General features: G+C 68.6%; 54 protein-coding genes, 1 tRNA gene and 1 riboswitch (1 of these 56 cut by a window edge). Of the genes, 30 read left to right on the forward strand and 25 right to left on the reverse strand.

Going from position 1 to position 55,579, the window contains the following annotated elements; genetic code table 11:
* Positions 1-106: 106 nt before the first annotated feature.
* The 5 genes from pstA to FL625_RS12945 all read right to left on the reverse strand — a co-directional run bounded on the left by pstA (position 107) and on the right by FL625_RS12945 (position 6,133).
* Positions 107-1,405: a phosphate ABC transporter permease PstA gene (gene pstA / locus FL625_RS12925; protein ID WP_149589099.1), complete on the reverse strand. Its 1,299-nt coding sequence runs from the start codon at positions 1,403-1,405 to the stop codon at positions 107-109.
* Between the two features lie 9 nt (positions 1,406-1,414).
* Positions 1,415-2,791 (reverse strand): phosphate ABC transporter permease subunit PstC, encoded by a 1,377-nt coding sequence (gene pstC / locus FL625_RS12930; protein WP_149589100.1) that lies wholly within the window; start codon positions 2,789-2,791, stop codon positions 1,415-1,417.
* Between the two features lie 66 nt (positions 2,792-2,857).
* Positions 2,858-3,910, reverse strand: a complete 1,053-nt coding sequence (locus FL625_RS12935) for a substrate-binding domain-containing protein (protein ID WP_149589101.1) — start codon at positions 3,908-3,910, stop codon at positions 2,858-2,860.
* A gap of 103 nt (positions 3,911-4,013) precedes the next feature.
* Positions 4,014-5,609, reverse strand: coding sequence for a GMC family oxidoreductase (locus FL625_RS12940; protein ID WP_149589189.1), 1,596 nt, complete (start codon positions 5,607-5,609; stop codon positions 4,014-4,016).
* 104 nt (positions 5,610-5,713) lie between these two features.
* Positions 5,714-6,133, reverse strand: a complete 420-nt coding sequence (locus FL625_RS12945; protein ID WP_149589102.1) for a Hint domain-containing protein — start codon at positions 6,131-6,133, stop codon at positions 5,714-5,716.
* Between the two features lie 236 nt (positions 6,134-6,369).
* On the opposite strand from FL625_RS12945, the gene FL625_RS12950 reads away from it, so the two are divergent.
* The 5 genes from FL625_RS12950 to tig all read left to right on the forward strand — a co-directional run bounded on the left by FL625_RS12950 (position 6,370) and on the right by tig (position 9,453).
* A tRNA-Leu gene (locus tag FL625_RS12950) sits at positions 6,370-6,454 on the forward strand.
* Positions 6,455-6,577: 123 nt separating this feature from the next.
* Positions 6,578-7,072: a hypothetical protein gene (locus tag FL625_RS12955; RefSeq protein ID WP_149589103.1), complete on the forward strand. Its 495-nt coding sequence runs from the start codon at positions 6,578-6,580 to the stop codon at positions 7,070-7,072.
* A 2-nt stretch (positions 7,073-7,074) separates the two neighbouring features.
* A complete protein-coding gene (locus tag FL625_RS12960) occupies positions 7,075-7,317 on the forward strand; it encodes a helix-turn-helix domain-containing protein (RefSeq protein WP_149589104.1) in 243 nt (80 codons plus the stop codon).
* 28 nt (positions 7,318-7,345) lie between these two features.
* Positions 7,346-7,984, forward strand: coding sequence for an outer membrane beta-barrel protein (locus FL625_RS12965; protein WP_149589105.1), 639 nt, complete (start codon positions 7,346-7,348; stop codon positions 7,982-7,984).
* A gap of 134 nt (positions 7,985-8,118) precedes the next feature.
* Positions 8,119-9,453 (forward strand): trigger factor, encoded by a 1,335-nt coding sequence (gene tig / locus FL625_RS12970; protein ID WP_149589106.1) that lies wholly within the window; start codon positions 8,119-8,121, stop codon positions 9,451-9,453.
* Between the two features lie 28 nt (positions 9,454-9,481).
* On the opposite strand, the gene FL625_RS12975 is transcribed toward tig, so the two are convergent.
* Positions 9,482-10,426 (reverse strand): DMT family transporter, encoded by a 945-nt coding sequence (locus FL625_RS12975; protein WP_149589107.1) that lies wholly within the window; start codon positions 10,424-10,426, stop codon positions 9,482-9,484.
* A 249-nt stretch (positions 10,427-10,675) separates the two neighbouring features.
* Here FL625_RS12975 and FL625_RS12980 point away from each other — a divergent pair, with 249 nt between their 5' ends.
* Complete coding sequence (locus FL625_RS12980) at positions 10,676-11,458, forward strand: FkbM family methyltransferase (RefSeq protein ID WP_149589108.1); 783 nt, start codon at positions 10,676-10,678, stop codon at positions 11,456-11,458.
* A gap of 50 nt (positions 11,459-11,508) precedes the next feature.
* Here the strand turns inward: FL625_RS12980 and FL625_RS12985 are convergent, their stop codons facing one another.
* From FL625_RS12985 to FL625_RS13005, 5 genes are all read right to left on the reverse strand, one after another.
* The gene (locus FL625_RS12985) at positions 11,509-12,519 is read right to left on the reverse strand and encodes a nucleotidyltransferase family protein (protein WP_149589109.1); all 1,011 of its coding nucleotides are present in this window, start codon (positions 12,517-12,519) and stop codon (positions 11,509-11,511) included.
* Between the two features lie 140 nt (positions 12,520-12,659).
* Positions 12,660-13,229 (reverse strand): 50S ribosomal protein L9, encoded by a 570-nt coding sequence (rplI, locus tag FL625_RS12990; protein ID WP_149589110.1) that lies wholly within the window; start codon positions 13,227-13,229, stop codon positions 12,660-12,662.
* A 12-nt stretch (positions 13,230-13,241) separates the two neighbouring features.
* Complete coding sequence (gene rpsR / locus FL625_RS12995) at positions 13,242-13,469, reverse strand: 30S ribosomal protein S18 (protein WP_103256213.1); 228 nt, start codon at positions 13,467-13,469, stop codon at positions 13,242-13,244.
* 20 nt (positions 13,470-13,489) lie between these two features.
* Positions 13,490-13,945, reverse strand: a complete 456-nt coding sequence (rpsF, locus tag FL625_RS13000; RefSeq protein ID WP_149589111.1) for a 30S ribosomal protein S6 — start codon at positions 13,943-13,945, stop codon at positions 13,490-13,492.
* Between the two features lie 160 nt (positions 13,946-14,105).
* Positions 14,106-14,693, reverse strand: coding sequence for a flavin reductase family protein (locus FL625_RS13005; RefSeq protein WP_149589112.1), 588 nt, complete (start codon positions 14,691-14,693; stop codon positions 14,106-14,108).
* A 105-nt stretch (positions 14,694-14,798) separates the two neighbouring features.
* Between FL625_RS13005 and FL625_RS13010 the strand changes: the two genes are divergently transcribed.
* The 5 genes from FL625_RS13010 (at position 14,799) to FL625_RS13030 (ending at position 19,496) form a co-directional block, all read left to right on the forward strand.
* Positions 14,799-15,284 (forward strand): GNAT family N-acetyltransferase, encoded by a 486-nt coding sequence (locus FL625_RS13010; RefSeq protein ID WP_149589113.1) that lies wholly within the window; start codon positions 14,799-14,801, stop codon positions 15,282-15,284.
* A gap of 55 nt (positions 15,285-15,339) precedes the next feature.
* Entirely contained in the window at positions 15,340-16,089 is a 750-nt protein-coding gene (locus tag FL625_RS13015) for an EcsC family protein (RefSeq protein ID WP_149589114.1), read from the forward strand.
* An 84-nt stretch (positions 16,090-16,173) separates the two neighbouring features.
* A complete protein-coding gene (locus FL625_RS13020) occupies positions 16,174-17,646 on the forward strand; it encodes an AMP-binding protein (RefSeq protein WP_149589115.1) in 1,473 nt (490 codons plus the stop codon).
* A 280-nt stretch (positions 17,647-17,926) separates the two neighbouring features.
* Positions 17,927-18,220 carry a hypothetical protein gene (locus FL625_RS13025; RefSeq protein ID WP_149589116.1) on the forward strand — a complete coding sequence of 98 codons (294 nt, stop codon included), beginning with the start codon at positions 17,927-17,929 and terminating at the stop codon, positions 18,218-18,220.
* A 58-nt stretch (positions 18,221-18,278) separates the two neighbouring features.
* Complete coding sequence (locus FL625_RS13030) at positions 18,279-19,496, forward strand: PqqD family peptide modification chaperone (protein WP_160147779.1); 1,218 nt, start codon at positions 18,279-18,281, stop codon at positions 19,494-19,496.
* Between the two features lie 9 nt (positions 19,497-19,505).
* Here FL625_RS13030 and ptsP read toward each other — a convergent pair whose 3' ends face one another.
* From ptsP to purD, 4 genes are all read right to left on the reverse strand, one after another.
* On the reverse strand, positions 19,506-21,749 hold the full coding sequence (ptsP, locus tag FL625_RS13035; protein ID WP_149589118.1) for a phosphoenolpyruvate--protein phosphotransferase: 2,244 nt from the start codon (positions 21,747-21,749) through the stop codon (positions 19,506-19,508).
* Between the two features lie 158 nt (positions 21,750-21,907).
* On the reverse strand, positions 21,908-22,240 hold the full coding sequence (locus FL625_RS13040) for a hypothetical protein (RefSeq protein WP_149589119.1): 333 nt from the start codon (positions 22,238-22,240) through the stop codon (positions 21,908-21,910).
* 8 nt (positions 22,241-22,248) lie between these two features.
* Positions 22,249-23,505, reverse strand: coding sequence for an aspartate kinase (locus FL625_RS13045; protein ID WP_149589120.1), 1,257 nt, complete (start codon positions 23,503-23,505; stop codon positions 22,249-22,251).
* Positions 23,506-23,819: 314 nt separating this feature from the next.
* Positions 23,820-25,097: a phosphoribosylamine--glycine ligase gene (gene purD / locus FL625_RS13050; RefSeq protein ID WP_149589121.1), complete on the reverse strand. Its 1,278-nt coding sequence runs from the start codon at positions 25,095-25,097 to the stop codon at positions 23,820-23,822.
* 64 nt (positions 25,098-25,161) lie between these two features.
* On the opposite strand from purD, the gene xseA reads away from it, so the two are divergent.
* A complete protein-coding gene (gene xseA / locus FL625_RS13055; protein WP_149589122.1) occupies positions 25,162-26,724 on the forward strand; it encodes an exodeoxyribonuclease VII large subunit in 1,563 nt (520 codons plus the stop codon).
* Between the two features lie 193 nt (positions 26,725-26,917).
* Here the strand turns inward: xseA and FL625_RS13060 are convergent, their stop codons facing one another.
* From FL625_RS13060 to FL625_RS13085, 6 genes are read right to left on the reverse strand one after another with little or no spacing between them, the layout of a single operon-like run.
* Positions 26,918-27,316: a hypothetical protein gene (locus FL625_RS13060; protein WP_149589123.1), complete on the reverse strand. Its 399-nt coding sequence runs from the start codon at positions 27,314-27,316 to the stop codon at positions 26,918-26,920.
* The gene (locus FL625_RS13065; protein ID WP_149589124.1) at positions 27,316-27,708 is read right to left on the reverse strand and encodes a hypothetical protein; all 393 of its coding nucleotides are present in this window, start codon (positions 27,706-27,708) and stop codon (positions 27,316-27,318) included. The genes FL625_RS13060 and FL625_RS13065 overlap by 1 nt, the downstream gene beginning before the upstream one ends.
* Position 27,709: 1 nt before the next feature.
* A complete protein-coding gene (locus tag FL625_RS13070; RefSeq protein WP_149589125.1) occupies positions 27,710-28,108 on the reverse strand; it encodes a hypothetical protein in 399 nt (132 codons plus the stop codon).
* A gap of 2 nt (positions 28,109-28,110) precedes the next feature.
* Entirely contained in the window at positions 28,111-28,545 is a 435-nt protein-coding gene (locus FL625_RS13075; RefSeq protein WP_149589126.1) for a hypothetical protein, read from the reverse strand.
* Positions 28,546-28,549: 4 nt separating this feature from the next.
* A complete protein-coding gene (locus tag FL625_RS13080; RefSeq protein ID WP_149589127.1) occupies positions 28,550-28,942 on the reverse strand; it encodes a hypothetical protein in 393 nt (130 codons plus the stop codon).
* Positions 28,943-28,996: 54 nt separating this feature from the next.
* Positions 28,997-30,070 (reverse strand): alkane 1-monooxygenase, encoded by a 1,074-nt coding sequence (locus FL625_RS13085; protein WP_149589128.1) that lies wholly within the window; start codon positions 30,068-30,070, stop codon positions 28,997-28,999.
* A 47-nt stretch (positions 30,071-30,117) separates the two neighbouring features.
* Here FL625_RS13085 and FL625_RS13090 point away from each other — a divergent pair, with 47 nt between their 5' ends.
* From FL625_RS13090 to FL625_RS13115, 6 genes are all read left to right on the forward strand, one after another.
* The gene (locus tag FL625_RS13090) at positions 30,118-30,822 is read left to right on the forward strand and encodes a lysoplasmalogenase family protein (protein ID WP_149589129.1); all 705 of its coding nucleotides are present in this window, start codon (positions 30,118-30,120) and stop codon (positions 30,820-30,822) included.
* Positions 30,823-30,977: 155 nt separating this feature from the next.
* Entirely contained in the window at positions 30,978-32,162 is a 1,185-nt protein-coding gene (gene ftsY / locus FL625_RS13095; protein ID WP_149589130.1) for a signal recognition particle-docking protein FtsY, read from the forward strand.
* Positions 32,159-33,085 (forward strand): hypothetical protein, encoded by a 927-nt coding sequence (locus tag FL625_RS13100; RefSeq protein ID WP_149589131.1) that lies wholly within the window; start codon positions 32,159-32,161, stop codon positions 33,083-33,085. Before ftsY ends, FL625_RS13100 begins: the two co-directional genes overlap by 4 nt.
* Positions 33,069-33,953: a hypothetical protein gene (locus tag FL625_RS13105; protein WP_160147780.1), complete on the forward strand. Its 885-nt coding sequence runs from the start codon at positions 33,069-33,071 to the stop codon at positions 33,951-33,953. The genes FL625_RS13100 and FL625_RS13105 overlap by 17 nt, the downstream gene beginning before the upstream one ends.
* A gap of 34 nt (positions 33,954-33,987) precedes the next feature.
* Positions 33,988-34,596, forward strand: coding sequence for an inner membrane-spanning protein YciB (locus FL625_RS13110; protein ID WP_149589133.1), 609 nt, complete (start codon positions 33,988-33,990; stop codon positions 34,594-34,596).
* Positions 34,597-34,693: 97 nt separating this feature from the next.
* A complete protein-coding gene (locus FL625_RS13115) occupies positions 34,694-35,329 on the forward strand; it encodes a hypothetical protein (protein ID WP_149589134.1) in 636 nt (211 codons plus the stop codon).
* Positions 35,330-35,466: 137 nt separating this feature from the next.
* On the opposite strand, the gene FL625_RS13120 is transcribed toward FL625_RS13115, so the two are convergent.
* Positions 35,467-36,375, reverse strand: coding sequence for a hypothetical protein (locus FL625_RS13120; protein WP_149589135.1), 909 nt, complete (start codon positions 36,373-36,375; stop codon positions 35,467-35,469).
* A gap of 128 nt (positions 36,376-36,503) precedes the next feature.
* Positions 36,504-36,581: riboswitch (SAM riboswitch) on the forward strand.
* Positions 36,582-36,632: 51 nt separating this feature from the next.
* Here FL625_RS13120 and metZ point away from each other — a divergent pair.
* Positions 36,633-37,817: an O-succinylhomoserine sulfhydrylase gene (gene metZ, locus FL625_RS13125; RefSeq protein WP_149589136.1), complete on the forward strand. Its 1,185-nt coding sequence runs from the start codon at positions 36,633-36,635 to the stop codon at positions 37,815-37,817.
* A 413-nt stretch (positions 37,818-38,230) separates the two neighbouring features.
* Here the strand turns inward: metZ and FL625_RS13130 are convergent, their stop codons facing one another.
* Positions 38,231-38,809 (reverse strand): hypothetical protein, encoded by a 579-nt coding sequence (locus tag FL625_RS13130; protein WP_149589137.1) that lies wholly within the window; start codon positions 38,807-38,809, stop codon positions 38,231-38,233.
* Positions 38,810-39,326: 517 nt separating this feature from the next.
* Between FL625_RS13130 and folE2 the strand changes: the two genes are divergently transcribed.
* Positions 39,327-40,412, forward strand: coding sequence for a GTP cyclohydrolase FolE2 (gene folE2 / locus FL625_RS13135; protein WP_149589138.1), 1,086 nt, complete (start codon positions 39,327-39,329; stop codon positions 40,410-40,412).
* Between the two features lie 46 nt (positions 40,413-40,458).
* A complete protein-coding gene (locus FL625_RS13140) occupies positions 40,459-41,907 on the forward strand; it encodes a TrkH family potassium uptake protein (RefSeq protein ID WP_149589139.1) in 1,449 nt (482 codons plus the stop codon).
* Between the two features lie 90 nt (positions 41,908-41,997).
* On the opposite strand, the gene FL625_RS13145 is transcribed toward FL625_RS13140, so the two are convergent.
* Positions 41,998-43,803, reverse strand: a complete 1,806-nt coding sequence (locus tag FL625_RS13145; RefSeq protein WP_235019412.1) for a serine protease — start codon at positions 43,801-43,803, stop codon at positions 41,998-42,000.
* Positions 43,804-43,932: 129 nt separating this feature from the next.
* Here FL625_RS13145 and FL625_RS13150 point away from each other — a divergent pair, with 129 nt between their 5' ends.
* The 9 genes from FL625_RS13150 to FL625_RS13190 all read left to right on the forward strand — a co-directional run bounded on the left by FL625_RS13150 (position 43,933) and on the right by FL625_RS13190 (position 55,386).
* Positions 43,933-44,862, forward strand: a complete 930-nt coding sequence (locus FL625_RS13150) for a glycine--tRNA ligase subunit alpha (RefSeq protein WP_149589140.1) — start codon at positions 43,933-43,935, stop codon at positions 44,860-44,862.
* Positions 44,859-45,335: a DUF6446 family protein gene (locus tag FL625_RS13155; protein ID WP_354001256.1), complete on the forward strand. Its 477-nt coding sequence runs from the start codon at positions 44,859-44,861 to the stop codon at positions 45,333-45,335. Before FL625_RS13150 ends, FL625_RS13155 begins: the two co-directional genes overlap by 4 nt.
* Before the next feature lie 2 nt (positions 45,336-45,337).
* Positions 45,338-47,422 carry a glycine--tRNA ligase subunit beta gene (gene glyS, locus FL625_RS13160; RefSeq protein WP_149589142.1) on the forward strand — a complete coding sequence of 695 codons (2,085 nt, stop codon included), beginning with the start codon at positions 45,338-45,340 and terminating at the stop codon, positions 47,420-47,422.
* Positions 47,423-47,656: 234 nt separating this feature from the next.
* On the forward strand, positions 47,657-50,203 hold the full coding sequence (locus FL625_RS13165) for a putative PEP-binding protein (RefSeq protein ID WP_149589143.1): 2,547 nt from the start codon (positions 47,657-47,659) through the stop codon (positions 50,201-50,203).
* Between the two features lie 178 nt (positions 50,204-50,381).
* Positions 50,382-51,005 (forward strand): cell wall hydrolase, encoded by a 624-nt coding sequence (locus FL625_RS13170; protein WP_200833947.1) that lies wholly within the window; start codon positions 50,382-50,384, stop codon positions 51,003-51,005.
* Between the two features lie 86 nt (positions 51,006-51,091).
* Positions 51,092-51,994 (forward strand): dihydroneopterin aldolase, encoded by a 903-nt coding sequence (locus FL625_RS13175; RefSeq protein WP_149589144.1) that lies wholly within the window; start codon positions 51,092-51,094, stop codon positions 51,992-51,994.
* Positions 51,995-52,039: 45 nt separating this feature from the next.
* Positions 52,040-53,059, forward strand: a complete 1,020-nt coding sequence (gene folP, locus FL625_RS13180; protein ID WP_149589145.1) for a dihydropteroate synthase — start codon at positions 52,040-52,042, stop codon at positions 53,057-53,059.
* Positions 53,056-54,399, forward strand: coding sequence for a phosphoglucosamine mutase (gene glmM / locus FL625_RS13185; RefSeq protein WP_149589146.1), 1,344 nt, complete (start codon positions 53,056-53,058; stop codon positions 54,397-54,399). Before folP ends, glmM begins: the two co-directional genes overlap by 4 nt.
* A 153-nt stretch (positions 54,400-54,552) precedes the next feature.
* The gene (locus FL625_RS13190) at positions 54,553-55,386 is read left to right on the forward strand and encodes an Ivy family c-type lysozyme inhibitor (protein ID WP_149589147.1); all 834 of its coding nucleotides are present in this window, start codon (positions 54,553-54,555) and stop codon (positions 55,384-55,386) included.
* 83 nt (positions 55,387-55,469) lie between these two features.
* On the opposite strand, the gene FL625_RS13195 is transcribed toward FL625_RS13190, so the two are convergent.
* Positions 55,470-55,579, reverse strand: partial view of a hypothetical protein gene (locus FL625_RS13195; protein ID WP_149589148.1) — the 3' end only. The gene runs 676 nt beyond the window's last position; only the last 110 of its 786 coding nucleotides appear in the window; its start codon lies off the right edge, out of view — the gene reads right to left on this strand; the stop codon is at positions 55,470-55,472.

Raw genomic sequence — 55,579 nt, forward strand, 5'->3', positions numbered from 1 at the left:
GTGGTTCTGGCCGTAATAGACCTGCACCCCCCGCGCCGAGATCTTCGCCGTCGCGGTGTCGGTGTGCAGCCCTGTGCGGGTCATGTCGTTCATGGCGTCCATATCCTTACCAGCGACGTTCGAACTTGCGGCGCAGCCAGATGGCCAGGCCGTTCATCAGGACAAGAATGGCCAGGAGCACGAGGATCGCGGCCGAGGTGCGGCTGACGAAGCCCCGTTCCGGGCTGTCGGCCCAGATGTAGATCTGGGTGGGCAGCGTCGTCGCGCTTTCGAACGGAGTGGCCGGCGCCGAGGTCATGAAGGCGTTCATCCCGATCAGCAGCAGCGGCGCCGTCTCGCCGATGGCCTGGGCCATGGCGATGATCGTGCCGGTCATGATGCCGGGCATGGCCAGGGGCAGGACGTGGTGGAAGACGACCTGCTGGCGCGAGGCGCCGATCCCCAGCGCGGCCTCGCGGATCGAGGGCGGCACGGCCTTCAGCGCGGCGCGGGTGGCGATGATGATGGTGGGCAGCGACATCAGCGCCAGCGTCATGCCCCCGACCAGCGGCGAGCCGCGCATCAGGCCGAACCAGTTCAGGAAGACCGACAGCGCCAGGAGGCCGAAGACGACCGAGGGCACGGCGGCGAGGTTGTTGATGTTCACCTCGATCAGGTCGCTGAGCCGGGTCTTGGGGGCAAATTCCTCGAGGTAGATCGCGGCGCCGATGCCGACGGGCAGGGCGATGCCGAAGCAGACGAGGAGCAGGTAGAAGGTGCCGACGAAGGCGCCCTTCAGGCCGGCGAGTTCGGGAAAGCGCGAGTCGGCGTTGGTGAAGAGCGCGGTATTGAAGGGGCGCGAGATCCGGCCCTCGGCCGCCAGCTTGTCGAAGGCGGCGATCTGGGCGTCGCTGACGCGGCGGTTGGCCTCGGGCGTCGCGCGATCGACCAGGCCCTTGGCGAGCTGGTCGAAGGGATCGGACATCGGAACGGTGACGGCAACGGACTTGCCGATCAGCGAGGGGTCGGCGATCACCGTGTCCCGCACACGGTATTGCGCGCCGTCCGACAGCATGGCCGTGATGTCGCGCAGGGTGCGGCCTTCCAGATCCGGGAACTCGGCCGAAATGGCGCCCTGCATGACCCGGCGCCAGTTGCTGCCTGCAATGTCGTTGGCATCCACCAGCTCGGCCGGGATCGGCACGTCTAGCCGGACATGGGTCTGGGTAAAGGCCTTGTAGCCGGTGACCGTCAGCGCGGCCAGCATCAGCGCGAGGAACCCCAGCGCGAGGGTGATCGACACCAGCCCCGCACTGCGCAGCCACAGTTCGCTGCGGCGGCGGCGGCGGATCCGGTCCTGATAGTCGGGTGCCTTCCAGTCGAAGGCCCGGGCGGGCGAGGCGGGGGTATTGGTGATGTCCGACATGTCCGGCCCCTAGTCGTAGAGTTCGCGGTACTTCCGCACGACGCGGAGCGCGAGGATGTTGATACCGAGCGTGATGACGAAGAGGAGCGAGCCGAGCGCGAAGGCGGCGAGCGTCTTGGGGTTGTCGAACTCGGTGTCGCCGATCAGCAGGGTCACGATCTGCACGGTCACGGTGGTAACCGAGTCGAGCGGGTTGATCGTCAGCTTGGCGATGATGCCGGCGGCCATGACCACGATCATCGTCTCGCCGATGGCGCGGCTGACGGCCAGGAGGATGCCGCCGACGATGCCGGGGATCGCGGCCGGGAACAGCACCTTCATCATCGTCTCGCCCCGCGTCGCACCCAGCGCCAGCGAGCCATCCGACAGCGACCGCGGCACCGCCGACAGAGCGTCGTCGGTGAAGGAGGAGATGAACGGGATCAGCATGATCGCCATGCAGATGCCCGCCGCCAGCGCGGTGTTGGGCGACACGTCCAGCCCGGAGGACGCCCCGGCCGAGCGCAGGAAGGGAGCGACCACGAGGATCGCGAAGAAGCCATAGACGATGGTCGGCACGCCGGCGAGGATCTCGAGCAGCGGCTTGATGATGTTGCGCGCGCGGGGCGAGGCGAATTCGTTCAGGTAGATCGCCGAGAACAACCCCGTCGGCACAGCGACGATCAGCGCAATAATCATGATGACGACTGAACCGAGCACCACCGGGATCACCCCAAAGGCGCCCTGGCCGGCGACCTGGTCGGCCCGGATGGCGATCTGCGGTTCCCAGCGAAGGCCGAACAGGAATTCGCTGACCGGCACCATGCGGAAGAACTTGATGCTTTCGAAGACCAGCGACAGGACGATCCCCAGCGTGGTGAAGATCGCGATGGTGGAACAGAAGATCATCAGCCCCAGCACGATCCGCTCGACCCCGTGGCGGGCCCGGAATTCGGCCGACACGCGGGAGCGGGAGAAGGCGATCAGGGCGATGCAGAGGACCGCGATCACCACGACCAGCGCCAGGCGCGCCGAGGCGGTGCGCTCTGCCATGGTCTGGGCGGCGGCAAGCTTCCAGTCCTCGGGCGTGCCGAAGACCTGGCCGCGCGCAATGGACTTGATTTCTGCCAGGACCAGCGACACAGCGCCGCTGTCGAGACCCGACAGCTTGTCCTCGGGCAGGCCGGCCAGGATCGACCGGTCGATCACCGGCCCCTGAAACGCGAGCCACAGGAGGATCACGATCAGACCGGGCACGCCGACGACAAGGGCGGAGTAGAGGCCGTGAAAGCCGGTCAGCGAGTGGAGCTTGCCACCGCCAGCCCGGATCTGCGAGGCCGCCATGCGGTTCAAAGCATATCCCGCCAGCACGGCGACGAATAGGATGAGGAAGGCAAGACCGGTCACGACGATCCCCGTCTGGAAAGGGAATAGGCCCGGGAGACAGATCCCCCGGGCCGATTGTTGCCGAGATTACTTCTCGGGCGCCGCCATGTTGACGGCGTTCTTCAGGGCGTCCTGGACTTCCTTGATCTTGTCATCGGCCAGAACGACCAGGCCGCGCTCTTCCAGATAGCCGCCGGCACCCATGGCCGCGTCCGAAGCGTAGGTGGCGAGGAACTCGTTCAGCCCCGGGATCACACCGCGGTGCGCGTTCTTGACGTAGATGAACAGCGGACGCGAGATCGGGTATTCGAACGAGGCGATCGTGTCCTGGTTGGCTTCGACGCCGTTGATCTTGACGTCCTTCAGCTTGTCAAGGTTCTCGAACAGGAAGGAATAGCCGAAGATGCCCACGGCATTCGGGTCGGCCTCGAGACGCTGGACGATCAGGTTGTCGTTCTCGCCGGCTTCGACGAACAGGCCGTCCTGACGCATGCGCGAGCAGTCTTCCTCGACGAATTTCTTGTAGTCGTCTTCGGAAGCGGTTTCCTTCAGCTTCTTGGCGTAGTCGGTGGACTCGCAGCCCTTGTGCATCGCCAGTTCGACGAAGGCATCACGAGTGCCCGAGGTGGGCGGCGGGCCGTAGGCGAGGATCGCCACGTCGGGCAGCGAAGCATCGACGTCCGACCACTTCTTGTAGGGGTTGTCCACGAGGGCGCCATCAACCGGAACCTTGGCGGCAAGGGCCTTGTAGACCTGCTCGAGCGTCAGGTTCCAGTCGGTCTCGTTCGCGCGGCTGATGGCGATGGCCAGGCCATCGTAACCGATCAGGGCTTCGGTGATGTCGGTCACGCCGTTCTGGACGCAGAGTTCGTATTCCGACTTCTTCATCGCGCGCGAGGCGCCGGTGATGTCGGGGTGATCCGCGCCGACGCCGCCGCAGAAGATCTGCATGCCGCCGCCGGTGCCGGTCGATTCGACGACCGGGGCAGCGCCGCCCTGGTTGGCGAACTCTTCGGCGACCGCCTGGGTGTAGGGAAACACGGTCGAGGACCCGACGATGCGGATCTGGTCGCGGGCTTCGGCCATCGTGGCCATGGCGGCAAGCGCCAGGACCGAAGCGGACAGGTGGATGGTTTTCATGGATGCACTCCTGCAAAACGTGCGGCCGTGGTTGGCAGCGTATGTCGGCTCTAGTCCGGTCGCATGACGCTTAGATTGCAGGATTGTAAAAACTGGATGACAGTCAGATGGCGCGTGCCGGTCCGCGCATGGCCCGCGCGATGGTTTCGGCGATCATCATCGTGGGGGCGTTGGTGTTGCCCGCGACGATCTGCGGCATCAGCGAGGCATCGACGACGCGAAGGCCTTCGACGCCCCGCACGCGGCCTTCGGGATCGGTGACCGAAGCGGGGTCGAGCCCCATGCGGCAGGTGCCGACCGGGTGGTAGATCGTCTCGGCCCGGGCGCGGATGAAATCCGTCAGCGCCGCGTCCGAGGTCGCGTCCGGGCCGGGCAGGGTTTCCCGGGCGATGAAGCGGGCCAGCGGCGGCGCCTCGGTGATGCGGCGGGCGAGTTTCAGGCCGGCGAGGAGCGTCGGCAGGTCGTCGGGATGCGACAGGTAGTTGGCTGCGATCCGGGGGGCGGCCAGCGGGTCGGGGCTGGCAAGCCGGATGCGGCCCCGGCTTTTCGGCAACAGGTCGCAGACATGCAGCGTCAGCCCGTAGCCGAGCGACAGCCGGCGGCCGTGGTCGTGGAGATAGGCGGGGATGAAGTGGAATTGCAGGTTCGGCCGGTCGAGGTCGGGGTGGGAGGCCGCGAATCCCCCGGCCTCGGCCACGTTCGAGGTGAACTCGCCCGTCCCGTGGCGCAGCCAGGCCCAGGCGGCGCGGAGCGCGCGGGGCAGGAAGGAGGGCGCGATGCCGATCGCCTCGCGGCCCTTCAGCGCCGCCTGAACCACAATGTCGAGGTGGTCGGCGAGGTTGGCCCCGACCTCGGGCGCGTGGTGCAGGACCGGGATGCCCAGGGCCTGCAACTCCGCGCCGGGACCGATGCCCGACAGCATGAGAAGCTGCGGCGAGTTGATCGCCCCGCCCGACAGGATCACCTCGCCGCCCTCGGCCAGCGTCAGGCCGCGGTGGCCGAGGTCAACTCCGGTTGCGCGGCGGCCGTCGAACAGCACGCGCCGCACCTGCGCGCGGGTGAGGATCGTGAGGTTCGGCCGCCCGCGCGCGGGGTCGAGGAAGGCGCGCGCGGCGCTGAAGCGGCGGCCGTCGCGCTGGGTGACCTGGTAGAGCCCGACGCCCTCTTGCGCGGGGCCGTTGAAGTCGCGCGACTCGGGCAGCCCGCAGGCGACGCCGGCGGCCACGAAGGCGCGGCTGAGCGGGTTCGGCTGGCGGAGGTCCGAGACCGTCAGCGGCCCGCCCCGGCCGTGGAGGTCGCCGGCAAGGGTCCGGTTGTCCTCCAGCTCGCGGAAGATGCGGCTGACCTGGGGCCAGTCCCAGAGGTCGCCTGCCGCCCGCGCCCAGTCGCGGTAATCCTGAGGATGGCCGCGCATGTAGATCATCGCGTTGATCGAGGACGATCCGCCCAGCACCCGACCGCGCGGCCAGTAGAGGCGGCGGCCCGCCAGCTGCGGTTCGGGATCGGTCGCGTAGCCCCAGTTCAGCCAGCGCATGTGCGCCAGCGCGGCCAGGCCGAAGGGCATGTGGATCATCGGGTTGCGGTCGGGCGGGCCGGCCTCGACCAGGCAGACGCGGGTGGCGGGATCGGCCGACAGGCGGTTCGCCAGCACGCAGCCGGCGGAACCGGCGCCGACGATGATGTAGTGAAAGGCGGTCATGACGGCCACCGGCGGGCGGCAGGAACGGGGACAGGGCAGGGACAGGCGCCGGGCATGGCACGATCCTGACCCGCTTTGAATTGAGGGACTAGCGCGACGTTGCGTCAGGCAAGCTCGGCCAGGAAGGCGGGGCAGGCGAGTTCCAGCCCCTCGGCATAGATCACCTCGTCCTCGTCGAACCGCAGCGTGAAGAGGCGGACGTTGCGGTGGGTCTCGATGCAGACGAATTCGCCGTCCGCCAGCCGCGCGGCCGGGATTGCGGCGACGGGCAGGCCATAGAGCGCCTGGGCCCGCCAGTCGCGGATCAGCACCGGCTGGCCGGGAGAGAGGAGCAGCTCCTGATCGGGCCGGTCATGGCCCATGGTCGAGGCCTTGATGCGGACGAGCGTCACCTGCTTGCGCGCCACGACCGAGACCGAGGCCAGCCGCCGCGCGCCGGCGCGGGTGACGATGCGGTCTCCGGGGGTGAGGAATTCGACCGGGATCAGCCCGTCCAGCGTGCGCACCAGGGTTCCCGCGAGCATGCCCGGCGCTTCGGGAATTCCGGCCCCGCCTGCGGATCGAGAGAATGGTGCGTCGGCGTCCACTGTCCTGCCTTTCCCCGTCATTTTCCGGCAAACTCGCAGGGCTTTGTGGTCCGCTTTCGATCCTGGTTCGGTGATTTCGGGGCAGATGTGGCCTGAACCCGCTGCGGTTGTGGCGCAATTTGGGCGTTTCGCCCTCGCACCCCGGCAAAGGCTTTGCTAGAAGGGCGCGGCGTGCGGGTGTGGCGGAACTGGCAGACGCACCGGATTTAGGTTCCGGCGCCGCAAGGCGTGGGGGTTCAAGTCCCTTCACCCGCACCATTCCCTTCGATCATGGGCCAATCCCGATCGTGACGCAACGTCACGATATGCTCGCCAGTTTCGGCTTGAACGGTCAAGGAATCAAATTTAAGATTAAGTAATGATCGAAAAATTGGAGTTTCCATGCCGATCCTGACCGATGATCGACCGGGTCCCGAGATGCAGACCCGGCGGGGTCTCTTGCCCCTGGCGCTTCAGCTGCTGGCCGTCGTTGCCGGCCTGGCGGCCCTGCCGGCGCTGATCCTGCTGGCCGGCAAAGCCTTCGAGGCGGGAAGTGTCGCGGCGCTTGGTTTCCTGCTTGTGGCGGTTACCCTGCTGTCGTGGTTCCTGTGGAGCGTGAACCGGCTTGGCCGTCTGATCCGGCGCGGAGAGGCGCTTTCCCCGCAGGCCGCCACGGCCCTGACGCATATCAGCCTGGCCACTCTGGCGCTGGGTGCGCTGCGCAGCCTTGGCGGAGCCTGGCTGGCCGGAGTGCTGGCACTTGATGCGCCAAGACTTTCCGGCCCGCCGGGCGTGCCGGACCTCATGCTGCTTCTGCTGTGCGGTGTCGTCTTGTGCGCCGCGCGGGCGATGTCCGATGCCGCGATGCTTTCGGACGACCAGGCGCATATCGTCTGACCATGGCCATCGTGCTGAACCTCGACGTGATGCTGGCCCGGCGCAAGATGCGTGCCCGCGAACTGGCCCGGGCGGTGGGGCTGACCGAACAGAACATTTCGGTCCTGCGGTCGGGCCGGGCGCGGGGGGTGCGGTTCTCGACGCTGGAGGCGATCTGCCGCGAGTTGGGCTGCCAGCCTGGAGACCTGCTGGAATACCGGCCCGATCTGCCAGGGCCGGAGGAAACGGGCGATCTGCCGGACTGACCCGGCACCGCCACTCAAGGAGCGAAAGATGATAATGACAGTGCTCCCGCTGCGGCGGGTCGTGACCTCCTGTGCCCTTGTCATCGGGCTGGCGGCAACGCCGGCACCGGCTCAGGACTGGTATGCCGGTTTCGGCCTTGGCGGATCGGGCGCGCAGAGCGCATTCTCCGGCGGCGTGGGCGAGGCCGAGGCGGAATACGATCCGGGGATTGCCTTGATCGGGTTTGTCGGGCGCGAGATCGCGCCGCAGACCCGACTCGAGGCGCAGCTCTTCCATGCGTCGCTGGATGTGGCGAACATCGACAGGTCGATCGGCGCCCCGGACGGTGGACAGCTGCATTCCGGCGGTCTGTTCCTGAACCTGATCCGGGATTTTCCGACCGGCGGATCCCTGACTCCCTATGCGGGCATCGGCGTCGGAGCGGTGAACCTGCGCTATGACCTGGTGCGCGATCTTGACGGGGGGACGCTGCACCGGGACGCGGTCCGCGCGGCGGGGCAGGTCATCCTGGGGGCCTCGGTCCCGGTCAGGGACGACTGGTCGGCCTTCGGCGACCTGAGGGAAGTCTGGATGGAGGACCTAGACGGCACCACCTCGACCGGCGCGCAGGTCACGGCCGGGACGAGCACTCAGCTTCTGACGATCGGGCTGATGCGGCGCTTCTGATCCGGCTACCGCCTGCGCCGGGTCATGCCCTGCCGCCGTTTCGTCTTGCGGTTGGCGGCGTCCCTGCGTATAGGGCGGCGAGACTCCGGTATCGGCCGCCTTTTGCGGCCCAGAATGACGTGGAAGGACGCTAGATGCAGGTCACCGAGACCCTGAAAGAAGGCCTCAAGCGCGGCTACACCATCACGGTGACGGCGGCCGAACTGGACGCGAAGGTCCAGGAAAAGCTGCTGGAGGCCCAGCCCGAGGTCGAGATCAAGGGCTTCCGCAAGGGCAAGGTGCCGCTGGCGATCCTGAAGAAGCAGTTCGGCACCCGTCTTCTGGGCGACGCCATGCAGGACGCCATCGACGCGGCGATGAAGGACCATTTCGACAAGACCGGCGACCGCCCGGCGCTGCAGCCCGAGGTCAAGATGGTCGGCGGCGAGACCTGGAAGGAAGGTCAGGATGTCGTGGTCGAGATGACCTATGACGCGCTGCCGCCGATCCCCGAGGTCGATGCGTCCAAGCTGAAGCTGGAACGGCTGATCGTGAAGGCCGACGACAAGGCCATCGCCGAGGCGCTGGAGAACCTGGCGAAGTCGGCCCAGTCCTTCGAGGACCGCAAGAAGGGGTCGAAGGCCAAGGACGGCGATCAGGTGGTGATCGATTTCAAGGGCTCGGTCGATGGCGAGCTGTTCGAGGGCGGCTCGGCCGAGGATTACCCGCTGGTGCTGGGCTCCAAGTCCTTCATCCCGGGCTTCGAGGACCAGCTGGTCGGCGCCAAGGTCGGCGACGAAGTCTCGGTGAACGTTTCCTTCCCGGAAAACTATGGCGCCGCCCATCTGGCCGGCAAGGCTGCGGTCTTCGCCTGCACCGTCAAGGCGGTGAAGGAGCCGAAGCCGGCCGAGATCGACGACGAGCTGGCCAAGAAGTTCGGCGCCGAGGATCTGGCCACGCTGAAGGCCCAGATCGCCGAACGTCTGGAGGCCGAATACAAGGGTGCCGCCCGCGCGGTGCTGAAGCGGTCGCTGCTGGACCAGTTGGACGGCATGGTCAAGTTCGACCTGCCGGCGAAGCTGGTCGAGGCGGAGGCCAACCAGATCGCGCACCAGCTGTGGCATGAGGAGCATCCGCACGAGCACGGCCACAACCACGGCACCATCGAACCGACCGACGAGCACAGGAAGCTGGCCGAGCGTCGCGTACGTCTGGGGCTTCTGCTGGCTGAAATCGGACGCAAGGCCGAGGTCACCGTGACCGACGCCGAGATGACGCAGGCCGTCCTCGCCGCCGCCCGCCAGTATCCGGGGCAGGAGCGGCAGTTCTTCGAATTCGTGCAGAAGAACCAGCAGATGCAGCAGCAGCTGCGCGCGCCGGTGTTCGAGGACAAGGTGGTCGATCACCTCGTGGGCCTGGCCAAGGTGACCGAGAAGGAAGTCTCGAAGGAGAAGCTCCAGAAGGCCGTCGAGGCGCTGGACGAGATGTAAGAAGCGGACCCGGGTCCGACGGGGAGGATCAGGCCGCGCCTTCGGGTGCGGCCTTTTCCGTTTTGGCTTCGGCCCGGATGACCAGTAGCCCCGCGCCGATGAGCAGCGCAATGCCGGCCCAGGCGAGCACGGTCGGCAGTTGCGCCCAGAAGAGCCAGCCCCAGAGCACCCCCCAGATGATGAAGCTGTACTCGAAAGGCGCGACCGATGAGGACGGCGCGACCCGGTAGGCATAGGTCAGGAGCGACAGGCCGACCGAGGCGATCAGCCCGCAGGCCATGAAAAGGAGAAGGTCGCTCACGGGCATCTCTTGCCAGCCGCGCGTGAGGAACGCGAGCGAGGGGTGCGTCGCGCCGTCATGCGCGCCCGAGCCGAAGACGGCGGTCAGCGCGAGAGCCGCGGCAAGGAAGGACAGGTTGCCCCAGAAGGTCATGGCTCCGGCCGTTTCCGTCCGGCCGAGGACGCGGGTGGCAAGCTGGGTCAGGGCATAGCCGAGCGCGCCGAGGACGGGCAGGAGCGCGGCGGGGTCGAAGATGCTGGCGCCGGGGTTGAAGATCATCACCATGCCGAGAAATCCGGCGGCCAGCGCGATCAGGTTCAAGGGGCCGATGCGTTCCTTGAAGACCAGGGCGGCGGCAATGGTGATGAAGAGCGGCGCGGTGAAGAACAGCGCCACGGTGTCGGCCATGGGCATCGCGGCGAGGCCCAGGTAATAGGCGGTATAGGCGGTGAAGTTCAGGAAGCCGCGCGCCAGCATCAGGGCCCAGTTCGGGGTGGTGATGGTGGTCAGCCGCCCGTCCATGAGGCGCACGATGATGAGAAGCAGCGGCACGGCGGTCAGGCTGCGGATCACCATGGCCTGATAGAGCGGATAATCGCCGGAAAGCCGCTTCAGGATCACGTCCTGAAGCGAGAAGACCGCGATCCCGACGACAAGGGCGAGGATCCCGCGCTGGGTGGCCGACAGCTGCATGGGGCCACGCTAGCCGAGGCTGGGCGCACGGCTATCCTGCCGCCGACACCCGCCCGTCAAAGCGCGGCAAGCCTTGCGGCGGTCTCGGGCATCCTTCTTTTCCTGCACGCCGCGCCAGGGCCCTGCCTTCGGGTGCGGCCTGCCGCCAGGTCATCCGGGCAATGTCCTACATGCGACGGAAGCCGCCACTTGCACTCATCATGCGCCTTGGCAAGATGACCCAAGGGGTTCAGCGAGGGGACGGGCGTCTTGCCGAGAACGATTGCGATCGGAAGCTGCAGTTACGCTGTCGAAGAGGGTGCCCACCGGCGCTTCTGGAAACGGGTCAACAGCGGTGCGTGGGAGCCTGAGACCTTTGCGATCTTCGATGAATACATCGGAAAGGAGTCCCTGTTTCTTGATGTCGGCGCCTCGATCGGCCCGACCGCTCTCTATGGGGTTCAGCGCGCCGCCCGCTGCATCGCCTTTGAACCCGATCCGCTCGCCTTCGCCGAGCTTGAGGCAAACGTTGCCGCCAATCGGGGCCAGGCCTGGGTCGAGATGCTTGAACTCCATCAGTGCGCCATCAACAGCGATGGACGGTCCTTCATTCTTGGTGGCCGCGGCGAGGGCGGGGATTCGATGTCGAGTGCCCTGTTTCCCAACCGGACAAGCCGATGGACGGTCGAAGCAAGGCGGCTTCATGATGTGTTGGCAACCGAACGGCAACCCGGCCAGCCGGTGTTCATCAAGATCGACATCGAGGGTGGCGAATACGAGTTGCTGCCCGCGATAGGCGACATCATCGCTGACTCCTTGGTGACCGCCTATGTTTCGTTTCACCCCAGAATGCTGCGCAAGTCGGTAGCTGCCACGAACGACCCGATGAAAGCTTCCGTGATCTATGTCGATCAGCACCTCTCGGTCATCGAAAGCCTGCCCTGGTCGCGCAGAATTGCGGGATCTGATGGCGCGGAAATCAAGAGGGATGCTCTTGAAGACGGGCTGAAGCGCCACTCCATGTTTCCAAGGGAGATTCTGATCCGTAGCTGACCTGCCACCGGCCTTTCATCCGGCCATGACCTGGGCCCGGTGATTGCAGGTCAAAGCGCGGCCAGCCTTGCGGCGGTCTCGGGCATGCGTTTCAGCGTCGCGCCGATATGCGCCCGCCACTGGGGGCCGCGGTCCAGCGCGTCCTCGTAGGCCTCGCGCAACTCGTCGGGCCGGTCCTCGGCCAGCGCCTCGATCAGGAGGGCGGCCTGCGCCATGTCCTTGCGCGCCTTCAGCCGGTCGGGACCCTGGCGGCGGTCGGCGACGATCAGCTTGTGGATCGCATAGGCCTCGGGCCGGGGGATCTGGACCAGGACGCCCGAGCGGTAGAGGGCGGCGGCCTTAATCGGTTCGGCGATAAGGTAGTTGAGGAAGTGCAGCGATTGCGCCGCAACGCCGAGCGCGGGGAGATCGCGGATGTCCTCCTCGGGGCGGAAGGACGGCGTCAGGAACTCGACCATCAGGTCGGATCGCGTCTGCCGCCACTTCCAGACCGAGCGGCTGCCCAAGGAGGGGACGGGCGCGAAATCGAGGGCGCGGAAGCCGTCGGCAAGGGGCTCTTCCACTTGGTCACCGAGGGCCAGCGACAGCCTCTCGAACTGGGCGATATCGACGTCTCCGGTCTGTGCCAGTTCGTCGCCGGGGATCCGGATGCCAAGTTCGCCTTCGTAGAGCCGGAAGGCCTGCGTTCCGACGAGCGTGCCCCCAAGACGGAACACGCCCAGCCTTTCCATCGTCGCCAGCAGCGAGCCGATCGAGGCATCCATGCCCAGCATTCCGGCGGCGCGCAGGGTGCGGACCAGTTCCGTTCGCTTCCTGCTGCGCGCCTGCCGGTCCTGCGCAAGAGCCAGCGTCCGCCGCAGACGGTCGGCCAGTTCGGGCGTGTCCTCGCCGATGTAGGTCTTGCGCACAGTCGTGCCGACCCGGTGGACATCGTACCAGTAGGTGCGGCCATTGCGGAACTCGCGGGTCGGAGTGCCGCGGAGGTTCGAGGCCTGCTCGTCCTGCAGGCTGCGCAAGAGGTCGAGATAGGCAGAGGTTGCGATCAGGCTGTGACGGATCATGGTTTGTACAACAATCTATTACTTTGTTGTACATGTCGTTTTGTGCAACAAAAGTCAAGATTGTTGTACATGGCGCCACCCGAAAGAAAAACCGCGCCCGGTTGCCCGGACGCGGCTTGCAAACCCCTGACGGGAAAGCCTTATTCTTCCGACGCGGCGGCTCCCATTTCGTCGAAGAGTTCGGCGATCTCGAATTCGGCCTGGGCTTCGGCTTCGGCAGCGAGTTCGGCGACCGACTTGCCCGAGGCCTGCAGCTCGGCCTCTTCCACCGAACGGGCGACGTTCAGCTTGATCTTGACCGCAACCTCCGGGTGCAGACGCACGGAGACCGTGTGCAGGCCCAGTTCCTTGATCGGCTTGTCCAGCACGACCTGCGACCGATTGACGGTGAAGCCCGCCTCGGTCGCGGCCTCGGCCGCATCGCGCGGCGTGACCGAGCCGTAGAGCGCCCCGGCGTCGGAGGCCGAGCGGATCACGATGAAGGTCTGGCCGTCGAGCTTTTCGGCCACGGCTTCGGCTTCCCGGCGGGTTTCCAGGTTGGTGGCCTCGAGCTGGGCCTTCTTCGCCTCGAATGCCTTGATGTTGGCGTCGTTGGCGCGCAGGGCCTTGCCTTGCGGCAGGAGGAAGTTGCGGGCGTAACCGTCCTTGACGTTCACCACCTCGCCCATCTGGCCAAGCTTGGCCACACGTTCCAGAAGGATCACTTGCATGTCAGGTGCTCCTTATTTCACGGCATAGGGCAGCAGGGCCAGGAAGCGGGCGCGCTTGATGGCCTGGGCCAGTTCACGCTGCTTCTTCGCCGAGACTGCGGTGATGCGGGACGGGACGATCTTGCCGCGCTCGGAGATGTAGCGCTGGAGAAGACGGGTGTCCTTGTAGTCGATGGCCGGAGCGTTGTCCCCCGAGAAGGGGCAAACCTTGCGGCGGCGGAAAAACGGCTTGTTCGCCATGGTCTATTCCTTTCCTCGGATCAACGACGCGGAGCGCCGAACGACGGACGCTCGCCACGGTCGGCGCCACGGTCGGGACGGTCGCCGAACGACGGACGCTCGCGGCGTTCGCCGCTGCCAAAGCCGCCACGGTCGCCGCGGTCTTCACGGTCGTCGCGCTTCTGCATCTGGACCGACGGGCCTTCGGCATGCTTGTCCACCTTGATGGTCAGCACGCGCATCACGTCGTCATGCAGCCGCATCAGGCGTTCCATTTCCTGCACGGCCGCGGCGGGCGCGTCCGACTTCAGGAAGGCATAATGCCCCTTGCGGTTCTTGTTGATCTTGTAGGCCATCGTCTTGACGCCCCAGTACTCGTTTTCAACGACCTTGCCGCCGTTGTCCGCGAGGACGGTGGAGAAATGTTCGATCAGACCTTCGGCCTGCGCGTTGGACAGGTCCTGGCGCGCGATGAAGACATGCTCGTAAAGAGGCATGCGGGCTTCCTTCGTGTCTCGGGCGGCTTCACAGGACGGGCTATGACCCTTTCCGCAGCCCGTCCACGAGAGGCATCGCCGGTTCATGGATAAGCGGAAAGGATGCGGCCTTATACAGATTGCGGCCTTGGGCGCAAGGGCTATCGGCTGCGGGCAGGGGTCATCCCCCGGCGGGGTCCTTCGGGCGGCGGAGTTCCCGGATCTCGCGGACGAAGGTGTAGTCGTGATAGCCCAGCCGCGCCGCAGGGTGGTAGCGGGTCGGGTCGAGCCGGCCGTTCACCAGGCAGTCGTCGCGGATGTGGATGCCGACGACCTCGCCCAGAAGGAGCTTCTCGGGGCCGATCAGGTCCACGAGCTTCACCACCTGGCATTCCAGCGTCGCGGGCGCGTCGGCCACGCGGGGGCAGTCGATGGCGACACATTCCGCCTTGGCCACGCCTGCGGCCGCGAACTCATCGGTTCCACGGGGGTAACGGGCCGAGGTGGCGTTCATCGCCTCGAGCGCCGCTTCGGCCACGATGTTCACGGCAAAGACGCCGCTTTCCACGGCGTTGGCCATGCTGTCGCGGAAGTCGCCCGCGAACATCACCTGCGGTGGCGTGTAGCCGACGGCGTTGAAGAAGGAATAGGGGGCCAGGTTGTCCCCGGTGCCGGCGCGGGTAGAAATCCAGCCGATCGGCCGCGGGGCGACGATGGCCGAGAACGGGCTGTGGGGCAGGCCATGGCCTTCGGCGGGTCGGTAGAACATCGAGGTGCCTTTCGCAAATTGATCGTGACCCTGCGGCATGTTACGGCGCGATTCCAGTGCTTTCAGGCCAGTGGATTCGGCAAGGCCTTCGGGGGACCACGACGCGTGTATCGGCTTGAGGAAGAGACCGAGGATGACTGGTGGGAAGTCGAGGCGCTGTATGACCTGTGTTTTGCCCCCGGACGGACGGCCCTGTCCTCGTACCGGCTCCGCGACGGTGTGCCGACCGTGGCGCCGCTCTGCCTGACGCTGCGCGACGAGGAGGGCGCGCTGGTGGCCGTCATCCGCTACTGGCCCGCCCTGATCGGCGAGCATGACGTGCTGCTTCTGGGCCCGATTGCCGTCCACCCGACCCATCAGGGCGAGGGGTTGGGGGCGCTTCTCATCAACGAAAGCCTGGCCGAGGCGCGGCGGCTGGGCTGGGAGCGGGTCATGCTGGTCGGCGACGCGCCGTATTACAGCCGCTTCGGCTTTCGCAAGCTGGAAGGGGTGGAGATGCCGCCGCCCACCAACCCCGACCGGATCCTGGGGCTGGAACTGAAGGCCGGGGCCTGGGAGGGCGTGCGCGGAAAGGTCACGAAGGCAACCTGAGCGACCCGGCCGCGGTGGGCATTGCGCGGGGCGCCGGCGGCCCCATATCAGGGCCATGGACCGCGACCTGACCGAACCGACATCCGACCTTGCTGCCGAGGTGGCCGAGCTTGCCCGTCGCTACAGGCGCGCGAACGGGCCCGTGATCCGGCTGGTCAACCGGCTGGGCGGCGCCTTCGAGGCACAGCTCTCGGCCTTGCCGGAGTCGGTCCGCAGCCAGATCGAGCGGGTGACGGCCCAGGCGCTGGAGGCGTCCTACGGCGTCGCCGCCCGGACGCCGGACCTGGGGCCGCGCGGTCCGATGGCCGCCGTGATCGCAAGCGGGGCCGCCGGCGGGGCGGGGGGGCTGCCGACGGCGGTGGCCGAACTGCCGGTGACGGTGACGCTGTTCCTGAACGCAATCCGGGCCGAGGCCCGGGCGGCGGGCTTTGATCCGAACGAGGACTGGGTGCGCGCCGAATGCCTGCAGGTGTTCTCGGCCGGAAGCCCGCTGAAGCAGGATGACGGGGTCAACACCTCGTTCATCGGCTCGCGGCTGGCCCTGACGGGTTCGGCAGTCCAGAACCTGATCGCTGCCATCGCGCCGAAGCTTGCAGCGGTGCTGGGCCAGAAGCTCGCGGCCCAGGCGATCCCGGTCCTGGGCGCGGTATCGGGCGCCACGCTGAACGCGGCCTATCTGGCCTTCTACCGCGAGGTGGCGCGGGTGCGCTTTGCCCTGCTGAAGCTGGCCGAGGAGCACGGGACCGAGGCCGTCGAGGCCGAGTTCCGGCTTGCGGCCACGCCGCCCAAGGTGATCCGGGCCTGAGCAGGCCAAGATTTCCAGGCGAAGGATCTTGGGTTTCCTCCGGCGTTGCGGATAAATGCCCGCGACGCGAGGGGGAGAGGCCGCATGAGCACCGATGTCATCGTCAGGCTGAAGGAAATGGCTGCCGATCCGGCCCGGGTCTGGATTGTCGGGGGCGCCACCTATGCGGGCTTGCTGGCCGATACAGGGCGGCTGGCGAACGCGTTTCTGTCGCTCGGGCTTCGGCGGGGCGATCGGCTGCTCCTTCAGGTCGAGAAGTGCGAGGCGGTGCTGTCGCTCTACCTTGCCTGCCTGCGGGCGGGAGTGGTGTTCCTACCGGTAAACCCCGGCTACACCGTCGCCGAGACCGCGCATTTCCTGACCGATGCCGAACCGGCCCTGGCCGTCACCGAACCGGGACGGGTTGCCGATCTGGCCGGCCTTGGCGCGCGGGTCATGGCCTTGCCCGAACTTCTGGCGCTGGCTGCGGGGCAGGGGACCGGCTTCGACGATCCGGTGCTTGGGCCGGATGACCTGGCGGCGATCCTTTATACCTCGGGCACCACGGGTCGGTCGAAAGGCGTGATGCTGAGCCGCGAGAACCTGGCGTCGAACGCCGAGGCGCTGGTGGGGCTGTGGCGGTTCAGCGAGTCCGACGTGCTGCTGCATGCGCTGCCGGTATTCCACACGCACGGTCTGTTCGTGGCCACCAACTGCGTCCTCTATTCCGGCGCCAGCATGATCTTCCACCGCGCCTTCCAGCCCGCCGCCGTGCTGGCCGACCTGCCGCGGGCCACGGTGATGATGGGCGTGCCCACCTTCTATACGCGCCTCCTGGCAGACCCCGGCCTGAAGCGCGAGGCAACCGCGCACATGCGGCTTTTCATCTCCGGCTCGGCCCCCCTGTCGCCCGCGACCCATGCCGAATGGCAGGCCCGCACCGGGCATGCGATCCTGGAACGCTACGGGATGACCGAGACCAACATGATCACCTCGAACCCCTACGAGGGCGCGCGGCGCGCGGGAACTGTGGGCATGCCGCTGCCGGGGGTGCAGGTGCGGATCACCGGGCCGGATGGCGCCGTACTGCCGCAGGGAGAGGCCGGGGCGATCGAGGTCCGGGGGCCGAACGTGTTCAAGGGCTACTGGCGGCTGCCGGAAAAGACCGCCGAAGAGCTCCGCGACGGCTGGTTCGTCACCGGCGACATGGGGGCCTTCGATGCGGACGGCTACCTTTCGATCCTTGGTCGCGCCAAGGACCTCGTCATCACGGGCGGGCTGAATGTCTATCCGGCCGAGGTCGAGGCGGCGCTTGACGATCTGCCGGGCGTTGCGGCCTCGGCAGTGATCGGGGTGCCGCATCCCGATTTCGGCGAGGCGGTCGTGGCGTGCCTGGTGCCCGCGCGCGGTGCGGAACTGGACGAGGAGCGAATCCGCCTTGCCCTGCGGGACAGGTTGGCGGCTTTCAAGATCCCGAAACGGGTGCTGGTGCTGGACGAACTACCCCGCAATGCGATGGGCAAGGTCCAGAAGGCCGAGCTGCGACGCGCGCATGCCGGGCTGTTTCCGTCTGGCTGACAAAGAATCCCGACGGAAAGAAGGTCAAAAATATCCGCTTGAAACAAAGGGTTGAGCGGACACGTCCGGGTCTTGTCGGAAGGGCTCCGGCGGTGCGGGGAACGGCAAGGGACGATCGGGGCCGGGCAGGAGTCCGCCTATACCTTAGGTTTAATTCCCCGGAATAAACCTCCGGCAAGTAGCCAGGCGGGCTGTCCGGGTGCATCGATCTTTTCATCCCGGCCGTTACACATCCGTTACCTCCGGGACACGAAACCAGCTCGGTAAAGAGGAAAAGACAATGACACCGAAGACAAAGGAAGACATCCTGTCGCGCCGCAAGGCCCTGACCCGGATTGCGGCCCTTGCCCTCGGCGCCTATGCGGTGCCGGCAGTCACCACCCTGAGCGTCGCCCAGGCGAGCAGCGGATCGAGCGGCTCCAGCTCGTCCAGCGGCTCCAGCTCGTCCAGCGGGCCGAGCCGCTCGGGTGGCACGGGCGGCACGGGCGGGTCCAGCAGCTCGACCTCGCCCAGCGTCTGCTCTGGGCCGACCGACGATGACGCCGGTTGCAGCACGACGGCGCCCAAGCCCTGATTGCGCACCGCAGATCCCTTGGCACCATGCGGTGCCAAGGGTAACAGGACGGCTCGTGATGCATCAGTATGTCACCTTTCGTGGTCTGCGGGCCCCGCTGCGCCTGGAAGCGGCAGACGAGGTGCTGAGCCTCTTGCCGCAGGTTTTTGCGGGGTGGCCCTTAGAGGCCAGGACAGGCGAGGCGGGGGCCGCGCCCTTCTTTTCGATCGGCGTAGGCGAGGACGGGCTTCTGGCCTGCGAAAGCCATGTCGATGACCGCCCCGTGCGCCGGTTCGACGCGGTGAACGCCGTCTGCGACGCCGTATCGGCGATTGCCTTCGCACTGCCGGCCGAGGACGACCGGCTGATCTGCCTGCATGCGGCCGCGGTCGAAATGGCCGGGCGGCTCGTGGTCTTTCCCAATGTGCGGCGGGCAGGGAAAAGCACGCTGTCCTCGGCCCTGGCCCGGGCGGGGCATCCGCTGTTCAGCGACGATGTGCTGCCCCTGTCCTTCACCACGGACGACCTGGCCTGGGGGCTGGCCATGGGGATCGCTCCGCGCCTGCGTCTGCCGTTGCCCGGGACGATCGACCCCTTCTTCCGGGCCTGGGTGGACAGCGTGGGCGGGCCGAAGAACCGGCAGTACCAGTATCTCTGCCTGCCGGACCAGCCGGCGCATGGCGTGGTTCGCCCGCTGGGGGCTTTCGTGATCCTCGACCGGCGCGACGACCGCACCTTGCCCCGGTTGGAGCCCGTGTCGCCGGATGCGGCAATGGACGCGCTGCTGCATCAGAACTTCACCCGCGACCGCCATTCGGGCGACGTTCTGCTGGCGATGGCCTCGGTTCTGGCCCTGCGCCCCGTGTTCCGGCTGACCTATGAAGACCTGTCCGAAGCCGTGGCCTGCCTGGAGCAGGCCTTTGAGGGCTGGCCGGATGACCTTCCCTCAGAACCAGTCAGCCCGGACCGCCACTTCCGGCTGGCAGAGTTCGGCGCGCAACGAATGGCAGATCGCGGCATCCGGGGTCGGGTCCGGCAGCGTGCCGGCACGGTCGCGGCCGAGATCGGCGGCACCCTCTATCTTGCCGATGCCGAGGGGCAGGCGATCCACCGGATGGACGCGATGGCGGCGCTGATCTGGGAACTTCTGGCCGACCCTGCATTGCCGGAGGACATTGTCGCCGACCTGGCCGAGGCCTTTCCCGACACGCCGCGCGCCCGGATAGCCGCCGATCTGGAGGCCCTGATCGACAGGCTGGCGCGGGAAGCCCTGATCGACCCGGACACCGAGGGCTGAACCGGCGGGTCAGGTCTTGAGCGTCGCAAGCCAGTCCATCAGCAGCGGCCTGGCGCTTTCGGCGCCCTCTGCCCGGGCCCGGTCGATCACCTTGCGCGCCTCGGTCAGATCGACCCGGCGCAGCAGCGCCTTGACAGGCCCCACCGAGGCCGGTCGCATCGAGAGGGTCCGGAAGCCGATCGCGGCGAGCGCCAGCGCCTCGATCGGCCGGCCCGCGTCCTCGCCGCAGAAGGAGAGGGGGGTGCCCGTCTCGGCGCAGCGGGCGACGACCTGTTCCAGGAAGGACAGGAAAGAGAGGTTCAGCGTGTCGTAGCGGCGGCGGACGAGTTCGTTCTCGCGGTCGGCGGCGAAGAAGAACTGTTTCAGGTCGTTGCCGCCGACCGAGACGAAATCCGTCAGCTCGAAGAAGCTTTTTGGCGCGAAGGCCAGCGAGGGCGTCTCCATCATCGCGCCGATCTCGATCCGTTCGGGGACCGGGTGGCCAAGCGACTTTTCGCGGTGCAGTTCGCGCAATGCGTAGGAGCGCGCCTGCTGGAATTCGCTCATCTCGGTGACGAGGGGAAACATCACGGTCAGGGGCCGGCCCTTCGCGGCACGGATCAGCGCCTGTAGCTGCATGCGCAGGACGCCGGGTTTGTCGAGGCCCACCCGGACCGCCCGCCAGCCCATGGCGGGGTTCGGTTCCTCGGGCGGCTTCATGTAGGGCAGCACCTTGTCCGAACCGATGTCGAGCGTGCGGAAGGCCACGCGCTTGCCCTTGGCCGCGTCCATGACGCGGGCATAGAGCGCGGCAAGCTCGGCCCGTTGCGGCATCCTGGAGCGGATCAGGAATTGCAGTTCGGTGCGGAACAGGCCCACCCCGTCGGCGCCCGAGCCTTCAAGACTGGGCAGGTCGGCCATGAGGCCCGCGTTCATGTGCAACGAGATCGTCGTGCCGCAGAGCGTGGTCGCAGGAAGGTTGCGCAGGCTGGCATAGCGCTTCTGCGCCTCGGCCTGCATGGCGATCTTGTCGCGGAAGGCGCGGGCGACGGTCTCCTCGGGGCGCAGGTGCACGATGCCCTGGTCGCCATCGACGAGGATCGGGTCGCCGTTCAGCGCCTCGGCCACGATGCGGTCGGCGTTTATGACCAGGGGTATGGCCAGCGCCCGCGCGACGACGGCGGCATGGCTGCCGACGGACCCCTCCTCCAGCACCACGCCCTTCAGCTTGCGGCCGTAGTCGAGAAGTTCCGCCGGGCCGATGTTGCGCGCAACGAGGACCGGGTTGTCCGGCATCTCGGCGCCGGTGTCCTGCCCCTGGCCTGTCAGGATGCGGAGGAGACGGTTCGACAGGTCGTCGAGGTCCTGCAACCTTTCGCGCAGATAGGGGTCGGGCACCTGTTCCATCCGCGCGCGGGCGGCGGACTGTTCCTTTTCCACCGCCGCCTCGGCCGAGAGGCCGCGCATGATGTCTTCCTCCATCCGGCGCAGCCATCCGCGGGAATGAGCGAACATCCGGTAGGCTTCCAGCACCTGCTTCTGTTCCTTGTCCAGCTGCTGGGCCTCAAGAAGGTCGTCGATCGAGACGCGCAACTCGCCCACGGCGGCGCGGATGCGGTCGATCTCGGTCAATGGGTCGTCGGCCACGGGGTTCGTCACCACGACGCGGGGCTCGTGCAGCCAGACCCGCCCCTCGGCCGCGCCTTCCTGGCCCGAGCTGCCGCGGATCATCACCGGCTGCTTGTGCAGCGCCCGCATGGCGCCATCGCCCGAGGTGAAGGCGCCAAGCTCGGTCATCTCGGCCAGCACCATGGCCACCACGTCCAGCGCGTAGATCTCGTCCTCGGAAAACTGCCGCGCGGTCTTGGACTGGACGACCAGCACGCCCAGCTTTTCGCCGACCCGCTGGATCGGCACGCCGAGGAAGGAGGAGAAGAGTTCCTCTCCGGTTTCCGGCATGTAGCGGAAACCCCTTTCGTTCGGGGCGTCGGCGGTGTTGACCGGCTGGCCGGTGCGGGCGACGCGGCCGACGAGACCCTCGCCCAGCTTCATCCGGGTCTGGTGGACGGCTTCCTTCTTCAGCCCCTCGGTCGCGCAAAGCTCCAGCGTCTCGGGGTCGCGGAAAAGGTAGATCGAGCAGACCTCGGTCCCCATGCTGTCGGCGATGAGATGGGTGATGCGGTCCAGCCGGTCCTGTCCCTCGCCCGACATGGACAGCACGTCGCGCAGGCGACGCAGAAGCTTGCGGCTTTCGCTTTCACTCCGGTCCGGCATCGGGCACCCTTGCGATTGTTTCCGCCCTTAGATCATACGACGCGATCAAGGGGAACTGGGCTGATGCCGCGCCGCGGTCCTGCGCTCAACTTGCCCGGCATATGGGCGTGGATCGGCCCTGGCGCACCCGGACAGTCAGAAGGTGCCCCACGTTCCCGTCAGTTGCCATCACGGCCGCGATTGACCTTGGACGTCGAGACCGGAGGGGTCCTGCGGGCGCGTGCGGTCCCGATTGCGCCGAGGAGGGCCCCTATGATCCCGACAGCCAGGCTCATCACAAGGTAGCCCAGCTCGACCAGGCCGTTACCGTAGCCAACCGTTATGTCGAGGAGCAGATTGCGGAAGAGCCAGACCCAGAAGACCGGAAGGGGCAGGACCAGGATCGCACCGAGGACGCGCAGCACCACACCGGGTCCGCGCTGGAACAGTCCGCTCAGACCGGCAGCAACCACGACGATCGAGAGGATGCCCGCGGCGATGACTATGGCCATGGCCGTGTTCAGGCCTTGTCGAGCTCGAAGGCGTCGTGCAGGGCCTGGACAGCAAGTTCCATGTACTTGCGGTCGATCAGGACCGAGATCTTGATCTCGGAGGTGGTGATGACCTTGATGTTCACGTTCTCGGCCGCAAGCGCCGCGAACATCCGGGCGGCCACGCCCACCTGGCTGCGCATCCCGATGCCCACGACCGAGACCTTGGCGACATCGGTGTCGGTCACCAGCGAGCTGAAGGCAAACTTGCCCGCCGCCGCCGCCTCCTCGATGGCCTTCTTCGCGCGGTCCACCTGGTTGGTGGGCAGGCTGAAGGTCATGTCGGTATGGGCGCGCTTGTCGTCGGGGTTGTCGAGTTCGCTGATGTTCTGGACGATCATGTCCACGTTCACGCCCGCATCGGCGAGCGCGCCGAAGATCGCCGCGGCGACGCCGGGGCGGTCCTCGACCTTCAGAAGCGTCATCTTCGCCTCGTCGCGGGAATAGGCGACGCCGGACACAACTTTCGATTCCATGATTTCATCCTCGTCGCAGACCAGGGTCCCAGAATTGTCGGTGACCTCCTCGAAGGAAGAGACCACCCGCAGCCGCACCTTGTAGCGCATCGCCAGCTCTACCGAGCGGGTCTGCAGCACCTTGGCGCCAAGGCTGGCCAGTTCCAGCATCTCCTCGAAGGCGATCTTGTCCAGCTTGCGCGCCTTGGGGCTGATGCGGGGGTCTGTGGTATAGACGCCATCGACATCGGTGTAGATGTCGCAGCGTTCGGCCCCGAAGGCGGCGGCGAAGGCCACGGCCGTGGTGTCGCTGCCGCCACGGCCGAGCGTGGTGATCCGGCCCTCGGGCGAGAGGCCCTGGAAGCCCGCCACGACGGCGACCTTGAAGCCTTCGCGGAACTTGGCGTCGATGTTGTCGCGCGGGATCGACACGAAGCGCGCCGCGCCATGGGCGGAGGTCGTGTTGATCGGCACCTGCCAGCCCTGCCAGGACCGCGCGGGGATGCCCATCTCCTGCAGCCGCAGCGCCATGAGGCCGGCGGTCACGTTCTCGCCCGAGGAGACCACCGCGTCATATTCGCGCGCATCATAGAGCTTCGATGTCTGTTCGACCCAGCCCACCAGCTCGTTGGTCTTGCCGGACATGGCGCTGACGATGACGATCACGTCATAGCCGCGCTCGACCTCGGCCTGCACCTTCTTCGCGGCGTTCTCGATCCGCGCGAGGTCGGCGACCGAGGTTCCCCCGAATTTCATCACCAGAAGCGGCATGGTCCCTCCCAAGGGCCCGTCTCAGATCCCCGCGCCTCATATGCAAGCGCCGATGCAGGTGCAAGACCCGCCGGGGCCGAATTGCGGCGCGGATGTGCGACGCCTTTCCTCCCTTCGTGGGCCTGCGCCTCCTCCTCCTTGCGGCATGGCCCCTCGAAGCTGCGGCGAGGCCATGCCTCACCTCCGGCGGGAGTCCTGGGTGAAGGGCAAAGCCACTTGCCCTTTCCCAAATACTCAGGGGAGCAGGAGTGGCAGCGCCCCCCGTCCGCCGAGGAGGAGGCGCAAGCCGACGACGAGAGGTAAGGCCTGCGGCGTCAGCCGCGCCTTTCGGTCAGCGCCCGCCAGCCGATGTCGCGCCGGCAGAAGCCGCCGGGCCAGTCGATCGCATCGACCAAGGCATAGGCCGCGTCGCGCGCCGCGCGCAGGGTCTCGCCCCGGGCGGTCACGTTCAGCACCCGTCCCCCGGTCGCGACGATCCGGCCGTCGCGCTCGGCAGTGCCGGCGTGGAAGACCATGTGCCGGCTGTCCTCGGGCAGTTCCTCAAGGCCCCGGATCTGGCTGCCCTTCGCATAGGCGCCGGGATAGCCCGCGCTGGCCATGACCACGGTCAGCGCATGGTCGTCGGCCCAGTTGACGCGGGCCTCGGCCAGCCTCCCCTCGGCGCAGGCGAGCATCAGGTCCAGCGCTTGCGCGCCGAGCCGCATCATCAGGACCTGGGTCTCCGGGTCGCCGAAGCGGCAATTGTATTCCACCAGCCGCGCCCGCCCATCCGCGATCATCAGGCCGGCATAGAGCACACCCTGGTAGGGCGTGCCGCGCTGGGCCATTTCGCGGATCGTGGGCAGGACGATCTCGTCCATGGCCTGACGCTGGATCGCCTCGGTCAGGACTGGCGCGGGGGAGTAGGCGCCCATTCCGCCGGTGTTCGGGCCGGTGTCGCCCTCGCCCACGCGCTTGTGGTCCTGAGCGGTGCCGATGGGAAGGGCGTGGGAGCCGTCGGTGAGGACGAAGAAGCTCGCCTCTTCGCCCGGCATGAATTCCTCGATCACCACCTCGGCCCCGGCCGAGCCGAATTCGCCGCCGAACATGTCGTCGATGGCGGCCAGCGCCTCGGCCTCGGTCATCGCCACGATCACGCCCTTGCCTGCCGCCAGACCGTCGGCCTTGACCACGATCGGCGCGCCCCGGGCGCGAACATGGGCTTTCGCGGGTTCGGCTGCGGTAAAGCGGGCCCAGGCGGCGGTGGGGGCGCCGCAGGCGGCGCAGATTTCCTTGGTGAAGGCCTTCGATGCCTCCAGCCGGGCCGCGGCGGCAGAGGGGCCGAAGGTGAGAAGGCCCGCGGCGCGGGTGGCATCGGCCACGCCGGCAGCCAGCGGGGCCTCGGGGCCGACGATCACGAAGTCGATGGCGTTCTCTTCGCAGAAGCCCACCACCGCCGCGCCGTCGAGGATGTCGAGATCGGCGCATTCGGCGAGCATCGCGATGCCTGCATTGCCGGGCGCGACGATCAGCCGGTCGCATTTGGGGTTCTGCTTCACTGCCCAGGCCAGCGCATGTTCCCGCCCGCCCGAGCCCAGGATCAGGATGTTCATGGCCGCGCCCCCGCTTGGAAGTTCCCTCGCGGCGTCATAGGGTCGGGGGCGACGGAGGGCAAGCATGGACCTTTTCGAGGACGGACCCGCGCCGCAGGGCAACCAGCCGGAATACACGGTCTCCGAGCTTTCGGGCGCGGTCAAGCGGGTGATCGAGGGGGAGTTCGGCCTTGTCCGGGTCAGGGGCGAGGTGGGGCGGGTCAGCCGGCCGGCCTCGGGGCACCTTTACTTCGACCTTAAGGATGACCGCGCGGTGATCGCGGCGGTCAGCTGGAAGGGGCAGGTCGCGCGCATGCAGGTGCGGCCCGAGGAGGGGATGGAGGTCGTGGCCACGGGCCGGATGACCACCTTTCCGGGCCAGTCCAAGTATCAGCTGATCGTCGAGGACGTGGCCCCGGCGGGGGCGGGCGCGCTGATGGCGATGCTGGAGAAGCGCAAGGCCGCGCTGGGGGCCGAGGGGCTGTTCGACCCGACGCGGAAGAAGCCGATCCCCTACTTGCCGCAGGTGATCGGGGTGGTGACTTCTCCCAGCGGGGCGGTGATCCGGGACATCCTGCACCGTCTGCGCGACCGCTTTCCCCGGCATGTGCTGGTCTGGCCGGTGGCGGTGCAGGGCCAGTCCTGCGCGGCCGAAGTCGCGGCGGCGATCCGGGGCTTCAACGCGATCGAGCCCGGGGGGCCGATCCCGCGCCCCGACGTGCTGATCGTGGCGCGGGGCGGCGGGTCCCTGGAGGATCTGTGGGGGTTCAACGAGGAAGTGGTGGTGCGCGCGGCGGCGGCCTCGCGGATCCCGCTGATCTCGGCCGTGGGGCACGAGACGGACACGACGCTGATCGACTACGCCGCCGACCTGCGCGCGCCCACGCCCACGGCGGCGGCAGAGCTGGCGGTGCCGGTGCGGCTGGAGCTGCTGGCGACGCTGGAGGCGCTGGGTGCGCGGCTGGTGCGGGGCGTCGGGCAGGGCGTGGTGCAGCGGCGGCAGCGGTTGCGGGACCTGAGCCGCGCGCTGCCCCGAGTGGAGACGCTGGTCGCCTCGCCCCGGCAGCGGCTGGATGCGGGGACGATGCGGCTTGGGTCGGCGCTGGGGCTGGCGGTCGCGAAGAAGCACCGGGAGTTCGACCGGGTGGCGGGGCGGTTGCAGCCCGGCGCGCTGCGGGGGCTTCTGGCGCGGCAGGGGGACCAGTTGTCGGCCAGGGGAGAGCGGCTGGCCCGTGCGATCCTTCTCAGACTGGAGCGGCGGGGCGAGCGGCTGGAGGGCCTCGCGGCGCGGCTGGCGCCCGCGCTGGCGCGGCTTCTGGGCGAGGCGGGGCGGAAGGTGTCCGACGGGCGGCGCGACCTGTCGCGGCTGGGCGAGCGCATGGACGCGGCCATGGACCAGCGGTTCCGGCGGTTGGCGGACCGGCTGGAGGCGCTGGACCGGACCCGGGTCACGCTGGGCTACCACGAGACGCTGAAGCGGGGTTATGCGGTCGTCCGGGGGGATGGGGCGGTCGTCACCTCGAAGGCGGCGGCGGAGGGGGCGGCGGCGCTGGAGATCGAATTCGCCGACGGGCGGCTTGCGGTCGGCAACCGTCCCGCGCGGCGGGCGAGGGGCGAGGGCGACGGCGGGCAGGGCAGCCTGTTCTGAGCCCCTGTCCACGCGGGACATGCCGGTGGACCTTCGCCGACTCAATGGGTTGGCCGTGGGCGTTCAGGTTCTGTTGACGAAGACGAGCCAAGGCGCGACCGGTGCGGACCGGGGGCGGCCAAGATCCTTGAGCAAGGATTTGGCAGATTTCTTGCTTTAGAAATCTGGTGGCCCGGGGGGCCAGGTTGCGGGGTCAGACCCCGAACCAGCCTTCGCAGGTCACGACCTCGGGCGAAGGGAAAAGCTGGATCGGCGCGGTGGTCCGGTCGCCGTCGAGCCAGGCCGCGAGCGCGCTGCCCCGGTCGTGGTAGGTCCAGCAAAAGGGCGTGTCGATGCCCTTGTAGTCGAAACAGATCATCTGGCCCTGCGCCCGCCAGCGACCTTCGAGGCACCGCTCGGCATCGCGCCAGATCGCCCTGCGGCCGGGAAGGAAGGTTTCCACCCCGTAGCGGCCGGTCTCGTCATGGGTGTCGAAGGTGCGGCCCTGCACGAAACGCTCGAACGCCTCGGCCGACAGCGGCGGGTCGGCGGGCTCGGCCCGGGCCGGAAGGGCGAGCAGCAGAGCAGCGGCAAGCAGGACTGCGGGCCGCATCAGCTGCCGACCTCGGGGCCGGGGCAGGCGGGGGGATCGGGGGTAACGGCGACGGTCACGGGCGGGGTTCCGGGCGGGCTTGTGGTATAGGCCGCGTCGAAGCCCGTGGCGCTGCGGGTGATGATCCAGCAGTCGGGCTCGACATCGGTTTCATACTTGAAGCAGATCGCGGGACCGTCGGCATACCAGTGGCCCAGGGTGCAATCCTCGCCCACCGCCGCCCAGCGGACGCGGCGGCCGGGCAGATACTGTTCCAGACCATAGACCATGCCGGACTCCGACCAGGACATGCTGCGGCCGAGGGTGAGGGCGTCGAACTCGTCCGCCGTGACCGGGTCCCCGGCGAAGGCCGGGGTCGCGGCGAGCAGGGCGGGCAGGAGTAAGGCGCGCATGCTAGACCCCGACATCCGGGCCGGGGCAGGCGAGGGGGGAGGCGGCCTCGGTCACCTCTTGCGGAGGCGCGTCAGGGCTGGAGAGGGGCTGGGCCAGCACCCTGTCGCCCTCGCGCCAGTAGTGCCAGCAGTGCAGACCGTCGCGCGCGGGGTAAACGAAGCAGATCGCATCGCCCTGCGGAAACCAGCTGCCGTCGAGACAGGGGCCGCCCGCATCGGCATCGCGGACGCGGCGGCCCTCGAAATAGGCCTCGGACCCCCAGACCTGCCCGTCCGTCGCATAGTCGAGCGTCTTGCCGAGGGAGAAGCGGTCGAATTCCTCGGCCGTCATCAGGGTGCGGGCGACGAGGGGCTGGGCCAGATGCGGGGCAAGGATCAGGCAGGCGAGGGCCGCGCGCATGGTCAGACGCCGAGATCCGGGCCGGGGCAGGGCAGGGGCGTGCTGTCGGCGGAGGTCTCGTAAAGCTCCTGCCCCGGTGCGGCCTCGGTCGAAAGCGCGACAAGGGCGCCGTCCTTGAGCCAGAAGGTCCAGCAGGCGGGTGTCGGGTCGTCCTCGTAGACGAAGCAGATATCCTGCCCCGAGGGATACCAGATGCCATACTGGCAGGTGTCGGCGGTCACGCTCCAACGGACCTTGCGGTCGGCGAGGTATTCCTCAATCCCGAAGAGAAGCCCGTGCTGGTGGTAGGTCACGGTCTTTCCGGTGACATGGGCCTCGAACTCCTCGGCGGAGATCGGGGCGCCGAGGGAGAGGGCCATATCGCCGGCGGGCGGGTTGTCGGCCAGCGCCAGCGCGGGCAGCAGCGCGAGGGCGAGAAAGGCGGCGGCGCGGCACATGGCGTCAGACGCCCAGGTCCGGCCCGGCGCAGGGCAGGGGGCCGCCGTCGCGCGAGGATTCGAGGATCTCCCAGCCGCCGCCCTCGCCCATGTAGCGACCGCGGATCTTGCCGTTCTCCAGGAAGTAGAGCCAGCAGGCGGGTGTCGGGTCGCGTTCGTATTCGAAGCAGATCTGGTCGTCCTTCTGATACCAGATGCCGTAGATGCAGAGGTCGCCCTCGAAGGCCCAGCGGACGCGGCGGCCTTCGAGGTATTCCTCGGTGCCAAAGAGCCCGCCACCGTAGTCGTAGGTGATCGTGTCGCCGCGGGTGGCGGCGTCGAACTGCTCGGCGTTCAGGGGTGTTTCGGCAAGGGCCGGCGTGGCGGCAAGGATCAGGGCAAGGGTGGTGGGGCGCATGTCGGGCTCCGTGACTTCGCGGGGAGAGTGCCAGAGGCGGCGCGGCTTGACCAGTCAAGCCGCCGTGTCCGGGGCTGCGGAAGAGGGTCGGATTTCCCGACAGCGGGCGAGATGGGGCGCCATGGCGCGGCGCCAGGCGCGGGGGGCGAGTGCAAGAGCGCAGGCGAGCGGCAGGGGCCAGGGCAGGCGCGGGGCGTCCCCGGGCGCGGGCAGGGCGAGGGCGGGGAAGGGGCGCGCGGGGTGGACATGGTGGTCGGAATGGCGCGGGGCGTTGAGCATCATGGCCGAGGAGAACCAGTGCGCGGTGTTCCAGCTGTGCGCGGGGCCGACGGGTTCCAGCCGCCCGTCGGGACGGCGGGCGCGGGTCAGGCCGTAGTGCTGGACGTAGTCGGACAGCAGGATCTGGCTTTGCGCATGCAGCGCGAGGCCGGTCCAGGTTAGCAGTCCCGGCAGGCCGGCGATGAGCGTGGCGAGCGTCAGCGCGGCCAGCCCGATCGCCAGGTAGGCGGCGTAGGGGTGCAGGCCAGGGCGGGCCGCGCCCTTGCGCAGCGCGGTTTCCGCGCGGGCGCCTTCGCGGAAGCTGCCGATCCAGGCGCGGCGGGCGAAACGGTAGAAGCTTTCGCCCGCGCGGGCGGTGTTGGGGTCGTCGCGGCTTGCGACATGGCGGTGGTGGACGAGGCGGTGGGCGCTGGCGTGCTGGCCGAAGAGGAGGGCGGCATAGACCGTGGCGCCGAGCCGGAAGAGCGCCCGGCGCGGCCGGTGGATCAGCTCGTGCGCGGCCGGATGCGCGACCTGGCCGAGCCAGAAGCCCGCCGCGAAGAACAGGAGCACCCGCTGGCCGGGCGTGAGGACCGAGGCGCCGGCCACGCCCCAGGTGGCGAGCGGCAAGAGGGTGAGCGCGCCGATCCCGGTGGCGATCAGCAGGGCGTCGGCCGCGGGAAACTCGTCGCCCTCGGCCTGGCCGGCGGTCAGCGGGATGAGCTGGTCGAGGATCACGGTCAGCACCGCCATGTAGAGGAACCCCGCCCAGAGCCAGCCCGGCCCGAGGGCAAGGCCGAGCCCGATCAGCGCCAGCGGGCTGAGGGCTGCAAGGGCGAAGGCGGCAAGGGGCAGGGGGCGGGCTTGCATCGGATCGGTCGGCGGTCAAGTCTGGCGCGGGTGGCGTGGAGGGAGTGATGCCGGACAGGTTGGGCGAAATGCTGGCCATTGCAACAGCCATCCTGTCGCTGGCTGCGGCGGTGGTCTTCTGGCTGGGCTTTGCCACGCGCGAGGTGAAGGGGGCGACGGGGGCGGCGGTCAAGACGGCCTCGACGGGCCTGCTGGCGGTGCTGGCACTGGGACAGGCGGCGACGCTGGCGCCGGGCGGCTCGTTCTGGCTGGTGCCCCTCGGGCTGGCGCTGGGGACACTGGGCGACCTGATGCTGGCGCTGGGCGGGATCGGGCGGTTCCTGGCCGGGGTGGCGGCCTTCGGGCTGGGGCATCTGGCCTATGCCGGCGGGTTCCTCTGGCGGGGCGCGGAGCTGGGGTTCGATGGGATCTCGGCGGGGGAGGGGCTGGCGCTGGCGGTTCTGGCAGCCCTGCTGGTCTCGACCGAGGTCTGGCTCGCGCCGCGCACGGGCGACCTGCGGCAGCCGGTGAGGGGCTATGTCGGGCTGATCGGGCTGATGGGGGCGGCGGCGCTGGTGCTGCCCGCGCATGCCGGGCAGGGCGTCTTGCGGGCGGGGGCGGGGCTGTTCATCCTGTCGGACCTGCTGCTGGCGCTGCAACTCTTCGTGGTGAAGGATGCGGGCTGGCGGCGGCGGCTGGCGCTGACGCTCTGGCCCGCCTACTGGGCGGGGCAGGCGCTGATCCTGTGGGGGTCGGTTCTTTACGCGGGCTGAGGGGTGGCGGCTCGTCGTCGACTTCGTCGCTCCTCGCGGGGTGCGCCTCAGCGATGAGGAGCCGCAGGCGAACGAAGAGCCGCGGTCGGTCCTCCGGCCTTCCAAAGCCGGGCCAAAGCGACTAGGTGAAGGAAAACAGCCCGGGGGTGCCGCCCATGTCGTTCTTCAGCAAGCTCAAGGAGCGGATGTTCCGGTCCTCGAACCGGATCGGCGAGGGGCTGGAGGCGCTGGTCGCCGAGGGGGCCGAGGACCCGAAGGACCCGCCGCGCGAGCTTCCGGAGCCCGCGCCGGAACTGCCCGAGCCTTCGCCGCCGGAACTGCCCGAGCCCGCCGCACCGGACCTGCCCGAGCCCACGCCGCCGGAACTGCCCGAACCCGAGCTGCCGATGCCCGAGGACCCCGCGCCCATGGACCGGGCCCGAGCCGCGGCCGCGCCCCAATCCGCGCCGCAGGCGAAGCCCGGCCTTCTGGGCCGGCTGTTCGGGCGGGCCCAGGCCGAAGAGCCGCGCCGGGTGCTGGACGACGCGATGCTGGAAAGCCTGGAGGAGCTGTTGATCCAGGCCGACATGGGGGTGGAGACCGCCGTGCGCGTCACCGCCAACATCGCGGAGGGCCGCTTCGGGCGGAAGATCTCCACCCGCGAGTTGCGGGCGGCACTGGCCGCAGAGGTCGCGCGGATCATGGAACCCGTGGCGCGGCCGATGCCGATCTATCCGCAGAAGCCGCAGGTCGTGCTGGTAGTGGGGGTGAACGGATCGGGCAAGACCACGACGATCGGCAAGCTGGCCAGCCAGTTCAAGGCGGCGGGCAAGCAGGTCGTGATCGCCGCCGGCGACACCTTCCGCGCCGCGGCGGTGGAGCAGTTGCAGATCTGGGGCAAGCGCGCGGGTGTGCCGGTGCTGACCGCGCCCGAGGGCAGCGACCCGGCGAGCCTGGCCTTCGACGCGCTGACCAGGGCCCGGGCCGAGGGCGCGGACCTTCTGATGATCGACACGGCGGGGCGGTTGCAGAACCGGGCCGACCTGATGGAGGAACTGGCCAAGATCGTCCGCGTCATCCGCAAGGTCGATCCGACCGCACCGCACAATACGCTGCTGGTGCTGGACGCCACCACCGGCCAGAACGCGCTGACCCAGGTCGAGATCTTCCGCAAGATCGCCGATGTCTCGGGCCTCGTGATGACCAAGCTCGACGGCACGGCCAAGGGCGGCGTGCTGGTGGCGCTGGCCGACCGCTTCGGCCTGCCGATCCACGCGATCGGGGTGGGCGAGCAGATCGACGACCTGGCCCCCTTCGACCCCGAGGAGTTCGCGCGCGCCCTGGTCGGGGCCGAGGCATGATCCGGGGCGCGGCCCTGGCCCTGATGCTGGCGGGGCCGGCCCTGGCCGAGGGCGAGGCGGGGCTGTGCGGTCAGGTCTGGGCGCGGGTGGCAGAGGGGCTTTCGCCGTACGGCGCGGTCCGGCAGGAGGCCGTCGCGCAGGAGGGCGACTGGTGCGTGGTGGGCGGGCCGGTCCTTGACCTCGACGGCCAGTATCTGCCGGACTGGCACATGGACCGGCTGCGGTTCCGCGGCAGCGCGCTGCCCTGGCTGGTGGACGGGTCGGTCCTGCCCGAGGGGCTTGAGGTCGCGGTCGAGGGGCTGCGGCTGGTGGTCCAGACCGGCAATGCGCAGTTCGATTGGCTTTACGCGGCGCAGGCGCGGGCGAACCGGATCGCGGCCGAAGCCTCGCTGGCCTGGGATCCCGCGGCAAGGGTGTTGCGGCTGGAGGGGCTGGGCATCGACTTCCCCGGCGCCAATGCCCTGGACCTGCGCGCCACGGTGGCGGGGGTGGACCTGTCCTCGACCGGGGCAATGCAGATGTCGGCGACGGGCTTTGCGCTGACAGGAGCGGAGTTGCGGATCGAGACCCACGGGCTGTTCGAGAGCTACCTTCTGATGCCGCTGGGGGCGGCCCTGCTGCCCTACGAGGGCGACATGGACGCGGCGGCCGAGCGGCTGCGGGCCGGGATTATGGCGCTGGTTGCCGACCTGCCCGAGGCGAGCGTTCCGCCGGCAAGCAAGGCGGCTCTGGCGGCGCTGGTCGGGGAACTGCCGAACCCGGCGGGGGTGCTGGAGTTGTCGCTGCGGGCCGATCCGGGCCTTGGGCCGGTGCGGTTCGGCGGCTATGCGCTGACCGGGATGCCCGCGACGCTGGCCGAGGCCGCGCCGCTTTTCCGGGGCGTGGCGCTTGACGCAAGCTGGACGCATGCAGATGCGCCTTAGGCTTGCGCTGGTTCTTGCCCTGGCGGCAGGGCCGGGTGCGGCCGAGACGCCGGTTCCCTGCGCCGGGATGCCTGAGGCGCTGCGGGACCTTTCGGGCCTGACGGTCAGCGCCCCGCCCGCGGCGATGGCGGGCGGCTGGTGCGTGCTGGACGGGGCGCGGCTGACGGGGGCGGGTGTCCCGACCGTCGCCGCCGGCAGGCTGCGGGCCAGGGCGGGGGCCGAGGGGGCGGAGGTCCTGTCGCTGGAGGTCGAGGGGCAGGGCCTGCGCCTTGCGCCCGGGCTTCAGGAGCGGGACCTGCCGGGCTGGCTGCGCGATCTTCTGCGGTTGCAGACGGCGGACCTGCGGCTGGCGCTGCGCCGGGATCCCGGAGAGGATCGGCTTATGGTTGACGAGGCTCGGCTGGAACTGTCGGGGGGCAGCGCGCTGCGGCTGTCGGCGGAGGCTTCCGGGGCAGGGCTGTCGGCGCGTGATCTGCCGTCGGGCCGGCTGCATCGGTTGCGGCTCGACTGGCGGAGCGACGGGCGGAGCCTGCGCCCGGCCCTGGCGGCCTGGGGCGCGGCGGTGGAGCCGGGAGCCGAGGGCGGCGCGGCGGTCGAAGTGGCGCGCGGGGCGCTGATGGCACTTGTCGCCGCCCTGCCCGAGGCGGCGCTGGGCGAGGCCGGGCGGACGGAACTGGAGGCAGCGGTGCGGGCCCTGCCGCAGGGACGGGGGCGGCTGGTTGCAGAGCTGGTCGCCGAGAGGGGGATCGGCGCGGCCGAGCTGGGGCTTCTGGCCCTGTCGCGCGACCCCGCAAGCCCCGAGGCGCTGGCGCGGCTTCTGGCCGGCAGCCGGCTGGAGATCGACTGGCAGCCCGGGATCGTGCCATGAGCGCGACGGACGCGAAGGAAGGACGGATGAGGCGATGGCGGATAGGAAGATCAACCCGATTCTCAAGCAGGTGCTGGAGCTGGGGCCGACCCTGGTCTTCTTCTTGATCTACATGCGGATCAAGGATCAGACCTACACGCTGGGCGGGACCGAGTATTCCGGCTTCATTGTGGCGGCGCTGATCCTGGTTCCGCTGCTTCTTGCCGCAATTTTCGCGCTATGGTTGTTGACCGGCGCGATCAGCCGGATGCAGATCTTCGTCGCGGTGATGGTCGTGGTCTTCGGGGGCCTGACCGCCTGGTTCAACGACGAGCGGTTCTTCAAGATGAAGACGACGATCGTCTATGGCACCTTCGCGGCGATCCTGGGCGCGGGGCTTCTGCGCGGCAAGAGCCTCTTGCAATGGGTGATGGCCGAGGCTTTGCCAATGAAACCCGAGGGTTGGATGATCCTGACCCGGCGGCTGACGTGGATGTTCGCCGCTCTTGCCGTTGCGAACGAGATCATCTGGCGCACGCAATCGACGGAATTGTGGGTCAAGCTGGAGACCTTTGCCATGCCCGCGGCGCTGTTCCTGTTCCTGATGGTCCAGTTCATGACGCTGCAACGTTTCATGATCGAGGAGCCCGAGGACAAATCCTGACGAACGGCACAGGATTGCCCCGCAAGGGTCCGGGTTCTGCCCCAGCTCTGCCTTGATGCGCCGCTAGACCGGAGGGCAAGCGAAAGGGAGTTGACCCATGCACCGCACGCCGTTCGATCTGGTCCGCCTGTTCCTGAGCCTGTTCCAGGATCTGCCTCCCCTGTCGCGGTCGCTCTATCTGCCAGGCGCGGTGCTTCTGGTGGCTTATCCGGTGCTTTCGGTGGCCTACGGGCCGGATCATGCCGGCGAGGCCTTCGCTACAGCCTTCATGGCGGCGCTGGCGGTGCGGATCGGGATGGGCTTCGAGGGCATGGTGCGGCGGCTTCTGACCCGCTACACGGTCGGGCAGGCGGTGACCTTCGCGCTGGCCTTCGCCGGCCTGCCGCTTCTTGTGCTGGCGCTGGCGGACGATCCGCTCTGGTGCCAGCGGATCCAGAGCCTGTTCTACGTGGTGATCGGCGGTGTCTTCCTGCAGGACGTCCTGAACAACCGCACGGCAACTGCAGCAAGCTTCTGGCCCGACGCGGAAATGCGCGACCACCTGCCGAACCTGACCCGCATGATGGTGATCTACAACTTCGCCTTCCTGCTGATGAACGAGACGATGATCCGCATTGCCGATCCGTCCTACTGGCTGCTGTTCTGGGCCGTGCTGCCGATCATCGGCCACACGATCCTGCGCGCCATGGTGCTGACGGTCATCAACCTCGACGACAACGGCCATCGGGCTTGAGCCCGACCGTCCGGGAATTTTCCAGCAAGACCTTTTTCCCCAAGGACTTTTGCCAAGGGCGCCGCGAGGCGCCCTTTCCTTTCCGTCGGGCAAGGCGCGTTGCGTCGTTCGATCGGCTTGTGGGTGCGTGTCGGCAGCTAGGCCGCAGGCAGGCCCGAACCCAGGTCCATGCCGCGCGCGCCGAGGATGAGGCGCGACCAGCGCCGGCCGGGACGGTAGAGCGGCAGGTCCCTGGCCGAGAGCCGTCCCTCGATCAGGGCGCGGTATAGCGCGATGGTGCCGGGGCGCAGGTAGGGCGACCAGTGGCAAATCCGCCGCGGCGGGTCCGACAGGACATGGCCGAGCCCCGCCAAGGCCTGCAACGTGCGGGGCTGGTCGATCCAGAGGTCGTGCCAGTTCGGGCGGCTGCGCCCGAGGCCCTGGCCGATCGAGGTGCGCAGGCCGAGGTGGATGCCCCATTCGAAACAGGCGTCGAACAGGTCGTTCTCGCGCGTGGTGACGTTGATGACCTCGACCGACCGGCCCGCGGGCGTGTCGAGCGCAGAGAGCGCGACGCGCCGGGTTTCCGCCGCCGCGAGCAGGATCATCCGGTGGATGTGCCCGGCCGGGACGAGCGGCAGGGCGGCCAGCGCGACGCGCGCGCCCATGGAATGGGCGATGGCCTGGATCCCGCGCCCGGTCAGGTCGTGGACAGTGCGAGCGATCTCGGCCAGCGCGGGTCCCGTCCAGCCGGCCCGCAGGTGGGCGCGCCATGGGTCGCATTTCGCGCTCCACCCCAGCGCGATGCCAAGGGCCGAGCGGCCGTCGAGGCCGAGGTGACGGGGCCAGCTGACCGCGCGCCGGTCGCCCGGCGGCGGGTCGAGCGACAGGATCGAGCCATGCGGGCAATCCCCGGCAAAGCCCGGGGCATAGCGCCAGCCGTGGATCATCACGACGATCGGGGCGCTGGCTGACAGGGCGGCCAGCTTGCGCGCCAGCCGGTCGCGGTCGAGGCTCAGGCCGCGGGGGCCCATGTCGGCTCGGATCGGACGGGGATCGTCGGTCATGACCTGTCTCGAACTGCTCGCTTGTCCGCCTTCTGCCGCGGGGTGGCAACGGGGCGGTGACGCAGCGATGACCGGCAGATGACAGCCTGCGGCTGTGGCAGCTTGACCACAGCGGGGTGCGGGCGTATCAGGCGGCCCGTGGCGCTTTGTTACCGGATTGCGGGCCACGTTAAACAAGCCGCTAAAGAGGTGAGGGGGATCGCCCCGGCACCTTTGGGTTTGCCGGGGCTTTTTCTTGGCCGGGGGGCCGCCGCGAGATGACGAAGGACTGGAAGACCCGCACGCAGCTGGTGCACGAGGGCAGCCGTCGCAGCCAGTATGGCGAGATGGCCGAGGCGATCTTCCTGACGCAGGGCTTCGTCTATCCCACCGCCGAGGCCGCCGAGGCGCGGTTCATCAAGGCGGGCGAGGACGAGTTCATCTATGCCCGCTACGGCAACCCCACCACCCGGATGTTCGAGGACCGCATCGCGGCGCTGGAGGGCACGGAGGACGCCTTCGCCACGGCCTCCGGCATGGCGGCGGTTTCGGGCGCGCTGATGTCGGCCTTGCGGGCGGGGGACCATGTGGTCAGCGCGCGGGCGCTGTTCGGGTCCTGCCTCTATGTGCTGGAAGAGGTGCTGGGAAAGTTCGGCGTGCGCGTGACCTTCGTCGATGGCGCCGACCTCGGCCAGTGGCGGGCGGCGGTCACGCCGGGGACGAAGGCGGTGTTCTTCGAATCGATGTCGAACCCGACGCTGGAGCTGGTGGATATCCGCGGGGTGAGTGAGATCGCCCATGGCGTCGGCGCGCTGGTGATCTGCGACAACGTGTTCGCCACGCCGATCTTTTCCCGCGCGGTCGAGCAGGGCGCCGATGTGGTGGTCTATTCCACCACGAAGCACATCGACGGGCAGGGGCGCGCCCTGGGCGGGGTGGTCTGCGGCAGCCGCGAGTTCATCCGCAAGACGCTTGAACCCTACATGAAGCACACCGGGGGCAGCATGTCCCCCTTCACCGCCTGGATGCACCTGAACGGCATGGCGACGCTGGACCTGCGCTGCCGGGCGATGGCCGATACCGCGCTGGCCGTGGCGCGGGCGCTGGAGGGGCATCCGCAGGTGACGAAGGTGATCTATCCGGGGCTCGAAAGCCATCCGCAGCACGCGCTGGCCATGGTGCAGATGGGGTCGGGCGGCACGCTCGTCACCTTCGAGGTGAAGGGCGGGAAGGAGGCGGCCTTCCGCTTCATGAATGCGCTGGAAATTGCCAGGATTTCCAACAACCTGGGCGACGCCAAGACCATCGCCACGCATCCCGCGACGACGACGCATCAGCGGCTGCCGCAGGACCAGAAGGACGCCCTCGGCATCACCCCCGGCCTGATCCGCCTGTCCCTGGGGCTGGAGGATGCGGACGACCTGATCGCCGACCTGACGCGCGCGCTGGGGGCCTCGGTCTGAGGCGCCGCCCGGCCTGTCAGCCCGGCGCGCAGGCCACCAGCGAGAAGGCCTTGTCGAACCGGGCGTCTTTCAATGCAGCCTGAAGCCGGTCCGACAGGAACAGCGCCCACGTCCAGCCGGGTCCATCCAGACTTGGGGGCCCGCCGAAAAGCCGGGTGACCGGACTTCGACCGGCTAGTCCTTTCCCCGGGTCGTACATCGGCAGGGTTCGGATTGTATTCTCTGGTGCGTCAGCCGGTGCTTGCCGCACAGGGCATGAGCGAGAAATGCTGCGCGCGCTTTGCCGTCTTCAGGGCTTCCACCAGCGCCGGGGCAAGGAACAGCGCACGATACACGCGAGGATCCATCCAGAGTGCCGGTCCCCGGGCAGCGGCCGGATCGGCAAAGTACTGGCGCGGCTGATCGCGGGTTTCTTAGTGGAACATGCGAAGATCGGGTGCCGCGTGCGGATCGGGCATTATTACCGATGTCGAGCGTTCCAGATCAAGGGTCGGCCGCCTGTTGCACACATGGAACAGGTCGTATTGGTCCGAAAGGACGGTCGCGTGATCGCCGTCCACAAGCTCGACCGGCACGATCCTGCAATCGCCCAAATCGAAAGACCGGAAGATCTCGGCGACACTCCGATGCATGACCAGCCAGCCGTTGCCGAGCACCGGCGGAAGCGGGCCCTTGAGTCCGACCGACGCAGGGAGCCACCAGCGGCGGGGCAGCCAATCCTCTGGAACGTCCTGTCCGTAGGCGCCGGCCCTCGCCGCCTGGCCGATGTGATCGGGCATCGCTGGCGGCTGCGCCTTTCGGAGATCGTGCGGGACGGGTGCGAAGAGGCCCTGGCGTCTTGAGTTCACAAGAGCGCCGCTCAGCCAGACAACAGCGTCGGCATCGACAATCCTGCGCGGCGGTGTGACGTTTGCTCCGTCGGGCTTCGCTGGAGGCGTGAATCTCAGGAACTCGCGGAACGCGGTCCTGACGCCGGACTTCTTGCCGAACATCTGTTGCCACCCCCATCTTCTTGTTCGGACACCAGTCCAACATTGCAATCCAGCATTTTCGTGACGTTCACAGTAGTGCAGCACCCGCCGATCCGGTCAACGCGTCCGGGGCATTTGCCGGAGCCATCGTCCCGGTTTCGTCTGAGTTTGCGTGCCGGTCGTCACACCGGTTTCATCTTGAAATGCCGGCGCCTCTGTCGCTTGGCCGTCCAAGATGCAGAACCGTGGGTGGCGCTGCACGCATCGATTCCTGCGGGACCGTTACGGATGGGGCTGTGCCGGACAATCCCGGATGTGTGCCATCGTCTCGCCTCCGGCCTGGGCGGCATCCGGTTGCGCCGTGACGCAAATCGTGGCGCCCGGGTCGCAATCCCCGCTTGTGCGGCGCGCGGAAATGCCTATCTGATGGGGGCCTGCCCCGGACCAGGGTGATCCGGCGGCGGGATCTGCTCGTAAGACATTCCGGAAATTGACGGCGCCTGCCCGAGGGCCGCGCCCGAACCGAAAGGACCTGCCCATGAACATCCACACCCCCGAGATCGACCGTCTTCCCACCCGGGAAGAGGCAGAGGCGGCGCTGGCCGTGCTGCGGCAATGGGCAGGCAAGGTGTCGGACGAGGACATCGCCCGGCTGGATTCCGCCGTGGGCTTCCTGCTGCCAGGCCAGGGCTATCCGGCGCTGTCGCGCATCTATCCGGAGGCCTTCCGCCCCGATGCGGGCTATCTGCGCGCCATGCCCGACCTGCAGAACGGCCCTGCCAGCCTGATCCGGGGCGCGAAGGCGCGGATCCAGCATGTCGGCATCTCGAACTTCCGCCTGCCGATCCGCTACGCCACCCGCGACGGCGCGTCCCTCGTGCTGGAGACCAGCGTGACCGGTACGGTCAGCCTCGAGGCCGAGAAGAAGGGCATCAACATGAGCCGCATCATGCGGTCCTTCTATGCCCATGCCGAGAAGGAGTTCTCCTTCGGCGTGATCGAGGCGGCGCTGGACGACTACAAGGCCGATCTCGGCAGCTTCGACGCGCGCATCCAGATGCGGCTGTCCTTCCCGATGCAGATGGTCAGCCTGCGGTCGGATCTGACCGGTTGGCAGTACTACGACATCGCGCTGGAACTGGTCGAGACCGCCGGTGTGCGCAAGCGGATCGTGCATCTGGACTATGTCTACAGCTCGACCTGCCCGTGCAGCCTGGAACTGTCGGAACATGCCCGGATGGAGCGCGGCCAGCTGGCGACGCCGCATTCGCAGCGCTCGGTGGCGCGGCTGTCGGTCGAACTGACCGGCGAGATGGCGATCGAGGACCTGGTCGAGCTCGCGCGCGGCGCGGTCGTGACCGAGACCCAGGTCATGGTCAAGCGCGAGGACGAACAGGCCTTTGCGGAACTGAACGCCGCCAACCCGATCTTCGTCGAGGACGCGGCGCGGCTGTTCTGCGAGGCGCTGCGGGCCGATCCGCGCATCGGCGACTTCCGGGTGGTGGCGAGCCATCAGGAGAGCCTGCACAGCCACGACGCGATCAGCCTTCTGACCGAGGGCGAGACCTTCGCGGCCGAAAGCCTGGACCCGCATCTGTTCCGCACAATGATCCACGCCCGCTGACGGGTGGATTGACCAAAGGCGCGGGGCCGCGTAGCCATGCCCAACCATGGTTGACTTCCGCCCCGTCGCCTATGTCATCGGCCGCATCCTGATCGTCCTGGCGATCCTGATGCTGGCCCCGGCCATCATCGACTGGCGCGCGGGGCTGGAGAACGGGCATGCCTACCTTGCCTCGGCCGCGCTGACCGGCGTCACGGGCGCGGCGCTGACGCTGTCCACCGGCAACGCGCTGGGTCAGGCGCTGGACACGCGGCAGGCCTATCTCCTTACCGCCGGCATCTGGTTCCTCGTGCCTTTCTTCGGCGCGCTGCCGTTCTGGATCGGCGCGCCGGGGCTGAGCCTCCTGAACGCCTATTTCGAGGCGGTCTCGGGCATCACAACCACCGGTGCCTCGGTCATCACGGGCCTCGCGGAACAGCCGCAGAGCGTGAACCTCTGGCGCGGAATGCTGAACTGGCTGGGGGGCCTCGGCATCGCCTTCATCGCGATGATCTTCCTGCCGCTGATGCGGATCGGGGGCATGCAGTTCTTCCGGACCGAAGGCTTCGACACATTCGGCAAGGTGCTGCCGCGGGCGACCGACATCGCCAAGCAGCTTCTGATCGTCTATCTGGCGCTGACGGTGTTGACGATGACCGTCTATGCCATGCTCGGCATGCCGGCCTTCGAGGCGGTCGTGCATGGCATGACCACGGTCGCGACGGGCGGCTTTTCCACCAACGATGCCTCGTTTTCCGTCTATGCCCCGCCGGTCCACTATGCCGGGGCGCTGTTCATGTTCCTCGCCAGCCTGCCCTACATCCGCTATGTGCAGCTGATGAACGGAACCGCGCTGCCGCTGTGGCAGGATGCCCAGGTCCGCGCCTACGCCCGCTGGCTGGGAATGGCCGTGCTGGCGGTGGCGATCTGGCGGGCGTGGACGACGAACACCGGCTTCGAGCAGGCCTTCCGCGAAAGCCTGTTCAACCTGGCCTCCATCATGTCCTCGACCGGCTACGGCGCGGGCAGCTTCGCCGGCTGGGGCGGGTTCATGCTGGTCGTGGCTTTCGTGGTCGGGGTGATCGGGGCCTGTTCAGGCTCGTCGGCGGCGGGGCTGTCTGTGTTCCGGGTGCAGCTGGTGATCGCCGTCCTCGGCCGCGAGATCCGGCGGATCGGCAGCCCCTCCAGCGTCGATCCGATCCGCTACCAGGGGCGCGCGGTCGAGGACGACGTGCTGAACGCGCTGATCCTTTTCGTGTCGAGCTTCATCCTGATCCTCGGCGTGATGAGCGTGGCGATGACGCTGATCGGGGTGGACACGGTTTCGGCCCTGTTCGCGGTCTGGACCGCGCTGGGCAACATTGGCTACGGCTTCGGCCCCCTGGTCGAGCGCACCGGCACCTTCATCGACTTTCCACCCGGCGCCATCGCGATCATGACGCTGTGCATGATCCTGGGCCGCCTTGGCCTGTTGGCAATTCTGGTAATGGTGCTGCCGAGCTTCTGGCGGCGGTAGTGCGCTGACCACCCCTCCTCGTGCGACTGCGTCTTCTCGTCGGGGGGCGCCGCGCCGAGGGACGAGGTCCCCGAGGAGCAGCGGCCCTGGTTAGTCCCAGCAGGAGACCAGCGCCGTGATCCCGGTGGCGGTCTCGGACAGGGCTGAAGGCGAAAGCGGCGCGGTCGAGGAGGTGGCCGCCGGCGTGATCCCGGTCGGGCCCAGAAGCCGGGTAATCTCGGCGGCCGATAGAGCGAAGGCTACCCCCGCAGGCATCAGTTTGCCGTCCCGGGGCTGCGGCGGCAGCAACATGCCCAGGACGCTGCCGGACGTGTCAAGAACCGCGCCTCCGGCATCGCCGGGCAGGGATTGCAACGCCAGGCGGGAAAGCGCGGTCTCACCGTTCAGTCCGGTTGCATCCTCGAAGGTGCCGAAGGTGATGACCGGGGCGGGCAGGCGGTCCTCGTAGGAATAGCCGGGCACCGCGATCTCGGACCCGGGCCTGGTCGAGGCGGTTGCGAAGCCCGCGACGGCGCGTGGCGACAGTGCGGCGTTGGGAGTCAGGACCGCCAGGCCGGTGGTTGCGTCCGCAAGCCTGACGGTCGCCTCGGTCGTGCGGTCGATGGTGACGCGGGTGCAGCCCTCGACCGCCTCGGTCGTGGTGACGACCGCGCCGTCCGGGGTGACGAAGAAGCCGGTTCGGCTGAGCCGCGGTTTCCGGACTTCGAGCCCCGCGAGGAGCCCGGCGCGGGTCTCGGCGCCCATCGGCGCCATGCCGGGATCAAGCACCGAAGCGCCATCGGGCGAGAAGCTGTCCTCGATCGCCTTGACGATCCGGGCGTCGCGGGCCGCATTGCCGGGGGTGGAGATCAGCATCCAGCCCTTGATCCGCCCGCCCTTCAGCTGTGCCGAGATCGTGGTGTCCACCTTGGCCGAGGTGCCGCGGATGCGGAAGCCGCGTTCGTTGCGCTCGCGCGGGCCGTCGAGCGGCACCTGCTCCAGCGTCTGGAGCACATCGTAAAGCCCGTACAGCGCGGCCTGGTCGCCCGGCTGCGAGATCAGCACGATCTTCGGGGCATCCGGGGTTTTCCCGCGGTAGTGAACGAAGGGCGGCTCGTAATGGTCGAATTCGACCAGGCCCAACGGCAGCGTGACGGTGATGCCGGATTCGGCCTCGACCACCTCGGTGAAGCCGAAGGCCGCGCGTTCGGCGGACCAGGCGTCCAGGAGTGCCCGGCGCTGGCGGGTGGTCAGGATGCCGGTGGGCTCCAGCCCCTGCGCCTCTTGCCAGGCGGCCATCGAGTTGCGGGTGCCGGGACCGAAGGCGCCGTCGATGGCGCTGGTGTAGAAGCCGAACCATTGCAGCGCGGATTGGAGCTCGCGCCGTTCCTCGGGTGTCAGCAGCGCCTCGCTGTCGCGGGCCTCCTGGCGGGTCTCGTCGGGCAGGGAGACGGGGTCCGGTGCGGGGGCGGGCTCGGCAGGTGATGCTGCCGGCTCGGAAGCGGTCAGTGCTTCGGGGATCGCGAGGGCCGCCCCGTCCTCGGGGTAGAACCGGTCGCCATAGCGGGCGCCATCGGCAACGAAACTGTCGGACGGGATGCGGCGGTCGCGCTTGAGAAGTCCCAGACGGATCGGCGCCTCGTCCTCGGGGTAGGGGCCGAGTGCGATGCCATACCAGCCCGACCCGAGGGCAAAGCCGACGGTTTCAGGGAATTCGGACGCATAGGCGCGTGCGCGGTCGAGCGCCGTGGCAAGGTCGGGATGCGCCTCGACCTGGACCCAGACCCGGCCCTCCTGCGCGTCTGCGTGCCGGGCGGGCGCAAGGCTCAGCGCGGCGAGGAGAAGGGCAACAAACGCAAAAGGTCTGAACATGAACGGGTCCCGAAGCCGGTAGAGGATCGCGCCGACATTAGCCATGGAGCGCGCCGCGGCAAGGGCGAACCGGCGCGGATCAGGTCACGATTGCGCAGGTTCTTTCCGGAATTGACCCTATCCTGCCCGCCGGATAGGGAAGGCGCGAGTTTCGCCGCTGTCCCGGGGTCCCCGATGTCCGACGCCACCTCGACCACGCCCAGAAGTTTCCAGGAGATCATCCTGCGGCTCCAGAGCTACTGGGCCGGACAGGGCTGCGCCGTGCTGCAACCCTATGACATGGAGGTCGGCGCGGGCACCTTCCACCCGGCGACCACGCTGCGCAGCCTTGGCACGAAGCCCTGGGCCGCGGCCTATGTCCAGCCCTCGCGCCGGCCGACGGACGGGCGCTATGGCGAGAACCCGAACCGGCTGCAGCACTATTACCAGTATCAGGTCATCATCAAGCCGAGCCCGGGGAACCTGCAGGAGCTTTACCTCGGCAGCCTTGCCGCCATCGGCATCGACCTGGCCCTGCACGACATCCGCTTTGTCGAGGACGACTGGGAAAGCCCGACGCTGGGCGCCTGGGGCCTGGGCTGGGAGGTCTGGTGCGACGGGATGGAGGTCAGCCAGTTCACCTATTTCCAGCAGGTCGGCGGGCATGACTGCAAGCCGGTGTCGGGCGAACTGACCTACGGGCTGGAACGGCTGGCGATGTATGTCATGGGCATCGACCATGTGATGGACATGCCGTTCAACGACCCGGACGCGCCGATCCCGCTGACCTACGGCGACATCTTCCGCCAGACGGAAGAGGAATACAGCCGCCACAACTTCGACGGTGCCACGACCGAGATGCTGTTGCGGCATTTCGAGGATGCCGAAGCCGAATGCGAACGTCTGCTCGCTTTCCCCGCCGAGGACCCGAAATCGGGCAAGCGCATCGTCATGGCCCATCCCGCCTATGACCAGACGATCAAGGCGAGCCACCTGTTCAACCTTCTGGACGCGCGGGGCGTGATCAGCGTGACCGAACGGCAGGCCTATATCGGCCGGGTGCGGGCCTTGGCGAAGAAATGCGCCGATGCCTTCCGGCAGACCGAGGCGGGGGCGGATCAGTGAATGCGGGCAAGATCATCGTGGGGGCCATCGTGATCGTCGCCCTGATCGCCGGCGGGTTCCTGTGGTACACCGCCGAACGCGCCTATTACGAGCCCGTGGCCTTCCAGCCCGGTGCCGAGATCCGGCTGGTTCCCGTCGCCGGCGGCCCGCCCGAGGCGATCGTGGTCAACGGGATCGAGGGGATCGACGCGGCCTCCTCGCCGATCAAGTTCCGCGCCTGTTTCACCACGCCGCTGAGCCTGGCCATGCTGAGCGAGACCTACCGGATCTACGAGGGCGCCGAGCCCTTGGTCGCGCCGTCGAACTTCCCGTGTTTCGATGCCGCCGCCATCGGCCGGGCGCTGGAGACCGGCGAGGCGCTGGCCTTCCTCTCCGAACCCGAGATCCACCCCGGCGTGGACCGCGTCGTCGCGGTCTTTCCCGATGGCCGCGCCTATGCCTGGCAGCAGACCAACGCCTCTCTGAAGGACTGACCATGCCCGACCTGCTGATCGAGCTTTTCTCCGAGGAAATCCCGGCGCGGATGCAGGGCAGGGCCCGCGACGACCTGCGCAAGCTGGTCACCGACGGGCTGGTCGAGGCCGGGCTGACCTATGCCTCTGCCGGAGCCTTCTCCACCCCGCGCCGGCTGGTCCTGTCGGTCGAAGGGCTGACGACCGAAAGCCGCCCGGTGCGGGAAGAGCGCAAGGGTCCGGCCACAAGCGCGCCGCAGCAGGCGATCGAGGGCTTCCTGCGGTCCACCGGCCTGACGCTGGACCAGCTGGAACGGCGGGCGGACAGGAAGGGCGAGACCTTCTATGCCGTGATCGAGAAGCCCGGCCGCAAGGCGCCCGAGATCGTGGCCGAGGTTCTGGACGCCGCTATCCGCAATTTTCCCTGGCCGAAGTCGATGCGCTGGGGCTCGGGGTCCTTGCGGTGGGTGCGGCCGTTGCAGTCGATCCTGTGCATCCTGTCGGACGAGGGCGGGGCGCATGTCGTGCCGATGGAAGTTGATGGCATCAAGGCCGGCAACACGACCGAGGGCCACCGCTTCATGGGCAACGGGCGTTTCGTGGTCACGGGCTTCGACGACTATGTGGTCAAGCTGAAGCGCGCGAAGGTGGTGCTGGACAGCGCCGAGCGCGAGGCGGCGATCTGGCAGGGCGCGCAGAACCTGGCCTTCGCCGCCGGAATGGAGGTCGTGCCCGACCCCGGCCTCCTGGCCGAGGTTGCCGGGCTTGTCGAATGGCCGGTGCCGCTGATGGGGCGGATCGCGGACGATTTCCTGTCGCTGCCGCCCGAGGTGTTGCAGACCTCGATGAAGGAGCACCAGAAGTTCTTCTCGGTGCGGAACCCCAAGACCGGGCGGATCGAGGGCTTCGTGACGGTGGCCAACATCGAGGCCCCGGACGGCGGCGCGGTGATCCTGAAGGGGAACCAGAAGGTGCTGGCCGCCCGCCTGTCGGACGCGAAGTTCTTCTGGGAGAACGACCTGCGGGTGGCGAAGGCCGGGATGGGCGAGTGGGCCGAGGGGCTGAAGGCCGTGACCTTCCACGCGAAACTCGGGTCTCAGGCCGAGCGGGTGGAGCGGATCGCCGCTTTGGCTCGGGAGATTGCGCCCCTGGTCGGGGCCGATCCCGACGACGCCGAGAAGGCTGCGCGGATCGCCAAGCTGGACCTGCGGTCGGCGATGGTGGGCGAGTTCCCCGAGTTGCAGGGCGTGATGGGCCGATACTATGCGCTGGCGGCGGGGGAGAAGCCAGCGGTCGCCGACGCCGCGCGGGATCACTGGCGGCCGAAGGGGGAGGGTGACTCGGTGCCGTCCGAGCCGGTCTCGGTCGCCGTGGCGCTGGCCGACAAGATCGACACGCTGACCGGGTTCTGGGCCATCGACGAAAAGCCGACGGGGTCGAAGGATCCCTTCGCGCTACGCCGGGCGGCGTTGGGGGTGATCCGGCTGGTGCTGGGGAATGGGGTGCGGGCCTCGCTGGCAGAGATCGTGGCCTGGGGCATCGCCCGGCACGCGGCGGCCGGTCCGCATGGGATGTCGGCCGCGCTCGACCTCCTGGCTTTCTTCCATGATCGCCTCAAGGTGTATCTCAGGGATCAGGGAATCCGCCACGATGTCATCGACGCATGCCTCGCCATGCCGGGCAGCGATGATCTGCTGCTGCTGGTCAGGCGCGCGACGGCCTTGAGCGCGACTCTAAAGACCGAGGACGGGTCGAACCTGTTGCAGGGCTTCAAGCGGGCGAACAACATCCTGGCTCAGGCGGAAGCGAAGGACGGGGTCGAATACTCTTTCGGCGCGGATGTGAAGTTTGCCGAGACCGAGGAGGAGCGGGCGCTCTTTGCGGCGCTCGACACCGCCGAGGCGGCGATCGCCCCGGCCATGGCGCAGGAGGATTTCGCCGCCGCCATGGCCGCGATGGCTGCCCTCCGCGGGCCGATCGACGCCTTCTTCACCGCCGTGCAGGTGAACAGCGACAATCCGGTGGTGCGGCGCAACCGGCTGAACCTTCTGCACCGCATCCGGGCGGTCTGTTCCGGCGTCGCCGACCTGAGCCGCATCGAGGGCTGATCTTCCGCGAAGACGCCGCAGGCAGGGGCTCTTCCCTCCCCCCTTCGTGGGGGAGGGAGAGGGTGGGGGGCCTGTCGCGACGCCCCCCACCCCCATCCCCTCCCCACGAGGGGGAGGGGAGGCGCTTGGGTCCTCCGGTTCGCGCATCGCCCAAGGATTCGTCACACGGCTGACATGTCACGCTTGCGTGACGGTCCTTTCGGCGTATGCTGCGCCTGAACATCGGGTGCCGCAGTGCAGAAACACGATCCCATCGCCGAATTCGCCCGGATCACGCCCTCGGCGCAGATCGCGACGGCGACGCATGGCTGGCGGGCGAAATGCCTGCAGCGGCTGGTGCGGCTGGACCTGCCGGTGCCGAAGTCGGTGGCGCTGCCGGCCTCGACCGTGCGAGCCATCGCGGCCGGTCACGGGGTGGATGTGCAGGGGATCCTCGACCATTTCGGTGACGGGCCGCTGATCAGCGTCCGCCCCAGCCCCGCCAACCCCGACTGGGGCGGGCCGGCGACGATCCTGAACATCGGGCTGAACGCCAAGCGCCATGCCCGGCTGGCCGAGACGCATGGCGAGACGGCGGCGGATGCGCTGTATCTGCGCTTCGTCCAGGCCTACGCGATCCACGTCGCACGGCTGGACCCCGACGTGTTCGACGGGCTGAAGCCGGGGCCGGGGGCGTTGAAGGAGGCCCTGCGCGACTACGAGGTCGAGACCGACGAACCCTTCCCGCAGGATCCCGCGCGCCAGCTGGCCGAGGTCTTGCGGTCGATGGCGCGTGCCTGGGAAGGCACCTCGGCCCGCCTGTTGCGCCAGGCCAAGGGCGCGCCCGAGGATGCGGCGCTGGGCCTGGTCGTGCAGGAGATGGCGCAGGGAATCGGGCAGGGGATCAGCGGGTCGGGCGTGATCCAGTTCGTCGATCCGGTCACCGGTCTGGCGCAGATCACCGGGCGCTACCTGGGGCAAAGCCAGGGCCGCGACGCGCTGAAGACGACCGAGGCGCTGTATCTGACCCGCGACCCGCGCGGGCCCTCGCTGGAGGACGTGGCGCCCGAGATCTTCGCCACGCTGGTCGAATACGGTGCCACCTGCCGCACCCGCCTGCGCGAGGAGATGCAGATCGAGTTCACCATCGAGGACGGCCGGCTTGCGGTGCTCGACGCGGTGAAGGTGCAGAGGTCGGCCCGGGCGGGCCTGCGGATCGCCGTGGCGCTGGCCGAGGACGGGATCATCCCGAAGGAAGAGGCCGTCCTGCGGGTCGAGCCCCGCGCCTTGTCCGAGCTTCTCCACCACCAGGTCGATCCGCGCGGGGAACGCGACGTGATCGCGCGGGGCATCGCGGCCTCGCCCGGCGCGGCGACGGGGGTTCTGGTCTTTTCCTCGAGCGCGGCGCAGGCAGCGGCGGCGCGGGGCGAGGCCTGCATCCTCGTCCGCCGCGAGACCGCGCCCGAGGACATCCGCGGCATGCATTCGGCGGTGGCGGTGCTGACGGAACGCGGCGGCATGACCAGCCATGCGGCGGTGATCGCGCGCGGGCTGGGGCTGCCCTGCGTGGTGGGGGCCTCGGACCTGCGGCTGGATGTCCGCGACCGCAAGATGGTCGCGGCGGATGGGCGGGTCTTCCGCGAGGGCGACTTGGTGACCCTGGACGGCTCCAAGGGCGAGGCGCTGGCCGGCGCGGCCGAGATGCTGCCCCCGGCGCTGGACGACAGTTTCCGCCGGCTGCTCTCCTGGGCCGACGAGGTGCGCGACATCGGGGTGCGCGCCAATGCCGACACGCCCTCGGACGCCGAGACCGCTCGCAAGTTCGAGGCCGAGGGCATCGGCCTGTGCCGCACGGAACACATGTTCTTCGACGAGGACCGTCTGGTCGTCATGCGCGAGATGATCTTCGCCGATGCGCCGGGCGACCGGGCGGCGGCGCTGGCGCGGCTTTTGCCGATGCAGCGGGCGGATTTCGTGCAGCTATTTGAAATCATGCAGGGATTGCCGGTCTGCATCCGTCTGTTCGACCCGCCGCTGCACGAATTCCTGCCCCAGACGCGCGAGGGCCTGCGCGAGCTGGCCGAGGCGCTGGACCGCCCGCTGTCCGAAGTCACCCGCCGGGCCGAGGCGCTGACCGAAGTGAACCCCATGCTGGGGATGCGCGGGGTGCGGCTGGGGGTGGTTCTGCCGGAAATCTACGACATGCAGGCGCAGGCGATCTTCGAGGCGACGCTGGAATCGGCCCGCCGCGGCGCCCCGGTCGTGCCCGAGATCATGATTCCGCTGGTCAGCGCCCGCCGCGAGGTGGAGCTGATCAAGACCCGGATCGACGCCGTCGCCGCCATGGTGCGCACCAGGGCTGGAGCCGGTTTCGACTTCAAGCTGGGTGTCATGGTCGAAACCCCGCGCGCGGCGCTGCGAGCGGGCGACATCGCCCAGCATGCGGCCTTCCTCTCCTTCGGCACCAACGACCTGACGCAGATGACCTATGGCCTGAGCCGCGACGACGCGGGGCGGTTCATGAACACCTATGTCCGGCAGGGCGTCTTCCCCGAGGATCCCTTCCACATCCTCGACGTGGACGGGGTGGGAGAGCTGTTGCACATCGGGGCCGAGCGGGGCCGCAAGACACGGAAAGATCTGACACTTTCGATCTGCGGCGAACACGGCGGCAACCCGGAATCCATCGATTTCTGCCGCCGCGCCGGGTTCGACTATGTCTCCTGCTCGCCCTACCGGGTGCCCATGGCCCGGCTGGCCGCGGCGCACCTTGCGCTGGCAGATCGAAAGAAAACCGTTTAAGAACAATTAATTGTAGCGAATTCTTAAGTATTTTCGGCGGTATTTCGCTCATGCAGCATGGATTTTCGTTGTAATTCTGCAACAGTGGTGGACCCGCCCCGCCGCCTCGCCTAACTGCCCCGCTGCTTGGCCCAAGGCGGGGGAACTTCCGCCGGGAAACCAAAGACGGAAGAGCAGAATGATACGCAACCTAGCGACGCTGGCGCTGGCCCTGGGCCTGGCGATCGGCCCGGCAATGGCGGAGACCGGCTGGAAGGCCAGCATGTTCGGATTGACGCCCATTCCGGCCTCTTACGGCACCGAGCTGAAGCGGCTTCCCGCCCCCGATCTTTCGGCCACGCTGCCCGCCGATGCCCTGACCGGGGGCATCACCGAGGACTGGCTGATGGCCCAGCCCGCGCCTTCGGGCGATGCCGAGTGGCAATGCCTGACCGAGGCGCTGTACTTCGAGGCGCGCGGCGAAAGCCTGGAAGGCCAGATCGCCGTGGCCGAGGTGATCCTGAACCGGAAGGACAGCCCGCTTTACCCGCGCACGGTCTGCGGCGTGGTCAAGCAGCGCGTGGGCAACGACTGCCAGTTCTCCTATGTCTGCAACGGCCGCACGAAGATGCGCGAGCGCGAGGCGGCGGACCTTGCCGGCCGGATCGCCCGCGCCATGCTGGACGGGGCGCCGCGCCGGCTGACCGAAGGGGCGACCCATTTCCATACAAGGGGCGTGAGGCCCGGCTGGTCCAAGCGCTTTCCCCGCACCGCCTCGATCGGGGCGCATGTGTTCTACCGCCAGCCCGGCTCGCGCGGGTGATGTCGCCAATCGCGGCTTCCCCGACGCCTTCCCGCTTGGCCCGCGCGCCGCGCGTGGTATGAGGGGCCGAACGGCGGAGGACCCCGATGAGCGACATAGAGCTGGCTTTCGCCCATCCCGAGGATCGGGCCGAGGCATCCGCCGGGGCGGCCCCGCGCGACCGGATCAGCCTGCGCGACCACATCGTCGAGGCCGAGATCGGCGCCTTCCAGAAGGAACGCGGCCACAAGCAGCGCCTTCGCTTCAACGTGGTGGTCGAGGTGCGCCCGGTGACCGGGCCGCTTGAGGACGACGTGGACCGGATCCTGTCCTACGACCGTATCACCGAGGCCATCGCCGCCGAACTCGCCGCCGAGCGGCTGAACCTTCTGGAGACGCTGGCCGAGCGGGTGGCGGAACGGATCCTGGCAGAACCCGCCGCGATGCGGGTCTTCATCCGCATCGAGAAGCTCGACATCGGCCCCTATGCCCTTGGGGTGGAGATCGCCCGCTCGCGCGCCGAGATCCCGGTGCAGCGGGCCGGGCGCGACGGGATGGAGGCGGTGCACCCGCTGGTCGTTCATCTGGACAATGCCACGATCCAGGCGCCGGACCTGTCGGCGCGGCTGGATGCGCTGCAGGCCGAGGGGCTGCCGATGATCCTGACCGTGGGCCTGCCGGACCTTGCCCGCCCGGTGACCGGGCACAAGCCGACCCAGCGCCGGGTGGACCTCCTGGCGATCGAGCAGAACGCCTGGACGCTCGCCGCGCGCGACCCGCGCTGCGTGGTGGTGGCGACGCGGACCGAGATCGACTGGGCGATGAAGCGCGGGCAGACGGTGGTCTGGGCGCCCTCGAAACTGGTGTTGGACGCGGTGGATGGGCCGAAGGGGACCGATCCGGTGGGCCTGGCGCTGTGGCTTGCGGAAACGATGTCGGCCACGGCGCTGGTTGTTCACGGTGAGGTTGCAGTCCCGGCGGGAAGCCGCGTTCCGGTGCGGCGGGCCTGAGGCTTCCCCCTTGAAAAGCCGGCGGGCTTCGGCCACTCCGGGGCCATGGAATACTTTCGCCCGATTGCGATGACCGATCCGGCCCGGCCTGCCGGAGCCTTCGCGCTGGCCGGCGGCTGGTGCTGGTTCGACCGGGTCGAGGTTCTGTCGCGCGCGGCGCAGGGCCGGATCATCCCGGCCTCCGAAGTGCCTGCGCCGGTCCTGCACCGCCTGACTGCACCGCGCCCCGCCTTTGCCGGGCTGACGCTGGACCGCCCGCGCCTGATGGGCATCCTGAACGTGACGCCCGACAGTTTCTCGGACGGGGGCCGGTTCCTTGCACCCGAGGCGGCGCTGGCGCAGGCGCAAGCCATGGCCGCGGGGGCCGAGATCATCGACGTGGGCGGCGAAAGCACCCGCCCCGGCGCCGCCGAAGTGCCAGCGGAGGAAGAGATCGCCCGCACCGCCCCGGTGATCCGGACCTTGCGGGATGGCGGGCTGGGCGCACCCATCAGCATCGACACCCGCAAGGCGCTGGTGGCCGAGGCGGCGCTGGCGGCGGGGGCGAGCATCGTCAACGATGTCTCGGCTTTCGATTTCGACCCGACACTGGGGCCGCTGGTCTCCAGGTTGTCGGCCCCCGTCGTGCTGATGCATGCCCAGGGCGTGCCGGCGACGATGCAGGACAATCCGCTCTACGGCGACGTGCTTCTGGATGTCTATGACGCTCTGGCCCAGCGGCTGGCACGGGCCGAGGCGCTGGGGATCGACCGGACGCGGATAGTGCTCGACCCCGGCATCGGCTTCGGCAAGACGCAGGCCCACAATCTTGCGCTGATCCGCGGGCTGTCGCTGTTTCACGGCCTGGGCTGTGCGATCCTGATGGGAACGTCGCGCAAGCGCTTCATCGGCGCGATCGGCCGGGCCGAGGCGCCCGAGACTCGCGCGCCGGGCTCGATTGCCACTGCGCTGGCCGGGGTGGCGCAGGGGGTGCAGGTCCTGCGCGTGCATGACGTGGCCGAGACGCGGCAGGCGCTGCGACTGTGGCAGGCGCTGAACACCGATCATCTGGAGGACGAGGCATGAGCCGCAAGCTTTTCGGCACCGATGGCGTGAGGGGCAGGGCAAACAGCTGGCCGATGACGGCGGAGCTGGCCTTGAAACTGGGCGCGGCGGCGGGGCGCTATTTCCGCCGCGACGGATCGGGCGCGCATCGGGTGGTGATCGGCAAGGACACGCGGCTGTCCGGCTACATGCTGGAGAACGCGCTGACCGCGGGGTTCTGTTCCACGGGCATGAACGTGCTGCTTCTGGGCCCGGTGCCGACACCGGCGGTAGGGTTCCTGACCAAGTCGATGCGGGCCGATGTCGGCGTGATGATCTCGGCCAGCCACAACCCGCACCAGGACAACGGGATCAAGTTCTTCGGCCCGGACGGCTTCAAGCTGTCGGATGCCGCCGAGGCAGAGATCGAAGCGATGATCGAGGGCGAAATCGCCCCCGCAAAGCCGGAAAACATCGGCCGTGCCAAGCGGATCGAGGACGGGCGCGGCAGATACGAGGAGTTCGTCAAGACGAGCTTCCCGACCGGCCTGCGGCTGGACGGGCTGAAGGTGGTGGTGGACTGCGCGAACGGGGCGGCCTACCGCACCGCGCCCGAGGTGCTGTGGGAGCTGGGCGCCGAAGTCATCCCGATCGGGACGGCGCCGAACGGAACCAACATCAATGACCGCTGCGGCTCGACCCATACCGACACGGCGGCCGAGGCGGTGGTGGCCCATGGCGCGCATGTGGGCCTCGCGCTGGATGGCGATGCCGACCGGATCATGATCCTGGACGAGACCGGCCGGGTGGCGGACGGGGATCAGATCATGGCGCTCCTGGCGGCGCGCTGGGCGGACGAGGGACGCTTGCAGGGCGGGGCGCTGGTCGCGACGGTGATGTCGAACCTGGGGCTGGAGCGGTTCCTCGCGGCCCGCGGCCTTCGGCTGGAGCGGACGGCGGTCGGCGACCGCTATGTGGTGGAACGGATGCGGGAGGGCGGCTTCAACCTGGGCGGCGAGCAGTCGGGCCACATCGTGATGACCGACTATGCCACCACCGGTGACGGGCTTGTGGCCGGCTTGCAGTTCCTGGCCGAGATGGTGCGCACCGGCAGGCCCGCATCGGAGCTGACCCGCAGCTTCGAGACGGTGCCGCAGCTTCTGAAGAACGTCCGCTTTTCGGCCGGAGCGCGGCCCCTGGACGTCGCCTCGGTCCGGCAGGTGATCGAGGGCGCCGAGCGGCGGATCGAGGGGCGGGGGCGGATCCTGATCCGCAAGTCGGGAACCGAGCCGCTGATCCGGGTGATGGCCGAATGCGAGGACGAGGCGCTGCTGGTCGCGGTGGTGGACGAGATCGTGGGCGCGGTGGAAGCGGCGGTCTGAGCCGGGACTGTCCACGGTGGACATTTCCGGATTTCAAAACAAAGTCAAGGCTTTGTGATTTTCCATTAACCTGGTCTTAAGCTTTTTCGCGCAAGCCTCCCTCCGGCTTTCCGGCCTTGCGCGGGGATGGCGGGGCGGGCAGGATCCGGGGCCATGCAACGACGGGAGGAGCGGATGATGCATGATCGTGCGGGGGCGCTGGCGCTGGCGGCGGTGGTCTGGGCCGCGGCGGCTCTGGCCGAGGAGCGGCAGGTCGCCGGCCACCAGGTGACGGTCGCCGAGGACGGGATGGGCGGCGCCGCGCTGGTCGTCGATGGCGAGGTCCTGCACGAGAACGGCGTGATCTTCCTGGACGAGGCCGCGCAGGCGTTGGGCGGGCTGAGCGTGCTGACCGGGATTGCGGGATCGGGCGGAAATGCCTGCGGCGCGGCGCCCTTCGTGCTGGCGCTGCCAGAGGGCGGCAAGGCAGGGCTTTACGGCCCTCTGGAGGGCTGCCGGGAGTTCGCGCTGGAAGTCAGGCCCGATTCGCTGGTCTTCTCCACCGAACCGCTGCCCTCGGAGCCCGGCGAGGTCTGGACCTGGACCCCGGCGGAGGGGTTCGTCCAGGGGCCGCCGGTGGCCTTCGGGGGCACCTCGGGCTGGGAGGCTTTCGACAGCCTGGCCGGGCAGCACCCGGTCGAGGCGCTGAAGCTGACCCCGGTCCTCGAGGCGCTGCAGGCGGGCCTCGGGCCGGATTATGCGGCCTTTGCCGAGCGGATCTCGGATCTCGGCTCGGGCGATCTGACGGCGAAGGGCTATCTGGGCCAGGCCTGCCTGAAATACAGTTGCGAGACGGACTGGGCGATCCTCTATCTGGACCCGGCCAGCCAGGGTGTCTTTGCCAGCTGGGCCGTCGCGGGCGAGGACGGCGTTCGGTTCTGGCCGCAGGATCGTGCGCTGTGGCCGCCCGAGGCCATGGTGGCCCTTCCGGGCGGACCAGAGGACTGAGACGGAGAGGCAACGAGCCGGTCCGGGGCAGCCGCCGGTCCGGGCGACGGCTCTGCCGGTGGGCGGTGCGCAAGATCGGGCGCTCAGCCCGGCCGGCCCTGAGGTTTCGGCGCCAGGGCGTAGTCGCCGCGATAGGCGAGCCGGCCATGGTGCGTGATCTGCGCGGTTTCGTGGCACCAGATCTCGCCGCCGC

Origin of the sequence: Tabrizicola flagellatus, assembly GCF_008271465.1 — a bacterium.
GTDB classification, from domain to species: Bacteria; Pseudomonadota; Alphaproteobacteria; order Rhodobacterales; family Rhodobacteraceae; genus Tabrizicola; species Tabrizicola flagellata.

Bases quoted from the DNA above. Each gene is read 5' to 3' on its own strand.
- pstA (WP_149589099.1), bottom strand. From the start codon at position 1,405: ATGTCGGACATCACCAATACCCCCGCCTCGCCCGCCCGGGCCTTCGAC.
- FL625_RS12935 (WP_149589101.1), bottom strand. From the start codon at position 3,910: ATGAAAACCATCCACCTGTCCGCTTCGGTCCTGGCGCTTGCCGCCATG.
- FL625_RS12940 (WP_149589189.1), bottom strand. From the start codon at position 5,609: ATGACCGCCTTTCACTACATCATCGTCGGCGCCGGTTCCGCCGGCTGC.
- FL625_RS12945 (WP_149589102.1), bottom strand. From the start codon at position 6,133: ATGCTCGCGGGAACCCTGGTGCGCACGCTGGACGGGCTGATCCCGGTC.
- FL625_RS12955 (WP_149589103.1), top strand. From the start codon at position 6,578: ATGCCGATCCTGACCGATGATCGACCGGGTCCCGAGATGCAGACCCGG.
- FL625_RS12960 (WP_149589104.1), top strand. From the start codon at position 7,075: ATGGCCATCGTGCTGAACCTCGACGTGATGCTGGCCCGGCGCAAGATG.
- FL625_RS12965 (WP_149589105.1), top strand. From the start codon at position 7,346: ATGATAATGACAGTGCTCCCGCTGCGGCGGGTCGTGACCTCCTGTGCC.
- tig (WP_149589106.1), top strand. From the start codon at position 8,119: ATGCAGGTCACCGAGACCCTGAAAGAAGGCCTCAAGCGCGGCTACACC.
- FL625_RS12975 (WP_149589107.1), bottom strand. From the start codon at position 10,426: ATGCAGCTGTCGGCCACCCAGCGCGGGATCCTCGCCCTTGTCGTCGGG.
- FL625_RS12985 (WP_149589109.1), bottom strand. From the start codon at position 12,519: ATGATCCGTCACAGCCTGATCGCAACCTCTGCCTATCTCGACCTCTTG.
- rplI (WP_149589110.1), bottom strand. From the start codon at position 13,229: ATGCAAGTGATCCTTCTGGAACGTGTGGCCAAGCTTGGCCAGATGGGC.
- rpsR (WP_103256213.1), bottom strand. From the start codon at position 13,469: ATGGCGAACAAGCCGTTTTTCCGCCGCCGCAAGGTTTGCCCCTTCTCG.
- rpsF (WP_149589111.1), bottom strand. From the start codon at position 13,945: ATGCCTCTTTACGAGCATGTCTTCATCGCGCGCCAGGACCTGTCCAAC.
- FL625_RS13005 (WP_149589112.1), bottom strand. From the start codon at position 14,693: ATGTTCTACCGACCCGCCGAAGGCCATGGCCTGCCCCACAGCCCGTTC.
- FL625_RS13015 (WP_149589114.1), top strand. From the start codon at position 15,340: ATGGACCGCGACCTGACCGAACCGACATCCGACCTTGCTGCCGAGGTG.
- FL625_RS13020 (WP_149589115.1), top strand. From the start codon at position 16,174: ATGAGCACCGATGTCATCGTCAGGCTGAAGGAAATGGCTGCCGATCCG.
- FL625_RS13025 (WP_149589116.1), top strand. From the start codon at position 17,927: ATGACACCGAAGACAAAGGAAGACATCCTGTCGCGCCGCAAGGCCCTG.
- FL625_RS13030 (WP_160147779.1), top strand. From the start codon at position 18,279: ATGCATCAGTATGTCACCTTTCGTGGTCTGCGGGCCCCGCTGCGCCTG.
- ptsP (WP_149589118.1), bottom strand. From the start codon at position 21,749: ATGCCGGACCGGAGTGAAAGCGAAAGCCGCAAGCTTCTGCGTCGCCTG.
- FL625_RS13040 (WP_149589119.1), bottom strand. From the start codon at position 22,240: ATGGCCATAGTCATCGCCGCGGGCATCCTCTCGATCGTCGTGGTTGCT.
- FL625_RS13045 (WP_149589120.1), bottom strand. From the start codon at position 23,505: ATGCCGCTTCTGGTGATGAAATTCGGGGGAACCTCGGTCGCCGACCTC.
- purD (WP_149589121.1), bottom strand. From the start codon at position 25,097: ATGAACATCCTGATCCTGGGCTCGGGCGGGCGGGAACATGCGCTGGCC.
- xseA (WP_149589122.1), top strand. From the start codon at position 25,162: ATGGACCTTTTCGAGGACGGACCCGCGCCGCAGGGCAACCAGCCGGAA.
- FL625_RS13060 (WP_149589123.1), bottom strand. From the start codon at position 27,316: ATGCGGCCCGCAGTCCTGCTTGCCGCTGCTCTGCTGCTCGCCCTTCCG.
- FL625_RS13065 (WP_149589124.1), bottom strand. From the start codon at position 27,708: ATGCGCGCCTTACTCCTGCCCGCCCTGCTCGCCGCGACCCCGGCCTTC.
- FL625_RS13070 (WP_149589125.1), bottom strand. From the start codon at position 28,108: ATGCGCGCGGCCCTCGCCTGCCTGATCCTTGCCCCGCATCTGGCCCAG.
- FL625_RS13075 (WP_149589126.1), bottom strand. From the start codon at position 28,545: ATGTGCCGCGCCGCCGCCTTTCTCGCCCTCGCGCTGCTGCCCGCGCTG.
- FL625_RS13080 (WP_149589127.1), bottom strand. From the start codon at position 28,942: ATGCGCCCCACCACCCTTGCCCTGATCCTTGCCGCCACGCCGGCCCTT.
- FL625_RS13085 (WP_149589128.1), bottom strand. From the start codon at position 30,070: ATGCAAGCCCGCCCCCTGCCCCTTGCCGCCTTCGCCCTTGCAGCCCTC.
- FL625_RS13090 (WP_149589129.1), top strand. From the start codon at position 30,118: ATGCCGGACAGGTTGGGCGAAATGCTGGCCATTGCAACAGCCATCCTG.
- ftsY (WP_149589130.1), top strand. From the start codon at position 30,978: ATGTCGTTCTTCAGCAAGCTCAAGGAGCGGATGTTCCGGTCCTCGAAC.
- FL625_RS13100 (WP_149589131.1), top strand. From the start codon at position 32,159: ATGATCCGGGGCGCGGCCCTGGCCCTGATGCTGGCGGGGCCGGCCCTG.
- FL625_RS13105 (WP_160147780.1), top strand. From the start codon at position 33,069: ATGCAGATGCGCCTTAGGCTTGCGCTGGTTCTTGCCCTGGCGGCAGGG.
- FL625_RS13110 (WP_149589133.1), top strand. From the start codon at position 33,988: ATGGCGGATAGGAAGATCAACCCGATTCTCAAGCAGGTGCTGGAGCTG.
- FL625_RS13115 (WP_149589134.1), top strand. From the start codon at position 34,694: ATGCACCGCACGCCGTTCGATCTGGTCCGCCTGTTCCTGAGCCTGTTC.
- FL625_RS13120 (WP_149589135.1), bottom strand. From the start codon at position 36,375: ATGACCGACGATCCCCGTCCGATCCGAGCCGACATGGGCCCCCGCGGC.
- metZ (WP_149589136.1), top strand. From the start codon at position 36,633: ATGACGAAGGACTGGAAGACCCGCACGCAGCTGGTGCACGAGGGCAGC.
- FL625_RS13130 (WP_149589137.1), bottom strand. From the start codon at position 38,809: ATGTTCGGCAAGAAGTCCGGCGTCAGGACCGCGTTCCGCGAGTTCCTG.
- folE2 (WP_149589138.1), top strand. From the start codon at position 39,327: ATGAACATCCACACCCCCGAGATCGACCGTCTTCCCACCCGGGAAGAG.
- FL625_RS13140 (WP_149589139.1), top strand. From the start codon at position 40,459: ATGGTTGACTTCCGCCCCGTCGCCTATGTCATCGGCCGCATCCTGATC.
- FL625_RS13145 (WP_235019412.1), bottom strand. From the start codon at position 43,803: ATGGCTAATGTCGGCGCGATCCTCTACCGGCTTCGGGACCCGTTCATG.
- FL625_RS13150 (WP_149589140.1), top strand. From the start codon at position 43,933: ATGTCCGACGCCACCTCGACCACGCCCAGAAGTTTCCAGGAGATCATC.
- glyS (WP_149589142.1), top strand. From the start codon at position 45,338: ATGCCCGACCTGCTGATCGAGCTTTTCTCCGAGGAAATCCCGGCGCGG.
- FL625_RS13170 (WP_200833947.1), top strand. From the start codon at position 50,382: ATGATACGCAACCTAGCGACGCTGGCGCTGGCCCTGGGCCTGGCGATC.
- FL625_RS13175 (WP_149589144.1), top strand. From the start codon at position 51,092: ATGAGCGACATAGAGCTGGCTTTCGCCCATCCCGAGGATCGGGCCGAG.
- folP (WP_149589145.1), top strand. From the start codon at position 52,040: ATGGAATACTTTCGCCCGATTGCGATGACCGATCCGGCCCGGCCTGCC.
- glmM (WP_149589146.1), top strand. From the start codon at position 53,056: ATGAGCCGCAAGCTTTTCGGCACCGATGGCGTGAGGGGCAGGGCAAAC.
- FL625_RS13190 (WP_149589147.1), top strand. From the start codon at position 54,553: ATGCAACGACGGGAGGAGCGGATGATGCATGATCGTGCGGGGGCGCTG.